Below are 56,226 nucleotides of genomic sequence, written 5' to 3'. Positions count from 1 at the left end.
AGGGTTAAACCCAATTTTTGCGATGGGGCCTATAGACTAAACTGTTGTAGTTCCTGGCCCCAGACAAAATCTTCAGTAGTATTGAAAAAATCCTTATCGTCTTTCGGCCGCGAACCATGGGCAAAGTAATTGGCATCGATCTTGGCACTACCAATAGCTGTGTTTCCGTCCTTGAGGGCGGTAATCCCCTTGTCATTACCAACGCAGAAGGGGCACGGACTACGCCAAGTATTGTCGGTTTTGGCAAAAGCGATATTCGTCTCGTGGGTCAATTGGCAAAACGCCAGAGCGTAACCAATGCCGAAAACACAGTCTATAGTATTAAGCGGTTCATTGGCCGTCGCTGGGATGATACGGAACAAGAACGCCGTCGGGTTCCTTACAAATGTGTTAAAGGAAAGGACGATACCGTTGATGTCGCGGTGCGGAAACAGGTTTTTACGCCCCAAGAAATTTCAGCCATGGTGCTCCAAAAGCTCAAGGCCGATGCAGAGGCATTTTTAGGGGAGGAAGTTTTTCAAGCTGTCATCACCGTGCCAGCCTATTTTACCGATGCCCAACGTCAAGCCACCAAAGATGCCGGAACGATCGCCGGTCTTGAAGTGCTGCGAATTATCAATGAACCGACCGCTGCAGCCCTTGCCTATGGCCTAGACAAACAAGACCAAGAACAATTTATCCTCGTATTTGACCTTGGGGGCGGCACCTTCGATGTTTCCATCCTGCAGTTGGGAGACGGGGTGTTTGAGGTCAAGGCGACCTCTGGAAACAATCAACTGGGTGGTGATGATTTCGACAACGCCATTGTGGAATGGATGGTTGAACGGTTTCAGCAACTCGAAGGCATTGATCTAAGTAGCGATAAGATGGCCCTCCAACGGCTCCGGGAAGCGGCAGAAAAGGCCAAGATTGAGTTGTCTAGTACCATTACGACATCCATTAATTTGCCGTTTATCACGGCTGATGACACTGGCCCTAAGCATTTTGAAATTGATTTGAGTCGCTCGAAGTTTGAGGAATTAGCCAAAGATTACATTGAGGCGACCCTCCGCCCCGTAGAACAAGCCCTAAAAGATGCAGAATTAACGGTCGATAATATTGATCGGATTATTTTGGTGGGGGGCTCCACGCGCATCCCCGCAGTCCAGCAGGCGATTCAAGGTTTTTTCCATGGCAAACAAATTGATCGTTCTGTAAATCCTGACGAGGCGATCGCCATTGGGGCCGCGATCCAAGCTGGGGTCCTAAACGGTGAAGTGAAAGACGTTCTCCTCCTTGATGTCACCCCCATTTCCCTCGGCATCGAAACCCTCGGCGAAGTCTTTACCAAAATCATTGACCGCAACACCACCCTGCCAACCAACAATTCCCAAGTTTTTTCCACCGCCACCGACGGCCAAACCTCTGTAGAAATCCATGTTCTGCAAGGTGAGCGCGCCCTCGCAAAAGACAATAAAAGTCTAGGAAAATTTCTGCTCACAGGGATTCCCCCTGCTCCCCGGGGCTTGCCTCAAATTGAAGTTAGTTTCGAAATCGATGTCAACGGTATTTTGCAGGTGTCCGCCCAGGATCGCGGTACCGGCAAAGAACAGGGCATTAAAATCACCAATACCGGTGGCCTTGACCCCGCTGAAATCGAAGCAATGCGCGCCGAAGCCGCAAAATACGCCGAACAAGACCGCCAACGTCTCCAAGTAGTTGACCTCCAAAACCAAGCCGATAGCCTCTTCTACAGCCTTGATGCCACCCTGCGAGAAAATAGCGAATTGTTAACCAATGAAGTTAAAACCCAACTAATCCAAAAACGCGCTGTTTTAGAACAATCCTTTACCGACCGTTCCTTCTCGACCGCAGAAATTCGCCGTCTACTCGAAGACTTTAAGACAGCACTCCTGGCCATTGGCTCAAAACTCTATGACCGCGAAGGCGATACACCGATCTATCGCCCTATCTCAGTGACCCCTGTGCCAACCACTGCCGACGATGATTTAATTGAATTTCCCACCGAAGCTGGTGTTGTCATTGAAAATGGCGAAGGCAATATTACTGGGGATTATGAAACCATTGATTGATTGGGTTATGGCTAAACCTTGACCCAGATAACACATCTATTCCCCATAACACTTTTCAGGTTTTCCCAGTTCAAGTTAAGATTGGTAAAGGCTAGATTGTGCTCGTTATTAGAAAAGGTTTATGGCAGGCGACTTTTACGAAATTCTTGGTGTCTCCCGTGATTGTGGGAAAGATGAACTCAAGCGGGCTTATCGTCGTCTAGCTCGTCAATATCACCCAGATGTGAATAAAGACCCTGGGGCCGAAGAAAAATTTAAAGAAATTAATCGCGCCTACGAAGTCCTCTCGGAACCAGAAACCCGAGCCCGTTATGATCGCTTTGGTGAAGCTGGTGTCTCTGGGGCAGGTGCTGCTGGGGCTGACTATGGCGACATGGGCGGCTTTGCTGATATTTTTGAGACTATTTTCAGTGGGTTTGGTGGTATGGGCACTGGTGCCACCGGGGGCGGCCGCCGACGCAGTGGGCCGATGCGGGGCGATGATCTCCGCCTAGACCTAAAGCTCGACTTTAAAGAAGCGATTTTTGGGGGCGAAAAGGAAATCCGTATTCCCCACCTAGAGACCTGTAAAACGTGCAGTGGCTCTGGAGCAAAGGCTGGTACTTCGGCAAATACCTGCAGCACTTGTAATGGCACTGGCCAAGTTCGGCGGGCGACCCGCACTCCCTTTGGTAGTTTTGCCCAGGTTTCCGTCTGTCCGACCTGTAATGGGGAAGGGCAAGTGATCGCCGAGAAGTGTGAATCCTGTGGTGGTGCTGGTCGCAAACAAGAAACGAAAAAGCTCAAAATCACGATTCCTGCCGGGGTTGATAGTGGCACACGGCTGCGGGTATCACGGGAAGGCGATGCTGGCGTTAAAGGTGGCCCCCCTGGGGATCTTTACGTTTACTTAGCCGTCAATGCGGATAAAGAGTTTCGTCGCGACGGTACTAATATCCTCTCGGAAATTGAAATTAGCTATCTCCAGGCAATTCTTGGGGATACGGTAAAGGTTAAAACCGTTGATGGTACAGAAGATTTGACGATTCCCGCTGGTTTACAGCCCAATAAAGTGCTTACGTTGGAAGGAAAAGGGGTGCCTAAACTGGGTAATCCAGTGAGCCGTGGTGATCATCTAATCACGGTAAAAGTCGTGATTCCGACGAAAGTAAGTCGAGAGGAAAAAGAACTGTTGCACCAACTGGCGAAATTAAAGGGAACCGAACACAGCAAAGGTGGTTTTGAAGGGTTATTGGGGAACCTATTCCATAACAAATGAGCAATCCGCAAACATTAGAGGCAGACGCACGGTTAGATTTGCGGGGGACTCCCTGCCCGATTAATTTTGTGCGCACAAAGTTACAACTCAAGAAAATGGCCGCCAATGCCCTGCTCGAAGTGTGGCTCGATGCGGGGGAACCCATGGAGCAAGTGCCTGATAGTTTGACGATGGAAGGGTATTTGGTAGAAAAGGCGATCGCCCAACCGGAGGGCCACTACGTATTATGGGTACGTTGTCCGGCGACATGAGTGGTGGCTTAGTCCCAGAGAACTGCCAGGGAACCGTAACGGCGGTTCAGGCAAACTTTTACCATGTGCAACTCCAAGCTGGGGCAGGACATTTGCTCTGTACAAGGCGAGCCCGCTTAAAAAAAATTGGTCAACGGGTCATGGTGGGAGACCAGGTCATCGTTGAAGAAGTTGATTTTCAAGATAGACGGGGGGCGATCGCCCAGGTTTTATCTCGCCGCACCGTTTTAGATCGACCCCCTGTGGCTAATGCTGACCAACTCTTGTTGGTGTTTGCCCTAGCGGAACCATCCCTTGATCCCTGGCAACTGAGTCGCTTCTTAATCAAAGCAGAATCAACGGGGTTGCCGTTATTATTGGGTCTTAATAAACAAGATTTACTCTCTAAAAAAGAACAACAGACCTGGGCTGAACGCCTCCAACAATGGGGCTATCGGGCTGTCTTTTTTAGTGTGCTCCAGGATGCTGGCATTGCCGCCCTAGAAGCCAGTCTTAAGGATAAAATCACCGTGGTGGCTGGGCCTTCGGGGGTGGGAAAATCAAGTCTGATCAACCGCTTAATTCCCCAGGTGGAGCTACGGGTGGGCGAAGTTTCAGGCAAATTGCAGCGGGGACGACACACAACCCGCCATGTGGAACTATTTCCGCTGCCCCAGGGGGGACTTTTGGCTGATAGTCCTGGGTTTAATCAGCCGGATTGGTCGGTGCTGCCCCAGGATTTGGGGGGATATTTCCCAGAAATTCGTGCCCAACTCAAGCAAGAAAATTGCCAGTTCAAGGATTGCCTACACCTGCAGGAACCCAACTGTGCGGTGGGACGGGATTGGGAACGCTATGAGATCTATGAAAAATTTCTCGAAGAGGCGATCGCCTACCGTGAGATCCAGCAGCAGCAACGGGATGAAGAAGATCACCTCAAAGTCAAAATTACAGCGGCGGGCAAACAAATCCATGAGCCGAAACTAGCAACTAAAAAATATCGACGGACTTCCCGGCGGGAACGGCACCAAAATTTAAAAGATCTGTACGAAAAGCAATCCCTCGATGAGTTGTATGGGAACGACGACGGCTAAATCTCTTTTACAATGAACAGTTACACAATACTGAGGTTGATGGTTCATGGCGGCAGTGTGGCAGCAGATTCTCTTTTTGCGCTTTCCCTTTGAGCCTTGGTTACGGGCCAGTGTCAGTTACCGGGTGTTTGGACTTTTGCAGGGCTGGCGGGGCGGCAGTTGGCTATTGCAATGGGCAGAACCCCTGGGGGCAATGATTCTCTGTGTATTGTTGGTGGCAGCGCCCTTTGTCTCGACAACCTTAATCGGATTTTTGCTGTTGGCCTGTGCGGGCTATTGGATTTTGCTAAGTCTGTCTGATCTGCCCCTGGGACAAGTGACAGGAATTCATCTTTTGGTTGCACTATATGGGGGCATCGCGGCGATCGCCACGGTCTTGTCGCCAGTTAAGGGGGCCGCCCTGTCTGGGTTGGTGCAGTTGTTGCTATATCTGATTTTCTTTGCGTTTTGTGCGCGGGTCTTGCGATCGCCCAAAATTCTCGCGGCGGTCATTTGGGTGTATTTAATGGTGTCCCTGGTGGTGAGCGGCTATGGTATTCGTCAGGAATTTTTTGGGGTAGAACAGTTGGCCACCTGGAATGATCCCTTGTCGGAGTTTGCCAACGATACTAGGGTTTACAGTTACCTAGGCAACCCGAATCTTTTGGCGGGTTATCTCCTGGGGGCGATCGCCTTTAGTGGCGTAGCGATGCTGATTTGGCGCACCAAGATCCAGAAAACTTTAGCAGCGGTCATGTTTGTAACCAATGCGGCTTGCCTATTTTTTACCGATAGTCGGGGGGGCTGGCTGGCGATGGTGGGAGCGGCCGTTGTGGGGGGATTATTACTCTACAGTTGGTATGGCAATCGCCTCAGTCCTTTTTGGCGTAAATGGTTGCTGCCCCTTTGTTTCGGCTTTGGGGCGGGGTTACTACTCATTGCGGTATTGGGCGTTGATGCCATTCGCCTACGGTTGCTGAGTATTTTTTCCTGGCGGGGCGATAGTAGTAATAATTTCCGGATTAATGTGTGGTTGGCGGTGCTGCGGATGATTGGCGATCGCCCCCTGCTGGGGATTGGGCCAGGCCATGATGCCTTTAATGCGGTGTACCCCCAGTATATGGAAAGTCGTTTTTCGGCCCTGAGTGCCTATTCAATTTTTCTGGAGACCGCCGTGGAAACTGGTTTACTGGGCTTGACCACATTTGTGTGGCTGCTGATCAATATCTTTAGCCAAGCTTTACAAAGCCTTAAAGACTTTCAGTCCCAGCATAAAATAGAAGGACTATGGTTAGTTGGGGCGATCGCCGCGATGACAGGACTGTTGATCCAGGGCCTCTTTGATACCGTTTGGTATCGTCCCCAGGTCAATACCCTCTGGTGGTTGATGGTGGGCATTATTGCCGCCCAGATCCCCCCGTGCCAATCCACTGGAAGAGACAACCCCAGCCCTTAATCTCGATTATTTTTTCTGGCTGAGCTACCGGGGAACTTTTTGTCCCGTGGTTTCAGTGTGCGGCCTGAAATTTTGATCTGCATCTGCTCTTTGGAGAGGAGCGGTCTGATTTTTCTTCCCATTATCTCCTGCCCTGAGGTTTGCAATTTTGTCATGATTTTAGTCGGTGAGCACCAAGCCCATTTCCTTGAATTTTTCCTGGAGACCCTCCGGGGTATTGCCGCAGTGCAGGTTGCCCCCAGCGCCGCCCATCTGTCGGCTTTGGCGATCGCCAATCATCCAGAACTGATCATTGTGAACCTCGATTTTGTGTCCCGTCCGGAGCGCAAACTGTTTGCCCAGCTCAAAAGTGATCTGCACAGCCGCGATATCCCCCTGATTATTACCACCACGGATATCCATGCCCAAACCCGGGCCGAGGCTTTCTCGTTTGGGGCCGATGATGTGTTGCTATTGCCCTGCACCAGCACCGAATTACAAAAACGTGTCCAACAACAACTTAACCACAAACATCTCCAAGCCCTGTGGTCAAACCAAACCGAGCAACTGCAACGGACAATCACCCGCCAAAGAATTCTCCGGGTCGTGATCAATCGGATTCGTCGTACCCTCAACCTCAACGAAATTTTTCAGAGCACGACTAAAGAAATCCATGATGCCCTGCACTGTGACCGGGTGGTGATCTACAAGTTTAACCCCGACTGGAGTGGTCACTTTGTGGCTGAGGCCATGTCTCCCCAATGGCGATCGCTGATGAATGACGCCAGTGCGCGACAGCGTGAACTCCTAAAATATTCCGCAGTGCGTGATGACCGTTGTATTGTCAAAGTTTTTGAAAGTGAGCTACCGGGCTGGGTAGAAGATACCTATCTCCAGGAAACCCAGGGGGGGATTTATCGTCAAGGCAATACCTACCGGGCAGTCCATGATATTTACAAAGCTGGGTTTCCTCCCTGTTACATCGAGCTTCTCGAAAACTTCCAAGCCAAAGCCTATATCACCCTACCGATTTTCCTAGGCGATCGCCTTTGGGGACTCCTCGGCATCTACCAAAACAACGCCCCCCGCACCTGGCTTACCGAGGAAATCGAAATGCTGCGGCAGATCGCTACCCAACTGGGTGTGGCCCTCCAACAGGCCAAACTCCTAGAAACCCTACAGGCAGCCAAGGAAGAAGCAGAAAAGGCAAACCAAGCAAAAAGTCAATTTTTGGCCAATATGAGCCATGAACTCCGCACACCCCTCAGCGCCATTTTGGGGTTTACGGAGCTACTCACGGGGGATACTAACCTCACTGCCGATCAACTCGAATCCCTCGACATCATTACCCAGAGTGCCCAGCACCTGCTGAACCTGATCAACGATATTCTCTCCCTCTCAAAAATTGAGGCCGGGGAGACCAGCGTCCTTCGAGAAGCCTTTAATCTCGTTGAAGCTCTCAATGTTATCTACGATTTTGTTGTCCTTGCGGCGAAACAAAAGCAACTAGAACTGATCTTTGAGCGTGATGCCAATGTACCGGAGGTGATTTACCTCGATGAAAAAAAGCTCAAGCAAGTCTTAATCAATCTCTTGAGTAATGCCATTAAATTTACTGAGGTGGGTCGCGTTACCCTCAAAATTACCTATGATGCCCACCAACAGAACTTACACTTTGCCGTAATTGATACGGGGCCTGGCATCCCAGAACATGAGCAGAACAAATTATTTCAGGTTTTTCAGCAAACCAGCACAGGAATCCGTGCACGCCAAGGCACAGGCCTGGGTCTCGCCATCAGTCAGCAGTTGGTACAGCTCATGGGGGGAGAGATCCGGGTAACAACGGCAGAAAATCAGGGTAGTTGCTTTTGGTTTGAGCTGTCCCTCGCTTCGCCAGAAAAAGATCAAGCAGACATTTCAATTCAGGCTTTTGTAGAACACACGGGGCGATCGCCCAAAATTTTGCTCCTCAAGGATCAAGTCGAGCAGCGGGAACTACTCTGTCAGCGACTGGCCAGGGCTGGTATCGAAACCCAGGCGATCGCCATGGAAGCAATCTCTAATCACCCATGGCAACAATGGACACCAGACCTAATTTTGGTTGACCTGAAACTGGCCTCCGTCGATGGTGCGGAGATCTTGAGCAATATCCAACAACAGCTCCAAACAGTCCCCCTAACCGAAGACCCAAAACTCATCGTGATTACCGCCGATATCTTTCAAAATCAGCAAGATGAGCATTCGCGGTTAGCTTGTGATGACATTATTTATCACCCGGTCTCTTTGGAGGAACTTCTAGGTAAGGTTGCCCATCATTTAGAGCAACATAGGGGAATCTTGAATCCCGTTGATGCCCACCCAAAATCACAAACCTCCCCGTCCTAAATCCAGTTCGTTATGCTGAAGTTACCAGCGATTACCTTGTTTTAATCCCCTTGGCCTAAAGGCTACTAATCTTTAAATTTTGTCACCGCCGATGGCTTCTACTTCCCCGAAAAAACAACCGCCTCGCCTGATCACCTTTAAACAACTCATTAAAACCCACCATGGTCGCGCTTATTTCCTGGGTGGTAGTTGCTTGGCGATGTTAACCCTCACAAGTGTGGGCTTTGCAACCCTGGTCAATCCTCGGGTGCCGATTCCGGTGGTGGATAGTCTTTTGGGACAATTGCCAGCCCAGACAGCGGCGCGGGTTTTGGAGGAAACGGAATCCCCATCATCCCAAACGGTCAGTGGTGCGGACGCCCCTCCGGCAACAAAAACACCGCCACCCGCCGAGACTAATGCTCAGACGAATTCCCCTGGGGGAGAACCGTCCGTGTTACCCCTCTGGATTTATGGAGTCATTGTGCTTTGTGCTCTGGTGGGGCCTTCTCTATTTACCTATGCCCTTTACCGACTCTATCAACAGTCCCGACGACGGCCTCAAATACAGAGACAAGCCTCTCCGGAAGTTGGGCGATCGCCGCTGCCGATGTCCCCTCCCCAAGACGGTTAAGGGCGAATTTATCGGGGGACGGCTGCCACCTCCCCTATAATGTGGAGGGTTAAAAAAACTTTTAGTGTATTTCCACAAACATATGGCTCTGTTGGATTCAAAAGGGCGTCTTTTCGGCAAAGTGAGCATCCTCGATCTGGGGGCACTTCTGATCATTCTCGGCGTAATTTTTGGTATTTTTTTCCTCCCCGGTCGTTCGGGTTCCGTGGCCCAAATTGGGTCAGCCATGGAAGCGATCGAGGTGGAAGTCCTGGTGCGGGGCCTGAGTGTGAAGTCCCCAGATGCCTTTGTGGCAGAATTTCAAGGGTCTGAAACGACCTCCATCGTGATCCGCAATCAACCCTTTGCCAATGTCGGCATTAAGTCCATTGAGCTTTTACCCCGGACAACCCCTGTGCCCCAGCCGGACGGCTCTGTTTTACCGTTAAATGATCCCCGTCCTGAGGTGCAGAATATTGGGGATTTTCGGATTGTGTTAACTAGCGAAGCCCAGAAAACAGATAATGGCTATGTTTTTGGCAACAACAAGGTCAAAATTGGTCATACCCTGCGCCTTGAGGGGTTTAATTACGATTTCAATGGCAGCGTGATTGATATCCGGGCAGTGGAGAAATAGGCTCGACTCCATGGGCAAGTATTGGCGCATTTTAGGACTGTTTTGGAGTACGGCGATCGCCGCCGAATTGGAGTATCGTTTAAATTTTTTCATCGCGGCCCTCAGTAGTGTGGGAAATTTAGCGGGCAGCCTGTTCAGCCTCTTTTTGTTTTACCGCACGGGATATCAATTTTCCGGTTGGACTTGGCAAGAGGCGATGTTGGTGGTGGGAATGTTTACCCTCTTGCAGGGGGTGGCCAATACTTTTTTTTCGCCGAATCTCAACCGGATCGTCCAACAGGTACAGGAAGGCACCCTCGATTTTGTGCTACTCAAGCCCATCAGTAGTCAATTTTGGCTCTCGGCGCGGATGATTTCCCCCTGGGGCTTGCCTGACTTGGTTTTAGGACTGGGAATTTTGATCTACATCGGGCTGCAGTTGGGTCTGTCACCGCTCAATTATGTGTTGAGCCTGATTCCCATCGGGTTTGGGATGTTGATCCTCTACAGCCTCTGGTTTATGTTGGGGGCAACGAGTATCTGGTTTGTGAAAATTTATAATGTCACCGAGGTGCTGCGGGGCTTCCTTGAGGCCGGACGTTACCCGATTGTGGCCTATCCGGGGGTCTTTCGTTTTTCTTTACTTTCATTGTCCCCATTGTTTTTTTTACGACCATTCCTGCGGAAACCATGTTGGGGCGATCGCCTCTGGGGTGGATTGCTGGTGCCGGTTGTTTGGGCCTGCTGCTGCTGTTATTGTCTAATGTGGTGTGGCGGTTTGCCCTACGGTTTTATACCAGTGCTTCTAGCTGAAGCCTTAGCAAGAATTTAAACTTTGTCTCCTAGACTGCCGTTGTATGAAAAGAAAACCCATCCTATCGACCATTGGTTGGCGAGAATGTGTGGCGCTCCCGGATTTTCAGATCCCCGTGATTCGCGCCAAAATTGACACCGGTGCTGGCTCCTCCTCGATCCATGCCACCCGCATTCACTATTTTCACCAAGGCGATCGCGAGATGGTTCGTTTCCAAATTCACCCCCACCAGCACAATATCCATGACACCGTTACCATAGAAGCCCCTTTGGTCGAACACCGCAGCATCAAAAGTTCCAATGGCCAAAAGCAACTGCGGCCCGTCATCGAAACCCATGTTCAACTAGGCGAACACCGTTGGCTCATTGAACTCAATCTCACCAATCGCTCCTTAATGGGTTATCGGATGCTCCTTGGACGCCAGGCCCTGCGCAAACGATTCCTCGTTGATGTGAGCAAATCTTTTCTCCAAAGCCAACCGGATCATCCCCACCAACCATGAAAATTGCCATTCTCTCCCAAGATCCAAAACTCTATTCCACCCGTCGTCTCCGGGAAGCCGCCGAAAATCGTCACCACGACGTCCAGGTGATTAATTTCATGCGCTGCTACATGAATATCACATCCCATCAACCCTTTGTCATTTACCAGGGGCAGCGGTTAGAAAATTTTGACGCGATTATTCCTCGCATTGGAGCATCGGCCACTTTTTACGGTACGGCGGTGGTGCGTCAGTTTGAGGTGATGGGAGGGTTTAGTGCCAATACATCCCAGGCGATTTCTCGGTCCCGCGATAAACTGCGATCGCTGCAAATTTTAGCCCGCAAAGGCATTGGACTCCCGGTGACAGGTTTTGCCCACGCGACCCAGGACATTGATGGCCTCATCGAAACCGTGGGTGGTGCCCCCGTGGTCATTAAACTTTTAGAAGGCACCCAGGGTATTGGTGTGGTGCTCGCGGAAACCCACCAGGCCGCCAAATCCGTGATCGAAGCCTTTCGGGGGTTGGATGCCAACATTTTGGTGCAAGAATACATCGCCGAAGCCAAGGGCACGGATATCCGCTGTTTCGTGGTGGGCGAGAAAGTCGTGGCGGCAATGAAGCGTCAGGGTGCAGAGGGAGAATTTCGGTCTAATTTGCACCGGGGCGGCAAAGCAGACAAAGTTCGACTCACCCCCGAAGAGCGCAGTACCGCTGTCCGGGCCGCTAAAGCGATGGGATTGCGGGTCGCTGGGGTAGATTTGTTGCGTTCAAACCACGGGCCTCTGGTGATGGAAATTAACTCTTCACCGGGATTAGAAGGCATCGAAAAAACCACCGGGGTTGATGTGGCCGGAAAAATTATTGAATATCTCGAAAAGAATGCCGCTCCTGGGAAAACCACCGATCGCATCCAGTATTAGAGGTCAGATTTTTGCCCACGGGCTAGAAGAAAAGCTGCAAAATTGTCTCAAGGCGATCGCCCCAGGTAAGTTCATCGTGGCGACCAAGGGGATCTTCAAGGGTAAAAAGATTCACATTTTCTTGGTATTGGAACTCTCTGATTAAAAGCGATCGCATTTCTTGGCCCCGTAATCTCGCCCGTGCCTCCTGGTGCTGGGCATCAGCCATTAAACCCCAGTCTAGGTAAATTTTGGGGCGCAGTTCGGGGTTGCTCAAAACGGGAGTCGCGGCAAAAACCAACGCCGAATTTTCAAGGGATATTTTAAAAGCCCCATCCAAACCATTTATGGACATTGGGTTTGCCTCCAGTCCCAGCCAAAAAGAGGGGGATAAAGCGGCCACTTGGGGAAACTGGCGGGGGTGCTGGGTAGCCGTGTAAAAAGCAGCCAACCCGCCTTGGGCAGCACCGACGATGAGCGTTTGATCGGTTTGGGTGCGGTATTGCTCATCGATAAAGGGTTTCAGTCCTTTGGCAAGATAACGACTGTAATCCCCTAGGCCACCACCTTGATCCGGGATATGGGAATATTCGTAGGCATGATCATTGGGGCAAATGGCTACGACAATCAGTTTTTGCAATTGCTCCCGTAGATACAGCCGACTCAAGCGCTCTGCCACCTGCCAACATTGACCAAAATCCCCATCGGGGAAAAAAATATGGTCGCCATCGTTGCAGTACAGTACGGGCAGGCGATCGCCAGTTACTTCATAATCTCGTGGTAAAAAGACATGGATTTTGCGGGGTTGATCAAAATGCGCCCCAAAACCCTTGAGTTGCAACTGATCATAGGTATGGAAAAAACCGCCCCAATGGCCCTGATCATGGAACCAAGCCCGTTGTCCACCTTTGTAAAATTCTTCTGCCATAGATGTTCTTTAACCTGCTGGGTTCAACCCATCCCCTAACCCAAAAATTCCAAAAACAACGGATGCTCACCTTCTACTAAGCCTAGGTTTTGCAGTGGAAAAAAGGGGATTTTCTCGCATTCTAGTGGCTTTTGCCAGAAACTTTTGCCCCTAGGGCTATTCCCACCAAAACAGTCCCTAAAGGATGATAAATTTGCCTGTCTGCTTCCCTTACAAATAGAAAATAACTGTTACAGTTCTTGACACTTGATCTATGGCGTAGGGGTCTGGTGATAGCATTTGCGAAACACCCTTTATTTAATAAAGATTTTTGAGCATGTCTAACGAGCTTACTGGAAAAACACCGAAATTCGGTGGCAGCACGGGTGGTCTACTCGCCGCTGCTGAACGGGAGGAAAAATACGCCATCACCTGGTCTAGCGCAAAAGAGCAGGTTTTTGAACTGCCCACCGGTGGTGCAGCGGTCATGAACGAAGGCGATAACCTCATGTACTTTGCCCGCAAGGAACAGTGCCTTGCCCTCGGGACTCAGCTGAAAACACAATTTAAGCCCAAGATTACCGACTATAAGATTTACCGTGTCTTCCCCTCCGGCGAAACTCAGTTCCTCTATCCTCTCGATGGTGTACCTTCTGAGAAGGTAAACGAAGGTCGCGAATACAAAGGGAAAGTTGACCGCAATATCGGGAGCAACCCCGAACCGGCAACCCTGAAGTTTTCTGGTGTGGCCCCCTACGAAGCCTAGATTTTTACCACAACAGTTCGGGCGGAAGTTGACAGTTTTAGTTTGAGTTATGAAGGCTTTCTTGGTGGCGGCGATTAGCCCAGACCGATGAAGAAAGTCTGTTATGATGAAAAGCTGAACAAAAGGCTTCCGCTTCTTTGTGTCTAGCTCTATTTTTACTTTTATTCACTGTCCCAGCGGCCCTCCATGTGCCCCAGGCGACCGACGCATTTCCTATGATTTTTCCTGATTTCGAGCAGTTTCGGCATCTCAGTCAACAGGGTAATTTTATTCCGGTCTATCAGGAGTGGGTGGCGGATCTCGAAACGCCAGTGTCGGCTTGGTACAAGGTTTGTGCAGATCAACCCTACAATTTTCTGTTGGAGTCCGTTGAGGGGGGCGAAAATATTGGTCGCTATAGTTTCCTCGGTTGCGATCCGGTTTGGGTCTTAGAAAATAAAGGCGATCGCACCACGCAAAAATTCCGTGATGGGGCCGTCCAAGAATTTAGCGGCAATCCCTTTGATGTGTTGGCCCAATGTCTCGCCAGCATTAAGCCTGTCCAACTGCCGGAATTACCACCGGGGATTGGTGGCCTATTTGGGATGTGGGGCTATGAGTTGATGCGCTGGATCGAGCCACGGGTGCCAGTGTACGAACGCCAAGAAGAGGATCTGCCCGATGGCCTCTGGATGCAAATTGATAGCTTGATTATTTTTGACCAAGTTAAACGCAAGATTTGGGTCATCACCTATGCTGACCTGCGGGATCCGGCGGTGCCCCTAGAAGAAGCCTACCTAAATGCCTGCGATCGCGTGACGAAATTAGTCCTCAAGCTCAAGTTGCCTTTGCCTGTTGCCGCCAAACCCTTAGAATGGCTCGCCAACCCAGACGGGGAAGCCCTCAAGTACGAAAGCAACACTTCCCAAGCACAGTTTTGCCAGAACGTCGCCAAGGCAAAGGAATACATTAAGGCCGGAGATATTTTTCAGGTGGTGCTGTCCCAGCGGCTCCAGACGAGCTACGAAGGCCATCCCTTTGATCTCTACCGTTCCCTGCGCCTGATTAACCCTTCTCCCTACATGTCTTTTTACAATTTTGGGGATTGGCAACTCATCGGTTCTAGCCCAGAGATTATGGTCAAAGCCGAGCAAACGCCAGACGGAAAACTCCAGGCGATGCTCCGACCGATTGCGGGCACGCGACGCCGGGGGAAAACCCAAGCTGAGGATTTAGCGTTAGAACAAGACCTCTTGGCCGACCCTAAGGAAATCGCTGAACACGTGATGCTTGTGGATTTGGGCCGCAATGACCTCGGTCGCGTCTGCGAAAAAGGCACGGTGACGGTTGGGGATTTGATGATCATCGAACGCTATTCCCACGTGATGCACATCGTGAGTAATGTGATGGGAGATTTAGCCCCCGACCAATCGGCTTGGAATTTATTACAGGCTTGTTTCCCCGCCGGAACAGTCAGCGGTGCGCCGAAAATTCGCGCTTTAGAAATTATCAACGAACTGGAACCCGAACGGCGCGGCCCCTACTCTGGCGTCTACGGTTACTACGATTTTGAAGGCCAACTGAATACGGCGATTACGATCCGGAGCATGATTGTGCGATCGCAGGGGAATCAGCACCAGGTCTTTGTCCAGGCAGGCGCAGGCATTGTCGCAGATTCGGAACCGGAACGGGAATACCAGGAAACCCTTGATAAGGCCAGGGGAATGTTGGAAGCGATTCGCTGCCTTCAGGTTTAATAACTGTTGAGGACAGGGAGTGTTAAGAAGACATTGGATTCAGGATCACAGCATCCCCCACTGAAATCTTGCCTGAACTGGTAGGCATGAGGTTAATGCCAAAAAGAATGCCTTTGGCAGTGCGTCGAAAAGTACCCAAGGTGCGGAGGGGTTCTTGGTTTGGGTGGCGATCGCCTGTGGTTTGATTTGTTGTAATCACAATGCAACGTTCGCAGGGTTTGGCGGTGACAAAGGTCGTGCCACCAATGTCCACAGTCTGCCAATGATCTTCCGCAAAAGGTTGTGCTGTCTCAACCACTAGGTTAGGACGAAACTGATTCATCGAAACGGCTGCCCCTAATTTTTCTTCCAGCAGCTTTAAAGAAGCAGTATTAGTGAGGAGCACCGGATAACCATCGGCAAAACTGACATTTTGGGTTTCCCACAGGGCATATTTCGGATTGAGGGGCCGGGGATGATCGGGAGATTGGCGCACGAGACGGCAGGGGGTTTGTAGCACCTCCGAAAACCAAGCGGCAGCTTCGGGGCCTTGGTCAAGGGCTTGGGTCTGGTTGCGCCAGATTGTCACGGGTTTGAGGGAGCCTACAGTTTTGGGAGACAGTTTCAGGGGCGAAAAATCATCAAAAGTTAAGGTGAGATTATCCTCTGTAATATGGGGCTTAACCCTGGCCAGTTGGGGATATTGCCGTTGACTGAGAAATTTCCCGTCGGCATCAACAATCATCCATTGGCGATCGCCTTGAAAACCCTGAGTCAAAACTTCCACTGTCTCCAAAGCGATCCCGCCGCAGGACTTCACCGGATAAATCCATAAAGCCGAAACCCGTGCCACCCGCTAAACCTCTAACAAATCGTGTTGGGCCATATAGCTAAGGAGCCAACTGGCCATGGTCGCCCGCCGCGTCAGGCGCGGAATCAGTTGATCAACTGTGTAGCCCTTAAAGCCCATTTTTTCCTTGAGCAGAGCCTTATAGGGTTTGGGGATCGAGCGGGTCAGTTGCACCGTGGGGGGACGCTCCTCGATAAATTTAGGCGGTTCTGGATATTTTTCGGCCCAGGCTGGATCAACTTGGTCAAGATTCCAGCATTTTTGAGTTTCATCGTAACGGTAGCCGAGGTAATGCCAGACCAACTGATGGAGCGTTTCATCCTCAAGGCGATCGTCGATGATTAGCTGAATAGTGTCCGTTGTTAGGGGAGGCAAAGTCACGATAACAGAAAGAAAAGGTGTAGAGAAAGCTGGTTCAATTTTAGGCGATCGCCTCCACAAAATATGTGGCCGTTGCGCCGGATTCCCAAACCGTCTGGGTCACTCTCCAGGAAGGTAATGCCCTCGATGCGAGCAATAGAGATGGGACAATTAATCTGGTGATCTATCCAAATTTGTTCAAAATCCGTAGCTGTGGCCCTGGAGTGGCACAAACCGCACAGCGATCGCCTTTTCCATTTCCAGGTCAGTGCTAGTTTTATGGAGGACTTCGAGACGTTGGCCGATGGTGCCCACAGGAATCACGAGGTGGCCGCCCACCGCCAATTGTTGCAGCAGCGGTTGGGGACGATGGTCTGGGGCCGCCGTAACAAGGATCGCGTCGTAGGGAGCAAACTCTGACCAGCCCTGGTAACCGTCACCAATCTTGTAGTGGATATTTTTGTAACCTAATTGTTCTAGGCGATCGCGGGCTTGCCGGGCTAATTCGGGCACAACTTCAACGGTAAAAACTTCCTGGGCAATTTCGGCGAGGATCGCCGCTTGATAACCGCACCCCGTACCAATTTCTAAAACTTTGCTGCTGGGCGTCAGGTGGGCCGCCTCGGTCATGTAGGCGACGATATAGGGCTGGGAAATAGTTTGGCCATAGCCGATGGTAAGGGGTTGATCGGCGTAGGCGAGATTTTGGAGAGAATCAGGCACAAAGCGATGCCGGGGCACTTGCTGGAGCGCGGCTAAGACGGCTGGATCGTTCACGCCCCTGGCGATAATTTGCTGCTTAACCATCCGCTGACGTAAAGCAACGGTGGGATCGGCACAGAAATCATTGGTGGGTGGAAGATCCATGGTCGCTGGCGAGGATCATTTCAGTATGAATCCTTCGACTTCCTCCTACCTCCATTGTACTCCTGGAATCTAGAGAAAGTCGGGCCGCTGTCGTTGGGTCGCTGTGAGGAATTGGGCGATTGCCTCCCAGTTTTCTGTTTCAAGATCTGCAATGACTTGATCTAACTGCTGCCGATAATGGGTGAGGGATTTTAACAGCGCCTGTCGATTCCCCTGGGCCATCATCAACCCCAATTCTGGATTGCCACCGCCGACACGACTGGTATCCCGAAAGCCAGAACTTGCCAGAGCTTGGGCCATTTGTAGCACTTCTGAATTAATTTCCGATCCACAGGCCGCGATCAGACTCGCACTAACATAAACGGGTAAATGGGAAATCCAGGCCACCGCTTGATCGTGAATCTCCGGGGCGCAGCAGTAAAAACGACTCTGGAGCAGCGTGATTAAGTCCTTGAGGATTTTCACCGCATCAGGGGAAGTTTCATCGGTCGGCGTTAAAACGTAGGGTGCGTTGATAAACAATCCGGGGAGCGCGGCGTCAATACCCTGTTCGGCTGTGCCCGCCATGGGATGTCCCCCGACAAAGTTGGGCCACAGCGGGGCGATCGCCTGGACAATTCCCCCCTTCACCGAGGCCACATCGGTCAAAATCGCCGTGGATTTGAGGTGGGGAATAAGAGTTTGGGCCGTGGGCAAAATCGCTTTGATCGGCGTGCAGAGAAACACCACATCCGCATCCTTGAGAAGAGAAAAATCTGTGCTGGCTTGGTCGACAATTCCCTTACTCAAGGCCGTTTCGCAGGTTGTATTTTTCCGGGAAACACCCAATACTTCTAAGCCTTTTTCCCGGAAGGCGATCGCCAAAGATCCACCGATTAAACCCAGCCCGACAATGCCAATTTTCATGAATTTTTTCCCCATTAAAAATCCCCCGCACCGCAAGTGTCATCGGGGGAGCCGAACACTGTCACTCGACAGCAATCACAAAAAAATTTAGAGGTCGCCGCGAATTTCTTCAACAACACCATCCCGAACCACAAGTTCAACATTCAGCTTGCGCACCAGATTATCGCCCACTTTCACTTCAAAGAAACTCTCCATCTGACCCTGGAGAAACTCTTGATCTAATTCTAAGTTTTGTACCTGTTGGAGCTGCTGGAGCACTTGGTTTTTCTTCTCAAGGAGTTCCCGCTTTTTTTGGTTAACCTGGAGTTGAATATTTTCCATTTGTTGAGCGACCTGGGGGGTATTGCCCTGTTGTTGAAGTTCACTAATGGTGCGATTTCCTTGGACATCCAGTTGTTGTAATTGACCATCAAAAGTCGCTATTTGTCCCTGGAGTTGCTGCTGTACTTCCTCTTTCCAGCGGGGGGTCACGATGACCTTCAGATTAATTGGGCGTTTGAGGGTAACAGTAGGCACTTGGTTTCCGTCCATGTGAATGTTTTCCTAGAGAAATGTAACTCGGTTTTGTTAAATCAGTGGGCTAAAGGGGCCCTATCTGCAAAATATTTTCAGGGTAGCATCAATACCCGAAGATTCCGCCATTCGGATCGCTTAATCTTTGTCGTAAAGGGAAGCAATTAAGGCCGCATATTTCTCTGCCACCACTGGCCGCTTTACCTTTAGCGTCTGGGTCATCAGGCCATTCTCAATGGAAAAAGGCTCCAAAATCAACGCAAAATCACTAATGCGGTCATCCACCCGATAGCCAGGTCGATTTTTAATTTCTCGATTCAGCTCCTGTTTAAATAAATTCAAGACTGGCTTACTGTACAAATCCGTTTGGGGCAGTTGTTCTGAAGGAATGTCAGGATCTGGCAATTGCAAACCAAGGCCACCCTGGGACACCCACTGACCGAGGGCTTCGAGGTTCGGCACAATTAAAGCACCAAGGGATTTTTGATCCTGGCCCACCAGCATAATTTGATCGATGTAGGGGCTGCGGGCGCAGGCATCTTCAATGGGTTGGGGTTCGATGTTTTCGCCGTTGGTGAGGACAATGGTATCTTTTGCCCGCCCAGTTAAAACGAGATCCCCCTGGGGCGTCACCCAACCGAGGTCGCCACTGTCAAACCAACCTTCGGGGTCAATGGCCTTGGCGGTGGCTTCGGGTTTGCGGTAGTAGCCCTGCATCACCTGGGGGCCACGGATTAAAACCAGTCCCTTTTGGCCTTGGGAGAGGGTTTGTCGCGTTTCGGGATCGACAATGCGAATTTCGGTGCCCTTGAGGGCGGGGCCAGCGGAGCCACGCACATTGCGTTCGGGCCGCCGGGCATTGGTCACTGGGGAGGTTTCGGTGAGGCCATAACCCACGAGGATATTGATCCCCACGATTTCAAAGAAGGTGTCGATGTGTTGGGCGAGGGAGCCGCCGCCGCTGATTACGTAGCGAATTTTGCCGCCAGTGGCCCCCCGAATTTTTTCGTAAACGAGTTTGTTGCCGAGGAGGTGAAAGGGATAAAGGGCGATCGCCTTTGCTCTAGCCATTAACCGCGTTAGGGGAGAAACATGGAAATGCTCCAGGCTGAGGTTGTTGGCGATGCGCTGGGTGAGGACATAATTTTGGGAGCAGGTGAGGAAAAAGTTCACCAGCTTTTGTTTTTTGGCGGGTTGTTCCCGGAGATTTTTCTGCACTCCTTCATAGATCGATTCCCAAATGCGTGGTACCGCAACCATGTAACCGGGCTTGTAGGTTTGTAAATCTTTTTTGATGTTGCGGATATTGGTATAGATCTGGGTGCAGCCCTGGGACAGGAGAAAATATTCAGCAGCCCGTTCGTAGGAATGCCAGGTAGGGAGAATGCTGAGGGTGACATCGCCAGGATTCGGTTGAATCACCTGGTCGAGGTTGCGCACTTGGTAGAGGACATTGCCGTGGGAAAGCATCACCCCTTTGGGTTTGCCCGTCGTCCCAGAAGTGTAGATCAAGGTCATCAAATCTTGGGGCGATCGCCCAGGCATCGTCAGGGATTCTTGGCTGCCGAGGGTCATCAGTTGGGAAAAGTTAAAAATCGGGAGTTCCGTTTCTGGCACTTCTTCGTCGGTGAGGAAAATGACGGCCCTAGGTTGGAGATTTGTAATTTCTGGATTGAGGCGTTCAAAGGTTTTGCGGTCTTCGACGATGAGAAATCGACTTTCGCTGTCAGTGTAGATGTAGAGCAGTTCTTGTTTTTCTGCCTGGGATGAGCGCACCGCATTCACGGCCCCCGCCGCAATACTACCCTGATCGGCGATGAACCAACGGGGGCTATTATCCGCAATCAGGGCGACTTTTTCCTGGGGTTGGAGGCCGAGGGCCTGGAGGCCAGCCCCAAACTGCTGAATCCCTTGCCAGAGCTGATGATAGGTCAGTTTGAATTCTGGTTTTTGGTGGGGATCATAGAGGGCAACAATGTCGGCATAACGCTCGGCGGCGATCGCCCAAATTTCTGATAAAGATTGGATCTGGTCGTAGGGAGCAGTGCTCATGGCAATTCCATTTAAAAGCGCAAAAAACAAGCCGAAATCATGGCTACAATCCTACTTTAAAACCAGATTTCACCCATCTCCCCAAAAGTAGACAGTTTTTCAAGTGTCACCCCCTTGGGATCGCCATCAACATTTCCTGACGAAGACCAGTGGCGATCGCCCTTGCAAGCTTTTGTGGAATCTGGAGGGGAGCTTATAATGATTTTTTTGCCACGGTAAGGAGCCGAAAACAGGATGAATGCACTCAAGGGTCGGGATCTTCTGAGCATTGCAGATCTCAGCAGCACAGAAATTATTACCCTGCTAAACCTGGCGGCAGATCTCAAACAGGGAAAAATCGCCCCCACCTGCCCCAAAACCCTCGGCCTGTTGTTCTACAAAGCCTCTACCCGCACCAGAGTCTCCTTCAGCGTGGCTATGTATCAACTGGGTGGCAATGTCATTGACCTGAACCCAAACCGCACCCAGGTGGGTCGCGGCGAGCCCATCGAAGACACCGCCAGGGTTTTAGACCGCTACCTCGATATTTTGGCGATTCGTACCTTTGATCAACAGGATCTCGAAACCTTCGCTGATTACTGTGAAATGCCGATTATCAACGCCCTTACAGATCTAGAGCACCCCTGTCAGATGTTGGCGGATCTGCAAACGATGCAGGAAATCTTTGGCCAACTGGAAGGCCTGACCATGACCTATGTGGGCGATGGCAATAATGTCGCCCACTCGATCCTCCTCGGTGGCGCGTTAGTCGGCATGAATATTCGCATCGCTACCCCCAAAGATTACGAGCCTAGCCCGAAAATTGTCGCCCAGGCCCAGGCCATTGCGGGCGATCGCAGTCAAATTTTAATTACCCATGATCCCAAGGAAGCCGCCGAAGGCTGTCACGCCATCTACACCGATGTGTGGGCCAGTATGGGCCAAGAAGACCTCGCCAACAGTCGCGTACCCATTTTCCAACCCTACCAAGTCAACGCCGAACTCATGGCCCTCGCCGATAAAGAGGCGATCGCCCTCCACTGTTTGCCCGCCCACCGGGGCGAAGAAATTACCGCCGATGTAATGGAAGGCCCCCAAGCCAAAATTTGGGATCAAGCCGAAAACCGGATGCACGCCCAAAAAGCGCTGATGGCCAGTCTCCTTGGCATTGTCTAACTCTAGTTACAGATCTAGCGGAGGGTGATTTGTAGCTGGAGATTACTCATGCCCCACATCGCAAAAAATTTCCGCGATAGCTCTAGGCTGGCTTCGGTCATATCACCATCGGGAGCAACCAGCCCTCCCTCTAGATAGCGACCCCCGTCTGTAACCAGATCAAGCCGTTGTTGATCGTTTTCCATCGGAGTTAAGACTAACTTCCCGCGCGCCAGAGTTTGACCGGCACGACTAATAATGGCACATCGCATCTTTTGGCGCTCTCCTTGAACTTGAATAAAAAAACCTTGTTGAGTATAGCCGAAAGCCCCGACCCCACAACATCCATTGGGGGATTTCTCACCTGTTTTCCCCTAGTCGATCTTGTTACGATACAAAGCAGTGCAACCCCACTTTTGGAGACAAAACACCACCATGACCGACAAAGTTGTCAAAACTGATGCCGAATGGCAAGCGCAACTTTCCCCAGAGGCCTACAAAGTTACCCGCAAACATGGCACCGAGCGGGCCTTTACGGGTGAATATCACGATTTTAAGGGGGAAGGCACCTACAATTGTGTGTGCTGCGGTGCACCCCTGTTTACCTCGGAGACGAAGTTTAATTCGGGTACTGGCTGGCCGAGCTATTGGCAACCGGTGAATGATCAGGCGATCGCCGAAAAAAATGACTTTAGTTTCTTTATGAAGCGGACAGAAGTGCTCTGCGCGAAATGTGATGCCCACCTAGGTCATGTATTTAACGATGGCCCCCCTCCCACGGGCTTGCGCTACTGTATCAATTCCGTGGCCCTGAAGTTTGAACCGAAGGCCGAGTAGACGCCCTCACACCCTTCACCTTTGGCACCTCCCTCTAGGGACATGCACCCTCCGCCTTTGGCACCTCCCTCTAGGGAGGATTTTTTTATTTATTGACTATTCTCCCCTATGAAAACTCGCCTCGCTTTGACTATTGGTGATCCGGCCGGGATTGGCCCAGAGGTACTTTTAAAAGCTCTGGCGGATCCAGAAATTAGAGCGCTTTGTCCGATGACGGTCATTGGCGATCGCCCCTTGCTCGAAAAAACCTATCAGCACCTCAAAACTCGGACGGAATCTGATCTCCTTGATCCCAGTGAGTTAGAGATTGTCGAACCGAGTGGCAATGAATTTCTGAGAAATTTCACCTGGGGGGAAGGTTCGGTAGAAACAGGCGATCGCGCTTTCCAGTACCTCGACACGGCGATTGAAAAAACCCTGGAGGGAGAATTTTCGGGGATTGTCACCGCCCCCATTGCTAAATCCCTCTGGAAAGCAGCGGGCCACGACTACCCCGGCCAAACGGAGGTTCTCGCCCAAAAGAGCCAAACCACCCGCTATGGCATGGCTTTTATTGGCAAATCTCCCTATACAGGCTGGACATTGCGGAGCCTGCTAGCGACGACCCACATTCCTTTAAAAGCAGTGCCGGAAACCTTGAATCCAGGGCTGATGGATTTGAAATTAGACCTTCTTTTAGAATCACTGCAACAGGATTTTGGTTTAAAAAATCCCCAGGTGGCGATCGCCGGTTTAAATCCCCACAGTGGCGAAAATGGTCAATTGGGCACCGAAGAAATGGACTGGCTTAACGGTTGGCTAGAAGATGCGCGACAAAAATATCCCAATGCAACTCTGTTAGGGCTTTATCCTCCGGATACCATGTGGGTCAATGCGGGCAAAGCTTGGTATGGCAAACCAGAATTCAAACCCGCCGCCGATGCGTATCTGGCTCTCTACCACGACCAAGGGTTAATCCCAGTGAAACTGATGGCCTTTGACTACGCGATCAATACCACCATCGGTTTACCCTTTATTCGGACTTCCCCCGACCACGGCACCGCCTTCGACATTGCGGGGCAAGGCAGCGCCAATCCCACCAGCATGAAAGAAGCGATCAAACTGGCCGTCAGCATTAGCCAAAATCGCGCCGCCACCACTGTCCCCCCACTTCTAACCCCCCCAGATCGCTCGTTGCTTGGATGAGGGGCGTTTTGTCCGGGGCGAATAGTTCAAGGGAAATTTGGCCCCGCAGGGTATCCTGACAACAAAACCGTAGGCCCGTGTGGGTCGGTGCTCGCAGGGGTTGTCCCGGTAGGTCGGTTTTCCCACTGAGGTGAACCGTAAACCCTTGGCGATCGCCTGCGGTCATTTCCCAACTTCCCCAGGGAGAAAAGTGCCAGATGAGGGTGCTTGTCCAGGGGGCAAATTCATAAAATTTTCCGTGGTGGTGAATGCCAATTAAGCCCACTTCCTCTTCCCTCGCTAAAATTTGACGAATGCCACCAGCGGCAGTGAGGGCGAGATCTTTTTCTTCTTTGAAAGCATTGCAATTGAGCCAAAACCAAGCCTTTGGAAAAGATTTGCCCCAATTTTTTTCGCTATAGGCCGGGGCATCTCTGAATTCATAGCGTTTGCCCTGCCATTCGATCCAACCCGTACTCAACCCATGGGCCAGCAACACCTGCCAACCGGGATCGTAAATGGGCAAAAAAGAATACCAATTGGCGGTGGGCTTAGCGGGCCTTCCCCAACCGTAGATCGGCTTTGTTTCATAGTGCCACTGGCAAATTTCCCCGGTGCCTGGATCGATAATACGGCCTTGGTTGAGGGTTGCCGTTGCCTGGTAGCCTTCGTGAATTTTCTCCTGGAAAACCCTGGGGGCGAGGGGTTGGGGTTTTAAATTGGGGGGGCAATGTCGCCAATGGCCCAGGGCGAGGCGTTGATGATCGGCCCAAAAATTTTTGACGTTCAGTAAGGTGCGCCAGAGATATTCATCCTGGAGGCCCAGAACTTGCACGGCACCACCACTATGGGGGCGATCGCCGAGGGGATCTTCGATGGAATACATGAAGGCAAAATTATCACCCAACTCCGGTAAGGTGACACGAAAGTACCAACCTTCAAAGAAACGGGGGGTGTGGTGATCCCAGTGGTAGCCACTGTGGGGCGGTTCACAAAAATTCATATAAAAAGGTGGTGATGGGCTTAAATCTAAAAACGATCTTAAAAAAAATTGCTTTTCAAGGTTCAGACGGGGGCGATCGCCACGGGTCTTCTTTTTTCTCGATAGGATAGGGACGATGGGGACGGCGTAGTTTTAGGGATTGATATGCAGCAGGAAGAAGATAGATATATGGCGACCGTGAATCAAGTTAAACAATATTTAGCCTACTGGTTTCAGGTGGGCAAACCGGTGATTTGTCCCAAGGGCGATCGCCAAATTTTACCGATGACCGTGCTCGAAGGAAATCAATATTCCCCAGATTTTGAGGCCTGTTGGCAAGACCTCAACGCAAACCGTGACTGTTATCTCCAGGGTACAACCCAAACCATCGCGGATCTGCTCTCAGAGCGGTGGGATATTGCCGATTGTCCCCGCTGTGCGATGCCGATGCCCTTCGATGCGGTGGGTTTGAAAAATGGCTGCCCCTGTGCGGATCTCGCAGATTGGCCGAATGTTAATATTCCCGTGCCCCACTGTCCTCACTATGCCCGCGACCAACTGTCTGCGATCCATAAACGCCTCCGGTCACGCCAGCACCATTCTGATCTGTAGATGCAATTGCGGGGAAATTTCCCGCTAGGGAGTCACGTCCACCAGCATCAAATTCCATTGCCCCCGTTCGTTGCTCTGGAAGGCGACCCGACGTCCATCGCCGCTAATGGTGGGATTTTGCACCGAACCCCGTAAATTCACCGTTAACAACTGCGATCGCCCCTGGTTGCGGTCATAGACAAATACATCCTGGCGGCCCCGTTCGGTGGAAACATAGGCGATAAAACGGCCATCTTCACTGAGATCCGGTTGGTCTTGGCTAGAGTCGCGGCGGTTGAGATTAGGCAGGTTAACTAATTGATTAGTCTGGAGATCGTAGAGAAAAATATTGCGGCGGCCATCCCGTTCTGAGGCAAAGGCGAGATAACGGCCATCACCGCTGTAGCTCGGAAATTCTTCGGCAAAATTACTATTAATTCCCCCCGTGGCAATCTGGGGCTGATAAAACAAGGCCCGACCACAGCCCCCTAAGATCAATCCCATAGTGGCGATCGCCAACGGCCAAAATTTTCCCATCAGCTTAGTGGTCATTCGCCAAGATTGTGACCTGGGCATTGGGTTGATCCATAAATTTTTTGGCCTTTTGTTCAATGCGTTGGCGTTGTTTGAGGGCCAGGGAACAGGGGCTACCATAGCGCTGTTCGACCCGCTTACTGGCCAGGGTCAGGGCCGTTTGGGAGCGATGCACAAAATCCGCCAGGGCGTAGCTTTGTCCCACCTGAAAGTAGTCATGGACGACGGTGGAGGGGGAATAAAATTGATCCTGGGAGCCGTCGGGCCAAACAATATCAAAAGTAACGGCTGGCATAGAATTTAGGAGCCTCCGGTAAAGCCAGTGAGCGGAACATGGTCGAGGTGCCAAAAATCGAGGCTAGTTTCCCCCAGTTTAAGGGTCAAGGTGTGGCCTGGGGTAATGGTGGCGATCGCCTGAGCGACTAACCCCTGATCTTTGCACAACATCTGTACTTCAGAGACCTGCTCTGGGGGCACGGTCAGCAAAAACCCGTAGCTTGGAAAACTGAGGAGCCATTGTTGCAAATCGAGCTGTGGTGGACAGGGAACTGCGCCGATATCCAAGATCGCACCGCAATTAGACGTTTCCAAAAGCATCAAAGTTGTGCCGATAATTCCCCCCATACTGACATCTTTGCCAGCGCTACATAAACCCCGTTCAGCGAAGAGGGGCAGTAAATCCCATTGGGCCTGGAGTTGCGCTGGATCGGCTTGGGTGGCGGCATCCCAACAGTAGGGGAGGTGGGGCCGGGGTTGCCCCTGGAAATTAGCGACTAACACGAGGCGATCGCCCACCTGGGCATCAAAACTGGTAATCAGTCGTTTTGCCCGACCGAGAATCGCGACCCCCAAGGCATCATATTCACTGTGGGTATTGGTATGACCCCCGACAATCGGCACCTGAAACTTTTCTGCCGCTGCCTGCATCCCGGCCCAAATCTGCCGCGCCTGCTGATCTTCACAGGCCCACAGAGCATCCACAACGGCCAGTGGTCGTCCTCCCATGGCATAAATATCACTGACATTCACGAGCACCCCACACCAGCCCGCAAACCACGGATCTTGCTGCACCAATGCGGGGCTCATGCCCTCTGCGGCGAGAAGGAGAAAACCAGCTTGGTCTGGAATGGCTGCACAATCATCCCCAAGGCGAATGGCTTGCCCCTGGGCTGTAAATTGCCGTTGAAATTGCCGGGAAGCGAGTTGAATATCTCGTTTGTGTAAAAGGCCCAGATTGTGGCGTAGGGTCTCTGCCAACTGGGGTAAAGTGATGTTCACGCCAAGTATTTCGATTATTTTTCCTTTAGGAAACGAGCCAAGTCCCCAGGTCAAGTTGGGGTCGGGGATTCACTGCCGGTGGGTAAAAGTTTAAATCTGCCTCCATGAGATGGTGGGGGCGATCGCAAATGTCCATTTCCGCCAGGGAATGCCAATGTTGCCGCTGGAAAAAACGTACATTCTGTAGCTGTGCCGTCGCCAGAAACTTAGTACAGCCCCAACCATGGGCCGTTGTGACCGCTTTGTAGATTAACCCCTTACCAATGCGTCCTACGCGCCGAAACTCTGGCTGGACTCCCAGGCGGCCACCATACCAAACCTGGGGCTCACTTTCGTAGATGCGCACAACCCCAACCACCTTACTCTGAGGGGATGAGCTCTTGTCCAAGGCAACAATCGGATAGGCAATGGGATCGAGGTCATCAAAATCATTACCGTTAAAAATCCCCTGTTCTTCACAAAAAATATCCCGTCTTAAAGCAAAATAAGCGCGGATTTCCACCGCAGACTGGGCGAGTTCAAACTGAAATCGTTGACGGCTCATTTCCCGTAACCTCCCTAATTTTCAAAGGTAGATAATGCTGAACAGGCACCACATTTCGCACAACCAGCTTTAATTGCCTGGGAAGACATTCCCGCTTCCTTGAGAATCTGACCCACCTTTTGGTAGAGAGCGAACATAAACTCTGGATCAGGGGCTGGATGGGTTGCCAGGGGCGTGCCAGAAATGGGGACAAAAGGCACCACAAAGGGATAAACGCCAAGGCTGACTAATTTCTCTACCGCCGTCACAAGCGTTGCAAAACTATCTCCTAAACCTGCTAAAAGGTAGGTGCTGACTTGGGCCCAACCGAATACTTGCACTGCTGCTTCATAGGCTTGGTAGTAGTAGGAAACGGGGACTTCCGCTTTGCCCGGCATGATTTTGGCACGGACTGCGGGATCCACGGCCTCTAGGTGCATTCCTAAACTATCTACACCGGCCGCCTTTAAGCGCTCAAACCAAACAAAATCAGCGGGGGGTTCACATTGGGCTTGGATAGGAATATCGACTTTTGCTTTGATGGCAGCGGCACATTTGGTCAGGTAAGCTGCACCGCGATCGCCTGTGTTGGGAGTCCCTGTGGTCATGATCACCTGCTCAATGCCATCGAGCCGCACCGCCGCTTCCACCACCTCTGCTAACTGTTCCGGGCGTTTGCGGGCAATGGTGCGTTCTGATTCTAGGGATTTCTCGATCGCACAAAATTGACAGGCTGTACTTTCGTCCCGGTAGCGCATACAGGTTTGTTGCACCGTTGTGGCGAGCACATTATTGCTATGGAGAAGGGCAATTTTCCAGTAGGGAATTCCCTCTGCTGTTTCTAGATCGTAAAATTTGGGACGTCCTTGCAGGGTAATGGGGGCGATGTCTTGGTGATGTTTCTGGAGCTTGGCTTCACCCTGTTGGGAATCTAGGATGGCATGGTAAGGCGATCGCCCAGCGGTATTCGTATAAATAGGAACCATCACGGTGGTCCCGCCAATGGTCACTGCCCGGTGATCCGAAGGCCCTGCCCCCCCTTGGCGTCCCGTCATCGTGGCCTCTGTGAGGCGGAGACCGTGGGACTGGAGTTCTGTAATCAGACGTTGTTTATCCATGGGCATAGTCATAGGGATGGGTGATGGCACACTAGATTAGGGACAGGAAGCGGGAATATCTGGGGCCGGGGTATTCGGCAGTGGTGGTACTTCTGAGGGAAAGGGCAAGGAACTCGTGTTGAGGGTGGCCCAAGGTGCGTCATTGAGTTGCACCTGGAACAGATCAGGACGGGAGTAATGGCCCACCGAATCCATCATCCGCTTGCGTTTGGTAATCAGGGAGAAATCTAAATCGGCGATCGCCAAACCTTCCCCTTCATAAATCGGAGCCGTTAAATGCTTACCTTCAGGACTAATGATGGCCGTATAACAACCACCACTAAGGGCTTTGTGCATCTTTTCATTGCTGGTTAATTGGGTCTTCTGTTCTGCCGAGAGCCATCCCGTTGCATTGATCACAAAACAGCCGGATTCAAGGGCATGGTGACGCATGGTCACTTCCATTTGCTCCGTAAAAATTTTCCCCACCATAGATCCCGGAAATTGACCACAGTGAATCTGCTCATGTTGGGCCATCAGACTATAGCGAGCGAGAGGATTGTAGTGTTCCCAACAAGCTAAAGCACCCACACGGCCCACCGCCGTATCGACCGTCGTTAAACCAGCCCCATCTCCCTGGCCCCAAACCATTCGCTCATGGTAGGTGGGAGTGATTTTGCGGCGCTTAAGGCGCAATGTCCCATCGTGATCAAAAATCAGTTGGGTGTTGTAAAGGGAACCCTCCTCCCGTTCATTTACCCCTAAAACCACCACCATGCCATGGGCTTGGGCAGCTTCAGCTACCGCTGTCGTTACTGGTCCAGGGATTGTGACCGCTTGTTCATACAGCTGGAGATGGCTTTTCCCCATCAGCACAGGGGGCTCGATAAAAGAAAAATAAGGATAGTAGGGGACAAAGGTTTCTGGAAAGACAATCAGCTGCACGCCCTCCTTGGCCGCCTGGGTAATTATCTCCAGCATTTTTTCCGTCGTACCTGCACAACTAAACAAAACTGGACTAATTTGTGCTGCTGCCGCCCGAATTGTTTTCGAGTAATCAAGCATAATCGCTACCGGAAAAATAACAAACTCACGGAAAACGGATTTGGTAACCGAAAATATTCCAACAAAACTTTTTTAAATACTCGGAAGTTTTTAAAGAGTGCAAAAAAATCTAAAAATTTTTCTTGTAAACTCTTCGGAAATTTTCGGAAGTAAAACCTTTGTTTTTACATCGTCCAAGTATCAAGGATAAATGCCCCTTCTTTGCGATGCATTAAAATTAAATCCATCACATCTAAGGGATTAATCGGGCGGATACCAGGAATCAAAGAAGGTTCTCCGTGTCCATAAAGAGCTTGTAGTGCAAAACGACAGGCATAGACCTTTCCGCCAGATTCCATAATCTTGACCAGGCGATCATTCATGGCTAAATGCCCCGGAAATCCTTCATCACCTAGTTTTGGAAAGCCCCGCTGAACCCCCAGAGTTACCCCAGGGCCATAAAGTAGCACAGACGTTTCAAATCCTTTTTTAATGAGGCGACTCGCTTGTAATAAATTAACTAAACCAATAGAACCTTCAAAAGCCACTGTGTGAAAGGTGATCAGTGCTTTTTCGCCGGGCTCTGCTTGGACATCAGGAAAAACCTTTTCTTCGTAATCGACGAGAAAGTCACCGGTCTGATGGGCAGGGATTATTACTTCAGGCATGGGAGATTTTCCTTTAGTTTTTAGGTTTTAATGTGTTGAGTTGTGCCTCACTTTAAGGGGAGAATTCAAGGCGACCTGTATCATTGCTGACAAAAGGAGACCTTCTGTTTAAAGGAATAGTTTTTTGATTGAAAAGCCAATTTCTGGATTGTCTTTTTGGCTAGACTCAAGCTTGTTTGATAATAGCTATCTGAATGGTTTTGTCCTGATTAGAGGATAGTGACTGTGTCCTAAAAAGAACTATTGATTTTGCTAGGTTAGGCCACCAAAATAGCAGCTACTGGGTCGTAATTCATCGATCGCCTATGGGTAATCACAAACCGCTGGGATCGGTAACAACCCTTACAAGAAAAAGAATTGAGCGGGTTTACAGTTAAAGCAAATCCACTTAAGAGCAACGGCAATGCAGACCCATTACCCGGTAATAATTGTTGGGGGTGGCCAGGCAGGACTTGCCCTCAGCTATCTCCTCAAGCAAAACAATATTGACCACCTTATTTTTGAGAAACACAAAATTGGTCATGCGTGGCGTAATGAACGCTGGAATTCCTTTTGTTTAGTGACCCCCAATTGGCAATGTCGGCTCCCCGGTTTCCCCTATGCAGGGCCTGACCCTACTGGTTTCATGGCCAAGGAAGAGATTGTTTCTTATTTAGAAGCCTATGCCCGCTCCTTTAATCCCCCAATTCGAGAGGGAGTAACCGTCTTAAAAGTAAGTTCGTCTGGAACCCAGTTTGCAGTGGCAACATCCATCGGCGATTACACAGCTGATCAAGTGGCGATCGCCACGGGGGGATACCACATTCCAAAAATTCCGCCCATCGCCGCCCAACTGCCCCGTGAGTTGCAGCAAATTCATTCTGTGCAGTACAAAAATCCCCAGGATCTTCCCGATGAAGTGTTGATTGTGGGCACTGGCCAGTCGGGTTGTCAAATTGCCGAAGATCTTCATTTAGCAGGGAAAACAGTTCACCTTGTTACCGGTAGTGCGCCCCGGGCGCCGCGCCGCTATCGGGGGAAGGATGTGGTGGAGTGGCTCGAACGCATGGGTTATTACGACCTCCCCATTGACCAGCACCCCCAAAAAGAAATGGTGCGTCATAAAACCAATCACTACGTCACAGGCCGGGATGGGGGCCGCGATATTGATCTGCGCCGCTTTGCCCAACAGGGAATGCACCTCTATGGTCGCTTGCAAAGTATTACCGGACAGACTCTCCACTTCGGGAACGATTTAAAACAAAATTTAGATCAAGCTGATGCCACCGTAGTGCGCATCCAACGGAATATTGACAAATTCATCGCCGACAACAACATCACCGCTCCCCCAGAAGCCCATTATCAACCCATTTGGGAGCCAGAATTAGAACCATCCTCCCTTAATCTCCAGGAAACTAATATTGGTGCGGTTATTTGGGCGACGGGCTTTCGCTTCAACTTTAGTTGGATTGATCTCCCCGTCTTTAATGAATTGGGAGAACCCTTACATGACCGAGGGGTAACTGCCGTAGACGGATTATATTTCCTTGGTTTACCCTGGCTCTATACCTGGGGCTCTGGTCGTTTTTCCGGTATTGCTCGCGATGCAGAATATTTGGCGACACAAATTACAGCAAGGCTTTTGGTTCCGGCTTCTGCTTAACAACCGAACGAAGGATTATTAATCCGGTTTCAGTTGAAAGACGTTCATTAGGAATTCTAAACTTCCTCAATCAAATAAAAACCGAGTTCCTGACTTAGTGGCGAGCAGTTTACTAAGTTATGATGATCATAGTTTTTCGATTTAAACATTATGGCTGCTTCTGCTTTTCCTGTGCTGCAACGTTTGTCGAATTCCATACCGCTTGATGGTGCTGTTCAGCTTGATTTGGTGGAAGGGGTTCTGATTTTTCGAGCTTCAGTACAGGTACAGGCACGGGTTGAAGTTTTGTTGGAGAAGCAGCAGTCTGAAGGATTGACCGAGGCTGAGGAGGAAGAATTGGACTGTTATGAAGAAATTGATGATTATTTGAGTTTTGTGAATCGGACAGTTCGTAATGCTGCTGGGAGCATGGTGGCATAGGAAATGGGTAGATCACCACTTCCAGAGAAAATTCAAAACAAAGTCAGAGAAAGAGCTAAGGGTCTATGTGAGTATTGTCATGGGGTGGAGTTATGGCAGTATGTTTGCTTCACGATTGATCATGTCATTCCACAGGTTCGAGGCGGTTCGGATGATGTGGAAAATTTGGCGTTGGCTTGTTTTCATTGCAATCGTAAAAAGTCAAGTTTCGTGACAGGAGTTGATCTGCTGTCAGGGGCGGAAGTTCGCTTGTTTAACCCGCGTTGTGATCGATGGGCTGATCATTTTGTTTGGGCAGAAGATGGAGTTATTTTGGTAGGCTTAACGGAAATTGGGCGGGCAACGATCGCCAGATTAGATATGAATCGGGAGCGCGTTCTGTTGATTCGGCAAGCGGATCGAGATGTTGGGCGACATCCTCCGAAATTGGATCGGCTTTTGGGGGATAGTGGAACTAGCGATCGCGTTTAAATCAGACCTTGTTTTGTGGCTTGGTAAATGGCTTGGTAGCGGTTTTTAGCTTGTAGTTTACTCAAGGTGCGGTTTAGGTGGAATTTTACGGTACTTTCACTGATGTGGAGCTGTTGGGCAATGTCGCGATCGCGCAGCCCTTGGGTGAGAAGCGCTAAAATCTGACGTTCCCGTTGGGATAGTGATTCTTTTGATTTGTAGACTTGGGTGGTCGCTCCATAGGGCAAAGTAAGGCGAATTTGGTGAACTGCTTCCTGGGCGTTGATCCCGACATCGCAGTTTCCCCCAAGGGTTTGTACGAAAAATTCAATGTCGGCAAAAGGCGATCGCCCTGTGTTTTTCGTCGGGGTAGGGGCAGCGATAATCCCTTCGAGACAAATTTCCGTATCACCGTAGATGAGTCGGCAATAGTGACAGTTGAATTGATTGAGAATTTCTACGGTTTTAATCAAGAGATAGGTCGAACTTGGTGTCAGAGGTCGTTCCGTACCAATCAAACTAAGCTGGCTGGTACTTAAAAGGCTGCCCAGGTGATCCGAGAGGGGGTGAGATTCTCTTGTCTGGCTTTTGCTGGGATCTTGGGGGCTTTTTTGGGCGGCATCTAAGGCGATCGCCCCAGCCATACACAGCACCTGCAAAACCTCTAAAAATTCTGGTAAAAAAGTTTCATGGCTAAAGGCCGCTAACACACCAATAATTCGCTGTTGACTGGCAAGGGGATAACCCGCAAAACCTTGAATTTCGTTGGCGATCGCCCAGTCACGGTCTTTTACCCAAGCTTCTTCCGCCAGTTGATTACTCAGGAATGGAATCCCATTTTTGGCAATTTTTCCGACCTTATAGGCGCCCATGGGAACCCGTGCAAAACTGCCATTAATGTTTTCAGACAGACCCGATGAAGCCACTAACCGGAGCGATCGTTGATCTGGCTCAGTTAACCAAATTCGCGCAAAGGCGCACTTAAAGTCTTTAATCAATGCTTCGGTTAAACGTTTGGCGATCAGCGTTGGTTCCAGACAACCGGAAATGCCCTGGGTAATGCGCTGAACCTTTTGCAAATCAACAATCAAGCAAGCAGAATCAAGCACGGCATCGGTAAATTAAGCACAAATTCTTTTTCTAGTTAACGCGAGCCAGCTCACCTACGTCAGTCAGTAGTGAACATTAGTACAGAAACCCGCAATTATCTGGAACTTTGGAGGGGATTAATCCAGAAAAGTTTCAGCGACTCGCTCTCCCAAAAGAGCGGCTTTCAGTAATTTGGCGTATTTGCGAATACTGGCTGTTTTTCTTTTGACACCCTATAGATGGCTGAAATTACACTATAAACGCCTTAGGAAAAACCAAAGCCAATGCTGCTGATTCTGGGTTAATTTTTCTGCCCATTGATTGAAACGATACTTTTCCCGTTGAGACCAGCCTTGGGTTAATTTCTGGCTATGCCAAACCAAAACAGCACAGGTATAGGCGACACAGATCGTCAAGGCAACGCTCGCCCAGTAATGGTAACCGAGACTCAAACGCACCACGGCCCAGGTGAGATGGTCGCGCCAGAGGGCAAATTCTTCCCGCAACGCCCAAATGCCGTAGCTCCCCAAGATCAGCCACAGCAAGGCGACCAATAGCCAACGCCAGAGGAAAGTGAACCGCACCAGCTTACGGGCCAAGGGACTGAAATGATGGTCTGTTGGTGCTTCCTGAAGTTGGCGATCGCCCATATTTTTTCACCCTAAACATCTTTACCGAGTGGGTCAGGCCAAATCCTGGGATTGCTGCCGTTACCGGGAAGTTCCCCTGCAATGGCTAGGACAATTCTGTAACATTCACCGCTTCTTTGGTGACCGTGGGGGGTTGGCCATTACGGTTACGCCACCAGGCCAAGAGGGTACTGGCGACAAAAATACTGGAGTAAGAGCCGCAAATAAACCCAATAATCAAGGCAAGGGCAAAAAACTTGAGGGTCGAACCGCCGAACAAAAAGATCGCCACCAGCGGCAATAGGGTGGTGAGGGTGGTATTGATCGAACGGCCCAGGGTTTGCTGGACGGAATGATCAACAACTTGATCGATGTTGTCTCCCTCGTCGGCCTTGAGATTCTCACGAACGCGGTCATAAATGACCACCGTATCATTCACAGAAAAACCAATAATCGTCAGTAGGGCCACGAGGAAAAGGCTATCTACTTCAACGCCCAACACCAGACCGAGTAGCGCAAAGACGCCAGCCGTGATCAGCACATCATGGAACAATGCGGCGATCGCAAACAGCGCATAATCGAACTGAAAGCGGATACTCAAGTAGACAATAATCCCGAAAAAAGAAACCAGGAGGGCGAGCATCCCTTGGACAAACAATTCCCGACCAATGGTTGGCCCCACCGAGTCAATTTGGATCGTGCCAGGATCTAGGGCGCCCACTTCGGATTCTAGGGCGTCGAGCAAACGGCTGCGTTGATCCACATCAAGCTGCGGCGTCCGCACCGAAAACGTTGTCCGCTCTTGGCCCAAAATTTGCACCGTACTACTGCCGACTCCCTGGTTATTCACCACGGTTTGAATTGTCGCTGTTTCTAAAGGATCAGTACAGTTGCCAGCCACCGTACAGTCGAGGGCCACTTGGATTTTTGTGCCCCCAACAAAGTCGAGACTGGGTCGGAGGGGCGCTTGGAGTTGGTTGAAGGAAATGCCCATAAACAACACACTCGCAAGGATGGCGATCGCCGAGATGGACCACCAAAGGAGACGCTGTTTAATGACGCTAAATTTAAAAGTCATCGGGTTAACAACAGACTAGAGGGCAAAGGAAATTAGTTGGGGGCTTTGGGCGCAAACAACTTGGGATTTTGACGCACCGCCGGTAAGCCCAATACCGTTAACAGCAGTAAAGTACGGCTGCAAGTCACTGCCGTAAACATACTTACCCCCACCCCGATCGCCAAGGTCAACGCAAAACCTTTTACCAAACCCGAACCCAAGAAAAAGAGGGCCGCACAGGCGATCAAAGTGGTGACATTGCTGTCGAGAATGCTGGAAAAAGCGTTAAAAAATCCCGATTCCACGGCTCGGTATAGGGTATTCCCCTTATAGATTTCCTCCCGGGTGCGCTCAAAGATCAGCACATTTGCATCCACGGCCATACCGATACTGAGAATAAAACCAGCAATCCCCGGTAACGTCAGCGTAACCCCCACAAGGGAATAGCAGGCCAAAGTGAGTAGGGTATAAACCACTAACGCCACATCTGCGATCAGCCCCGGCAAACGGTAATAGACTGCCACAAAGACCAACACCAGAATTAGGCCCGCAATCCCTGCATAGATACTTTGGCGAATGGAATCTTGGCCTAGGGTTGCCCCTACGGTACGGTTCTCGACCACGGCCACCGGGAAGGGTAAAGACCCACCCCGAATCTGAATGGCGAGATCACTGGCCGTATCAATATCAAAGTTGCCGGTAATGGTCACATTGCCGCCGGCGATCCCTTGGGCGGTATATTCTGGGCCAACGGTGGGGGCGCTGAGGAGGGCATCATCGAGGAAAATGCCGACACTCCGGCCTGTACCAGCTAGACCTTTTGTGATTTCTGCAAAAAGTTCGGCCCCTTCACTATTGAAATTGAGAAAAACTTGCCAACTGTTGCCCGTTTGGGTGGGGGCTGGTTGGGCATTGGTGACGTATTCGCCGACTAGACCAACGGGTTCAAACAGAGCGAGAATCTCTTGATCGAGACTGTCAATATTGGTTGCTAATTCTTCGATTTCGGCGTCGCTAGCGGCAGGGCTTTCATTACCACGGAGGCTGGTTAACTGGGCGTCGAGTTGACGACGGAGGGCGTACTTTTCTTGGAATTCGGCTTCAGTACCAGGATTTTGGGGCCGAAATTCGAGCTGGGCCGTGCCACCGAGAACCCGTTCAGCCTGCTCAGGGTCTTCTCCAGGCAATTGCACGAGGATCCGGTCGTTCCCCACGAGTTGGGTGATGGGTTCGGCCACTCCTAGACCATTGATGCGATTTTCGATGACTCGCTTCACGGCAGCTGTATCATCGGCCTCAACGACGACTCCTTCGGCATTGGGTTGTACCTGAATCGTCAATTGGGCACCACCTTTGAGATCCAGACCGAGCTGGAGGGGTAAGGTTGTCAAAATCGTGATGGCGATCGCCACCAAAAAAAGAATTGCAACTATGATTAACCGTTGTTTTTGCATGATGGATCTAGGAGGATGAACCGCAGTTGGTCGCTGGTGTTTAGACGTTCAGGGCCAACATATTTTGCACTGCTTCGACGATGTTGTCCGGTTGGACGATGGTGAGTCGCTCCAGGGTACCGTTGTAGGGGGTGGGAATATCCTGGGACGAGAGACGCATTACGGGGGCATCTAATTCGTCAAACAGTTGCTCGTTGATCAAGGACATCACTTCCGCCGCAATCCCCGCCGTTTTCATACATTCTTCGACGATGATCACCCGGTGGGTTTTCTTCACGGATTTGGCGATCGCCTCCATGTCGATGGGCTTCAGGGAGATGAGATCAATCAATTCTGGATCGATGCCTTGTTTTTCGAGGGTTTTAATCGCCTGGGTGCAATGGTGACGCATCCGCGAATAGGTCAGAATAGTCACATCTTTCCCTTCCCGTACCAATTCCGCCTTATCGAGGGGCAGCACATATTCCCCATCGGGCAAATTCTCTTTCAAGTTGTAGAGCAGCACGTGTTCAAAGAAAAGCACGGGGTTTTCGTCACGAATCGCCGCTTTTAATAAACCTTTGGCATTGTAAGGGGTGGAACAGGCGACGATCTTTAAACCAGGGACAGCTTGGAAATAGGCTTCTAGACGCTGGGAGTGTTCAGCCCCCAACTGCCGACCGACCCCCCCAGGCCCACGGATCACCATCGGAATTGTGAAATTACCGCCGGATGTGTAGCGCAACATCCCAGCGTTATTGGAAATTTGGTTAAAGGCCAACAGCAAAAAGCCCATATTCATCCCTTCGATGATCGGCCGCAGTCCAGTCATGGCAGCGCCAACAGCCATCCCGGTGAAGCTGTTTTCTGCGATGGGTGTATCCAGAACGCGCAGGTCACCATATTTTTTCGCAAGATCCTTCGTTACCTTGTAGGAACCGCCGTAATGACCCACATCTTCGCCCATAATGAAGACAGTTTCGTCACGTGCCATCTCTTCATCGATAGCTTGACGCAGCGCATTAAAAAGTAAAGTTTCCGCCATATGAAATCGTTCTAAAACCTATCGCAGCAAGTGACATCGTATCATTCCTGAGCCTTTCTTGCGCCATCAATCTAGGTGGGATTGAAGCCGACATTTTTAGGGCTCTAGGGCCGGATTGAGAAACCCCATCGGCAGGGAGGCTCTGTCCGGTGGCGATCGCCTTTTGCGGGGGGAATGGCCAACCAGCCCCAATGATGATCGAAAAACCCTTAAATTTTTCCTAAAAAAATGCAATTTGTAATCCCAAGAAAAAGTGGCAATTCTGCGGTAATTCCACCAAAAAAATACGGTTTTTGTCATCTACAAACCCCTTGAAGATAGTAGACAATAAAAATGTAGCAAGAAGTCGATTCTCTTAGGAGGTCATATATGTCTTTAGTACATTTCTCGCCGTTTTCTGAACTAGAAACAGTTCAGACCCAAATGAATCGCATTCTCGATGAACTTGCCGGCTGGCAAGGGGAAGGTCGCTCCCCCTGGCGTCCCTCTGTCGAGCTACTCAATGGGGACGCAGAATTAACCTTAAAAGCCGCCCTTCCTGGCATTGCCGCTGACGATATCGATATTCAGTTGACCCGTGAATCAGTCCGCCTCTCCGGGGAATATAAATACGAAGAAGAAAAAGAAGATGAAGGCTGCTACCATTCTGAATTCCGCTATGGAAAATTTGACCGCACCATTGCGCTTCCGGTCGCCGTCGACCACGAAAATGCCACGGCAGAATTTAAAGATGGTATTCTTACCCTGAAGCTGCCCAAAGTTGTTCCCGCAGCGAAAAAAGTTGTCAAACTACAACTGGGTAAAAGCCCCGAAACTCAAAAAGTTCTCGAAGAACCGACTGAATAGTTCACGGACTGTCATTTTCCATGACGCCGTCAAATCATAAACACTGTGCTGGCCTTCCCGAAAATTTGGGGAGGCCATTGTTTTTTGAGTAACTGACAGGGCCTGCGCCAATGTGAATTTACAATAAAGTTTGGCTATATATCTAAAGAAGCAATGAAGTATAAAGCTTTTCTTTGAATTGTCCAAGAAAGCAATGCTCAACAGACCTGGAACTTTATCATGGAGGTAGTCAAGAAAACTGGGGATTGCCGGGGGGAGAAACATCATGAAGCAACTGTTGCCACTGAAGCACCTACGGCCGATCACGTCGAAATCGGTTCGCCGCAGCCCAAAGACTGACCCATCAGGGCGAGCCAATGTATCATCGGAAGAGACAGTACTGCAATCAACAGAGATGATGCCGGACATGACTCCAGGCCGTGATTTTGAAACCTCCTTAGCTCCCGTAGAATCATCGTTACCGAAGCCAGAAATCCCCCCGGAACAGGTCGTTTTTGATTTTTTTGCCCAAACGCTACAAACCGCTTCCCTTGATGAGTTCTTGGGGTTATTTCAGGGATTTTTCGTTGGTTATGACGCGGCCCAATGTCCGGAACCCTTGCAAAAAGCAAGTTATCAGCTGATTATTGGCAATCGGCGCACGGGATTTATTGCGGTTCTTAAACGGTGCTGTTATCTATTTATCGAAACTTGCCTTAATCAAGAAAGCATCCAGCACATTACTCAACTGGCCCATTTGCTGTTGACGCCAACATCGCAGACGGGTGATGCGTCGTTGACCACAGAGCGATTTCAGGATTGGCTACGGGGATTTATTCAGAGTGAGGAATGTCGGGTCTTGCGGGTCTTGGCGCCTCCTAGTAAGACAAATCAACGGACTTGGGGCGATCGCTATGTTGGTTTTATGTTATTTGCCCAAGCGACAGATCCACAATCTTCCCCAGAACAACAACGGGCCTCTAAGCTGCTTTACCAACTATTTAATAACCGCTATCGCTACCGCTTGGTAATGTACCTGTCAACGAAGGGAAAAATGACAGCGACAGGAGAGGCCATTAAAAATCCTACCCTCATTGAAGATGTAACCCTGAATCTGATTCACCGTTTAGTGGTTAAAAAGCAGCCCAGTTACCCTGATATTGCCACGCAATTTTTAGCCCAGACAGACGAGCACACCTTTGTCACTTGGCAGCCCTATTTTGTTGACTATTTGTTCTGTGCCATGACTTCACCACGCCGTTTGAAGTGGCTGCCCGATAAGATTTTGCAACATCTGAAACAGTGTTATCCCGCAGGAGACAGTATCACCCTAGACCGGGCGCTGATTACTGATGTTTGTCGCAATTTGATCCATTACTTACTCAATCCTGAACATTTGCAAGATTTATCCCATCCTCTGCCCGTTTTAATGATTCAGCGGGAATATTTAACCCACAGTATTTTGTTGTTGAAATTGGTATTGGTCGCGCCAGAAACCTATGGTGAACTGATGCAAGCCCTCAATCTTCTGCTCGGACAATATCAAGACCAGCCCAAGGCAGAGTGCCAGTGGCTTATGGGCTTTTTTGAGACGGTTCAGGTTATTTTGGCGTTGGTGCTGACGGCTCCCCAGTATTGCCCGGTTGTGCCTGAGTAGTCGTGGTTAACTTTAGGCAGTCCCTATCCAAAAGCTCGAAAAAAAAGGACAATAGAAAGGTTATTTTGATGTAAATCTTGATTTCTATTTGTTATGAGCGACAATCGACGTAGCCGGGTAGTCACCGAAGGTCATCAGCGGAGCCCAAACCGTGCCATGCTCCGGGCTGTGGGCTTTGGGGATGATGATTTTAGTAAACCAATTGTGGGCTTGGCGAATGGGTACAGTACGATTACGCCATGCAATATGGGAATCAATGACCTCGCCCAGCGAGCGGATAAGGCAATCCGGGAAGCGGGAGCGATGCCGCAGATGTTTGGGACGATCACCATTAGTGATGGGATCTCCATGGGTACTGAAGGGATGAAGTATTCTTTGGTTTCCCGTGATGTGATCGCTGATTCTATTGAGACGGCTTGTAATGGCCAGAGCATGGATGCGGTTCTCGCCATTGGCGGTTGTGATAAGAATATGCCGGGGGCAGTGTTGGCGATCGCCCGGATGAATATCCCCGCAATTTTTGTTTATGGTGGCACGATCAAACCGGGTCATCTGGATGGGGAAGATCTCACGGTGGTCAGTGCGTTCGAGGCGGTCGGTGAATTTAGCGCCGGAAAAATCGACGAAGAAAGATTGCTGGCCGTTGAGAAAAATGCTTGTCCGGGGGCAGGTTCCTGCGGCGGCATGTACACGGCAAATACGATGTCCTCGGCGTTTGAGGCGATGGGGATTAGTTTGCCCTACTCCTCGACCATGGCTGCCGAAGACGAAGAAAAAGCTGTCAGTGCGGAAGAGTCGGCGCGCGTTTTGGTCAATGCGATCAAGAAGCAGATTTTGCCGAAGGACATCCTCACGCGCAAGGCATTTGAAAACGCGATTTCTGTGATTATGGCCGTGGGCGGCTCGACGAATTCCGTTTTACATTTGTTGGCGATCGCCAATACTATCGGTGTGGATCTGACCATCGATGACTTTGAAACCATCCGCCAGCGTGTCCCCGTCATCTGTGACCTCAAGCCCTCTGGCCGCTACGTGGCGACTGATCTCCACAAGGCGGGCGGTATTCCCCAGGTGATGAAAATGCTCTTGGATCACGGTCTTCTCCATGGCGACTGTCTAACAATTACTGGCAAAACCGTCGCTGAAACCCTCGCCGATATTCCCAGCGAACCCTCTCCCGATCAGGATGTGATTCGTCCTTGGGATAAGCCAATGTACGAAAAAGGACACCTGGCGATCCTCAAGGGCAACTTGGCCGAAGAAGGTTCCGTCGCGAAGATTAGCGGCGTGAAAAATCCCCGGATCACTGGCCCGGCGCGCGTTTTTGAGTCCGAAGAAGAATGTCTCGATGCAATCCTGGCTGGCAAAATTGTTGCGGGTGATGTGGTGATCGTCCGTTATGAAGGGCCGAAGGGTGGTCCTGGGATGCGGGAAATGCTAGCGCCCACTTCCGCGATTATTGGTGCGGGCCTTGGGGATTCTGTCGGTCTGATTACCGATGGTCGTTTCTCTGGCGGAACCTATGGTCTCGTGGTTGGTCACGTTGCCCCGGAAGCGTTTGTGGGTGGCAATATTGCCCTCGTGGAAGAAGGGGACAGCATCACCATTGATGCCCACGAAAAACTGTTGCAAATCAATGTTTCTGATGAGGAGCTGGCAAAACGTCGTGCCGCTTGGAAACCCCGTGAACCCCGTTATAAGCGTGGTGTCCTTGGGAAGTATGCCAAGATTGTTTCCACCAGTAGTAAAGGTGCAGTAACAGACATCGATCTGTTCTAAACGATTCAAAGTTAAAAGGGGCTTAATTAAATAATTAAAGCCCTTTTTTATTGAGACACTCTTCTTATTGGATAGATTCATGACAACCCCTATTCAGAAAAGCCTTGATAATTTTCTTGAAGATGACAACTTTAAAGTTATGATAGTCAAAGGCTCATGGGGTGCAGGAAAAACATTTTTCATACAGAAATATTTGCAAGAAAAAAAAATCTAACCTTAGTTTTCGAGCTTATTCCTACATATCATTATTTGGCATCAAGGATATTGATAGCCTCAGGCATCAAATTTTCATTAATTTTGAGCCTTTAAAAGAAGAAGATTTAGCTAGTAAAAGTCTAAATATAGTCAAACCTTTTTTAGACAGCTTAAAAGATATAAATGTACCACACTTTAGATCTCTTAGTCTAGTCAATAATCTTATAGAAAATAAATTTGTTGAGAATTTTTTGATTTGCTTTGACGATTTAGAACGAAAAGAAAAACATATCTCTGGCGCATCAATACTTGGTTTGATTTCGCAGTTAAAAGAAGAAAAAAAATGCAAAATCATATTAATTTATAATGACCAAGAACTGGATAGCGAAACGGAAGAGCAAATAAATGAATATCGAGAAAAAGTTGTTGATTTAGATTTGACATATCAACCTTATATTGATGAAAATTTATCTATTATTTGGCCACAGAATTGTCCTAAGCAAGCAATCAACATTTTTCAAAAATTAAATTTGAATAATATCCGTATAATGCAAAGAGTAAAATGGACTCTTGATTATTTTGGGCAGGTCATGTCTCAGTATGAATATCTCCGAAATTCTTTTGAACATAAATGTATTATATTGACGATTCTCCATCATGCATACAGTAGTAAATTAATTTCTCTTCAAGAACTTCAATCGATTAATTTCTACTCTATTCTCATGTCAGAAGAAGAAAATGAAGTAATTACTTTTTTGAAGAAAATAAACTATTTCCCGGAAGAACAAGACGAAATAATCATAAATTACTTGCTAAACGGCTATGTTAACATTGACGAATTTCAGAAACTACTGACTACCAAAAATGAACAATATAAATCTAGTGATATTCGGATAGAATATGAAAAAAACTGGGAAAAATTCAATTCAACATTCACTACATCTCAAGAAGATTTCATTAAGGCACAGGTTGACTTTTTGAAAAAACACATAGATTATCTAGGCATAATTCAGGTCGCTTCAATTATTCAAATCATTCAAGAACTTGACCCATCTATTGATTTAAATAATTTCTTAGAAAAATCCATTGATCTTTATGCTAAAAAATCAGAAGATGCTCCTGATTTTACTTCTCTAAATTTATTGGGTATCCCAGAAGAGATTTTAGTAAAAATAAAGAAAAAAATTTCAGAACGAGAATTCAATTATCCCATCAGAGATCTATTTATTTCTTTGGCTGGAAATAACAGTTGGAACCCTAGTGAAATAAAATACTTTGCGAATTTCTCTGAAGATGATCTCTACGAATGGATAACAACAGAGAGTTCTCTAGATGTCATTGGCTTGGTGCGTAAATTTCTGGAGCGTTTTACAGGAAAGAATGATGAAGAAAAAGACATCCTAAAAAAATTAAAATCTGCCTTAAACAAGATAAAGGTAAGAAGTGATATTGATAGACTAAGAATAAAATATTTGATTTTAGAGAAAAACCTAGAGTAGTTTTCAAAAAATTGAATTTCGATTTAATTTTGGTATGTAAAAGTCTACTTGAATGACAAAGCCATAAACCTTAATTGGCAACCAATCAGTCATGATTCATTTCAAAAAATAAATAATTATTTAAAGCTAAATGGCCAATATCAAACAACTCCCTAATGATGTCATCCAATTAATTGCGGCCGGTGAAGTGATTGATTCCCTGGCGGCGGTGGTGCGGGAGTTGGCGGAAAATGCCATTGATGCCGGGGCGACACGCATTAACATCGATATTCAGCCCCAACGTTGGCAAATTCGCGTTGTAGATAATGGTCAGGGAATGGATCTGGAGGATTTGCAACAGTGCGCCCTCCCCCACCGGACAAGTAAGATTGGCGATCGCCAAGATTTAGCCCACATCAAAAGCCTCGGATTCCGGGGGGAAGCCCTCCACAGTATTGCCCAGGTCGCGAAGCTGACCATTGCCAGTTGTCAAGACAGGCAACCCGGTTATCAACTCACGGTGCAGCAAAATCATTTTTCGGAACCGCTGCTCAAACCGATGGCCGTGGGAACAATGGTGACGGTGACAGATATTTTTCAGAATTTTCCGGTGCGACGCCATGCCTTACCAGCGATCGCCCAGCAATTAAAAACCGCCCAGCAAATTATTTATCATTTAGCTTTGTGTCAGCCACAAATTACTTGGCAAGTGACCCAAAATAATCAACCCTGGTTTGCCATTAGCGCTGGAAAAAATGCCCAGGATATTCTGCCGCAACTGCTGAAATCAATTAATATTCAAGACTTAATTTATCGGTGCTATCAAGCCGCAGATTTTCTAACAGAATATCAGCCTAGTTTTGTGACAAGTTATTTAGAATTAATCCTTGGTTTACCAGACCGTTGTCACCGCCACCAAGCTGACTGGTTAAAGCTCGGTATTAATGGACGAATCGTTAGATTTTCGGCCTTAGAACAGGTGATGATGAAAGCTTTTTCTCGCACACTGCCGCGCGATCGCCATCCCGTTTGTTTTGTCCATCTCCACGTACCGCCAGAACAAATTGACTGGAATCGTCACCCTGCAAAAAGTGAAATCTATCTGCAAAATCAAGCCCTCTGGCAAGAGGTTATTCCCAAGGCGATCGCCAAAAGTTTAAGTTTTAGTGAAGTGAGTTTGCCGCGTATCGAAAATCAACGGATTTTAAATCTCATTCAAGCCGCAGAAAAGTCGGAAAATTATTCACTTAAATCATTAGAAAAACAAACTGATATTTCCTCAGAAAATCCATTAAAAAAATCCTTAAAAGTGATTGGTCAAGCTCGCAATACCTATATTTTAGTGGAGCATACCGAGGGGATTTGGCTCGTGGAACAGCACATTGCCGATGAGCGGGCAATCTATGAAGATTTACACAAAAATTGGCAGTTGGTTTCTCTCTCCCAACCAATACTTTTAAACCATTTATCTCCTAAGCAAATCGAGCAATTAACAGAGAATATTGGCCTTGAACTGGAAGTTTTTGGGGAAAATATTTGGCGAGTGAATACCATTCCGAGCGCTTTACAAGATAATCCTGACTTAGAAGCAGCTTTACTAGAACTCAGCTTAGGGGGAGATCTCGATGCCGCCCAGGTGGCGATCGCCTGCCGGACTGCTGTCCGTAATGGCACACCGCTAGATTTCCCGACCATGCAAACAATTATTGATCGTTGGCAACGGTGCAAAAATCCCAGTACTTGCCCCCATGGACGACCCATTTATCTCGCCTTAGAAGAAACGTCCCTTTATCGTTTTTTCCGTCGCCATTGGGTTTTGGGCAAGAGCCACGGCATTACCGAAAAATGAGTATTTAAAAAGTTAATTGACCCTTTACCGTTATCTAGAGAAAAATGCTTGAGCTTGACCAGATTTTTGTCACTGCCTCCCAAATGCAGCACCTTGAAACAGCAATTTTTAACCAAGGAATGCCGATCCCAGCCCTTATGGAAAAGGCGGCGGGGTTAATTGCCCAATATATTCAAAATCATTATCCTTTAAAAGATTATCGAAAAATAAGCATTTTAGTAGGGCCTGGTCACAATGGCGGCGATGCCTTAGTTGTTGCGCGGGAGTTATCTTTTGCGGGTTATAAAATATGCTTATTTCGTCCCCTAGAAAAGCTAAAATCCCTGACCCAAAGCCACTGGGATTATGCACAATTTTTAGGAATTTCCCATACAAAAGACCTTGATATTTTTCTGGAAAGTCATTTAATTATCGATGGTTTATTTGGCTTTGGTTTAACGCGGCCGATTACGGGAGATTTAGGTTTATTAATCGATGAACTGAATGAATCAGGACGGCCCATTGTCAGTATTGATTTGCCTTCGGGGCTCCATACCGATACCGGGGCAGTGTTGAGTACAGCGATTCAAGCAACGGAAAGTCTTTGTTTAGGGCTTTGGAAACGGGCCTACGGCCAGGATGCCGCCACGCCTTATCTAGGTAAAGTTAACCGCCTTGATTTTGGTATTCCCTCCCATTTAATTGCAGAAACTTTATCCGCCAAAAATACGATTCAAGGCATTCCCCAAAGCTTGTTACAACGTTTGTTACCCCTGAGGCGATCGCCGTTAACCCACAAATACAAACAGGGCCATTTATTGCTCATTGGTGGCTCCCAAACTTACCTAGGCAGTGTGCTGCTAGCGGCTTTGGGGGCGCGGGCGACGGGGATTGGCATGCTCACCATTGCGGTGCCAGAATCTTTGAAATTATTGGTGGTGGCCCAACTGCCGGAAGCCTTGGTGCTTGGTTGCCCAGAAGATGAAACGGGGGCGATCGCCCAACTGCCGAGCCTAGACTTTTCCCGATACCAAGCGGTGGCCTGTGGCTGTGGTCTGACCCTTGCAGGGGCGATTAATTTAATGCCTGACCTCATGCCGCGGGAAGTGCCTCTAGTGTTAGACGCCGATGCCCTCAATTGGCTGGCCGAGGAAGATCTAGAAGTGCTTCAAAACCGCCATTTCCCCACAATTTTAACGCCCCATCTCGGCGAATTTAAGCGCCTGTTTGCCGACCAAATCCCCATCACTGCCGACCGATTCCAGATGACCCAAAAGGCGGCCCAACTGACCGGGGCGATCGCCCTTTTGAAGGGGGCAAAAACTGTCATTGCCCGTCCCGATGGCGTGACCCATTGCGTTACAGAAAGTACCCCAGCTTTAGCTAGAGGCGGTAGTGGTGATGTCCTCCTTGGTTTAATCGGTGGCCTTTTGGCCCAACACCCAGACTCATCCTTAGAGGTCGCTACAGCAGCCGCTTGGTGGCACGCCCAAGCTGGAATTCGTGCCGCCCAGGCCAGAACTGTTGCGGGGGTTGATGGGGTCACTTTGGCGGAATTTTTAATTGAAGTTTTACAGCAATGGCAAGCAAAATCTGCCTGAACGTAAACCTTTGGGAACGACCTAGACAGAGGTTGACGGTTGAAAAACTTGCAGCAAAATCTTTAGGGGCGGTTTTTGCCAGTAATCAATGTGGGAGACGATTAAGTTATCAGCGTTGATTTCCAAAAGACTATGGCCAGAAATGCGTAATCGGGGTTGCCAGGGCAGAGGACAGGTCATGGATAAAGTCCACTCGCTGCGGATGATCTGTTGAGTTTGCTGGAGGTCGTGGAGTTCCAAGTGAATATCCCGAAACCAGCGCCCTAAAAAACCAATCATTTTTTGATAGCGATCGCGCCCCTGGAACCGATTGAGGGGGTCTTGGAAAAAAACATCGTCACTGTAAATGGCAAAGGTTTGATCCTGGGGGAATTTTTGGTAATCCTGGCGCAAGATATCGAGGAGATCCATCGGCAAAACCGGTAACTACTGGGTACTAATTTCAAGGCGGGCTTGGCTGCTGGTTTCCGTTGTGTCTTCTGGGGGGTCAGCGGCGGCTTGTTCACCATAGCCCACCACGAGCCAGCGATAATCACCGGGGAGAGCCTCAGCCAGGTAAGTTTGGACGGCCTGGGCCTGTTGTTGGGCGAGGCTTGTCGCTTTGGTGGCATCGTCCCCAACTTGATAACTGCGAATGGTGATCGTTTGGCGCTCCTGCTGCTGGAGATCGATGGCGATCGCCCCTAGAATTTCCGCAGCATCGGCGGCGAGTTGCCCATCGGCGCTAAATAGGGCATTGTTGGGCAGGGTAATTTTTAACGGTTCCGGAGTTTGCGAAGTCACTGCGGGGGTCGCCTGGGAGTCAAAGGTGCTGGGATCAGCGGCGAGGAGTTCGGTCAAATTGTCGAGGCGATCGCCGAGATCCACCTGTTGTTGACCCAAATCGAGTTCTGCCTCTAGTTGTTGAGTGCGTGCTTCGAGGACATCCAGTTGGGCCTGAATACCGGCAATTTCTTGTTCGATGGCGGCCCGGTCTTCCGCCGATAATTCAGCAATGGTTTCGTTGAGGGTCGGCTTGGCGATTCCAGCAGAATTTGTCGCCCATAACCGTAAAAATAATGGCGGTTTTGGCGCGGCCCGTGGCATAAAATGACCCACCAGGATCCCCAAGGCGATCGCCCCGAAACCAGAACCCAGCAAAAGTGCTGTGCGGCCCAAGGTTGCGATGATCCATTTTGTTACAGAAAAGCGGGATTTCGTTGACGGTATTGGGGGGTGGGGTGAAGATGAACTCACAGTTGTCGTCGCCATCGGCACAATAATTTATCGCTATTCTAATGCCCTAGAGACCCTACCGCTCAGGTTTATGTAAACCATTTCCTGGCCGTTCTGTCCTTTTTTTGCCGCTCTTTCCCCCCTGAGATCATGTCCATCTCCACCGCCGACCCCCAGCTCATTACGGATCCACTCCACAGCCCTTTCCCTATCCCTTGGCAGTGGATTTTAGAGACCCAAGCCACGGTGGCCGCCGGGAACCAGAGTAGTGCCGATGTGTGTCGCAGTCCTGCCTTAAATAATGGTCGCCATCAGTACGCCGCCTACAGTCGTATCCAGTTAGCACTGCGCCCGCAACTCCAGGAAAGTCAGGTCACCAGTGTTTTATTTGTGGAAAATTTGCAAACAGGCATTTTAAGCACGGTAATGGCGCGATCACCCCTCGCCCCCCAAGCATTTCAAGAAGTCGAAGGAAATGATGCTGCAGGTTTAATTTCGCTATTGATTCCCGTATCTTGGTCTGCCGATGGCCAAAGGCTCCTGGCGCGGCAGTTTGAAGGCTTTTTTAACAGTGGCGTGATGTCAGATTTTGCGGTGGTCTGGGACGCCAAAACCCAACGGAGTATCACCCTCCAACCCAATATCGAAGCCGAATATAGCCATGCCATTTTGTTGGGCTGGAGCGAACAATATGCTGAGGATGTCCTATTCCAAACCGGGGTGATGGGGGAGGAAACCTGGCCCATTTGGCGGGTGAGTCCCAGTGGGGATACAAACCTTGCCAGGGAAAATCACGGTGTGGTCTACGGTGATCTCCTTTCTCCAGCTTGGTTTGGCAGTGACGGAGAATCTAACATTTAATGTCAACTTCGGAAAAAACTGCGGCGATCGCCCCCAGCCCCTTTTACACTGACTAAAAACGATATAAAGATTTTTATCGAAACTTGCTATGACACAGTTTTGGTCAGAGATTGCTCCCCAGGCCTATTTTTGGTTCAAGGCTTTCCATATTATCGGTGTGGTGGTTTGGTTTGCGGGGTTGTTTTACCTCGTGCGCCTTTTTGTCTACCATGCCGAAGCCGAAAAGGAACCCGAACCCGCCCGGAGCATCCTCAAAAAACAATATGAGTTGATGGAAAAGCGCCTCTACAACATCATTACCCAACCGGGAATGTTTGTGACTGTGGCCATGGCGATCGCCGTGATCAGTACCGAACCGGGGGTTCTAAAAGCCTGGTGGCTCCATGCGAAATTGGCCTTGGTTGTCCTGTTATTGGTCTACCATTTCTTCTGCGGGCGGATTATGCGCAAGCTGGCAGAAGGCACCTGCACCTGGACAGGTCAACAGTTCCGCGCCCTCAACGAAGCGCCGACCCTCCTGTTGGTAACCATTGTGATGTTGGCCGTGTTTAAAAATAGTTTGCCCCTCAATTGGACAGGAGGTTTAATTCTGGCGTTGATTGTTTTTATGGCCGCCGCAATCCAACTCTATGCGAAAAAACGTCGTAAGGATCAAGAAAAACTCCGGGAAGCCCAGAGCCAAGTGGCCACCTCTAATCCTTAAAATCAGCCCTTGATTTTGTGCGTTTAAACCAAGTAAAAGTCCCTGGATTCTGTCAAAAATCTAGGGACTTTGCTATGTACATCAAGCTTGAAATTTAAAAAGAAAAACCTAGTGATTTTTAAATGGCTTACCATTTTTTGTAGGGTAAAAATTTGCCGCACATGGTTACTTGCACGCGATCACCTTTGGGGTCTTCGACCTTATCCACTTCAATGGAAAAATCAATGGCACTCATGATCCCATCGCCAAATTTTTCGTGGACGACTGCTTTGACGGGCATCCCATACACTTGCATGATTTCGTAGAAGCGATAGATCAACGGATCGGTGGGAATGACGGGCTCTAGGGAGCCTTTGAGGGGCGGTTCGGTAAGTGCTGCGGCGAAATCTTCCGGTAAACCGACGGCGGTGACGAGGGTTTTTGCTTCCGTCTCATCGGCACTGGCTTGACGGTAGAATACAGCAGCGACCCAAGTTTCATCGCGGCCAACTTTTTCGCCGAGGGTCGCAAAACTAAGACCTGTTGCTTTTTTGGCAGCAAGTAACTTTTCGGTAATTACGGCGATCGCCATAGAAATGTTTCTCCGTTATCAAATAAATTCAACTGCACAGAATTTGCGGACAATTTGAGTAATTAACTCAGAGCAAATTTGTCCGGGCCATATCACGAAATATCAGCCTCTAACTTGATTTACTGAAATAATTTTTGTGAGGAAAATGTTCCAGTAAGTGTTAGGAGGAAGACTTTTGGTGGAGTGGTTGCTTGCTATTAAACGGTTTAAAAAATCAACGCAATGTAATTAAAGATACGCTTTTAAATGGCAACAATTGTATGTTGAACCTGGGAAACTATCACAAAAATCAATGCTTCACGACAAAAGCACATCGAATCAATCCTAAAAATACATGATGCAAATTGTCGCTCCGGCCGATGTAACTAAAGCTGGGCGATCGCCTCTCCCTCGGCTGACCCCGATTTGACAATGTGTTTTTAAAACACCACAATAGGGGTGTGGCGAAAATATCTGTTGCCAATTGAGGTATCGATGATGGCGAATCAACTACCCATTCCTGCTTTTTTTAATCCCCAGACCGTTGGTGAGATCTGGCGTGTCCCCTATCTAGACCGGGCTGCCGCTGCTGAAACCTGGGCCAAGGAACACCAGATTAAGCCAGCCACCACTGACCGCTGTCGCGTTTGTCTTCTGGTGGTCGATGTGCAAAATACCTTTTGTATCCCGGAGTTCGAGCTGTTTGTCGGCGGCCAATCAGGGCTGGGGGCCGTGGAAGATAACCGACGTTTGTGTGAATTTATCTACCGAAATCTCGGAACAATTACCACCATTACCCCCACCATGGACACCCACAAGGCGGTGCAAATTTTTCACCCGGTCTTTTGGGTCAATGGAGCAGGCGAACATCCCCAACCCGCGAGCAATATCAGCTTTGCGGAGGTTGCACAGGGTCTTTGGCGCGTCAATCCGGCGATCGCCTTTAGTACGAAGCGCGACTACGAAGACTTACAACAATATGCCCGCCACTACACCGCTCAACTCAGCCAAGCAGGGAAATATCCCCTGACGATTTGGCCCTACCACGCCATGCTCGGAGGAATTGGCCATGCCCTTGTGCCAGCGGTGGAAGAGGCTCTGTTTTTCCATAATTTAGTGCGCCATAGCCAAACCCATTTTGAAATTAAAGGAGATAATCCCCTCACGGAAAATTATTCTGCGTTGCGGCCAGAGGTCTTAGACGATGCCCATGGACAACCCATTGCTCAGGAAAATACCCGTTTCCTGCAAAAATTGTTGGCCTTTGATGCGCTGATTATTGCGGGGCAGGCGAAAAGTCACTGTCTAGCCTGGACGGTGGACGATTTACTCTCGGAAATTTTGCGTCATGATCCAGCCTTAGCAAAGAAAGTTTATCTTTTGGAGGACTGTACTTCTCCGGTCGTGATTCCTGGGGTAGTTGATTTTACAGCCCAGGCCGATCAAGCCTTTGATCGATTTGCCGCCGCCGGGATGCAGCTTGTCAGTTCGACGATGGCGATCGCCGATTTTCCGGGGTTAAATCTTTAGTTGCCTGGGGGAGGGAATTGTGTACAATCTAGCCAACGTGAAAACCTCCCCTACAATAGGAAAATAACAATACACAGACAAAAGAAGGGTCTATGGCTACGGAAAAGACGGCAAGTGAAGCGGCTTTATCGGAACGGGAGATCGAAATTGTCGATTTGGTGGCAGCGGGTCTGACGAACCATGAGATTGCGGCGCGCCTCGACATTAGCAAGCGCACGGTGGACAACCACATTAGTAATATTTTGACAAAAACGGCGACGGATAATCGCGTTTCCCTGGTGCGCTGGGCGTTACAGTGGGGGAAAGTGTGCCTGGATAATGTGAACTGTTGTGCCCTCCCGAATCAGTCCGCTACCTCAGATTCATGAACCATGCTTGGGCGATCGCCCTTCTAGGGGTTTTGTGTATCGGCTGCCAGAGTACCAGTTTTGTGACGCCCCCAGCCGACCCCCTTGGCAATAATCTCAATAGTCTCCATAGCGAAAAAAATCCCCGCCTTTCCGATGAAGGCCGTTACCTGGTCTTTAGTAGCGATCGCCGCCAACAACGGCGTATTTTTTTGTATGATCTCGCCCAACGCAAGCTTTTGCCCCTGCCCGGTTTAAATCAACCCAATGTGTTCTACGACCAGCCAGACATTAGCCGTAATGGTCGCTTCATTGTCTACACTTCCGAGCAGGAAGGAAAAACCAATATTTATCTCTACGACCGCCAAACCTTCCAAAGCCAAAATCTGACCCGCACCTACATCGGTCAAGTGCGTAATCCTACCGTTAGCGGCGATGGTCGTTGGGTCGCCTTTGAAGGCGATCGCACGGGGCAATGGGATATTGAAGTGATTGATCGCGGTGTTCAACCGGATTTAGTTGAAGCAGAATAAACCAAACCCCAAGATCTGCTCCTGTTAGGCCTTGAGGTTGAATTTTATGTATTGTCCAAGGTATTGAAGTCTTGCCCTCAATCGAACCATAGACCTACAGCTTAATGATTTCAAAAGCGGCCAAAGCAACGGCGATCGCCCCTAAAATCAATGTCCCAGCTCCAGCAATGGTAACCGTTTTCCCGATCACGCTGACCCAGGCAGGGGCGACCCATGGCGTTTCATCCCGTTCTTGGAAATAGCCCAGATCTTCTAATTGTTGACGATAATCAGCGTCATAACGGGGCATCCGGGCAAAGGGTAAATTTCCTTCTGTGCGCTGGGGTAAGATGCGTCGCCGCTGATAAGGAACAGTATCTAAGCCAAAATTGTCGAGATATTCCTCAGAGTTTAAGAGGGCATCCACAAAGCCATTTAAACCCTGGGTCGCCAACAAAATTGACCAAGCCAGAACCTCTTTCTGACCATAAACATCCCGGCCCAGTACCCGCTGCACGCACATCCGCACAAAGCGATAGTTATTGTTCACGTCATAGTTCCGTTGCCGAAAAGACTCAGACAATAACAACGCCCGGATAAAGTCTTGAACGGTAATAAAACCGGATTTCAGCTTAGATTCTTGAACTTTTAGGCGATTTTGTTCAAGCATCTGCTGCTCATTGAAAATTTGACGATAGGCCGCCTGAATTAAGGTCTCAAAATCTGTTTTTGCAAAAGCCGATTCCACGCTAAATTGCTTGGGACTTTCTTCACTGCCGATAAAAAAATCTTGTACCCGTTGATTCTGAGAGCTTGGTTCGTAGGTCAATAGAGGTATAGTCATTTTTTTATAGTAAGTATTGACTTTAGAAAATGAAAAGAATTAAGTTTATAAAAACTATAGACTAGACCAGGCAAAGTTTCGGGAAAGTTGCTTTTTTAAAGTAAGGTTTATTTTTCTTAAGTTTTCACCACAATCCCCCCAAGGGTCTATGGACAATAGTGCATTCGCCATTTAAGACAGTAAAATTTTTCCTATTTTTAGTTGCCAATTACAATAAGACAACAAAAATCATATAACGATTCATAACTCAGACAATCTCACAAATATCATTGACAAATAAAGAAATAATTCTTGTTTGATTAGGAAAATATAAGCCTAATTTCCCGAAGTTTTATTGACTTAAATATTGGTCTCTTTGGATCTTTTGCCAGGGATGAAGCGGTAAGCATAGGCGCTATTAAGATCGTTATCGCAATGGAACCAGATTGACGCAGCAAATCTTTTGAAAATTATGCCAAGCACCTCAGCCCATCGCCTTGGTAGCCGATCTCCTGATGAATCATTGTGGCTGTATCTACCGATTGAGCATTTACCACTCCATAACTGAGTGAGGAGGGTGCTCGTGACCTGTGCGGCATTTCCACTGGTGGGGAGTTTGCTTAATGGGTTCGAGGGTCGTGTCGTCACACCATTAGCGGACGCAGGGGGAGGCGGTTTTCTATTGGGGAAAATTACGGGGCAGTAAGCGCTAGATAATACTACCCGTGAGGAGATAAAAGCGCGCATGAACAACCTGGCGCAGGTCAGTGGGACAGGAGCTTGCTAGATTGAACTGGGGAAGTAAGGGTTTGATGAGAGACCATTGGTCATTGGTGAGGTCTGTCGGATAGGATGCAGACATGATTTTTTTGTTTAGAGATTTTAGTACTTTTAAAGACTCAATCTCTTTTTTTCTGCCTGCCATATTTTTCTCAGGGATCCTCTAAAATAACAAAACTGCTCAGAATTGTGGGAAAGTCACGTTAATGATGGGATTTGTTTACGATTTTAGTCAACTGCCAAACTACCTTGAAATTCTCCGGAAAAAGTTAAGAATTGCCGTAATTCATGGGGGTGACAAAGCAGCACAGGGGGCCGTGATCTACCAAACCCACAATCCCCGCTCTACCAAAACCTACGAAGTGGTAGCCCATGACATTGCTGCGGCCCTCGAAGATTTAGAGTTTCAGCACGTGTTTGTGTTGCCCGATGATTCGACATTAGGCGATCGCCTCCGGAAACATCAGATTCATCTGGCTTGGCTCAACACTGGTGGGGTTCAGGGTTACAATCCCGTCTGCCACACCCCGGCAATTTTAGAAATGTTAGGGGTGCCCTATATTGGCCATAACCCTTTAAATAGCTCGATTTTAGATAATAAACATAGCTTTAAACGGGAACTGCAAGGACTCGGCTTTCCCACTGCACCATTCATGATTTGGCATCCGGCCCAAGGGAAATTTACTGCCAAGGACAACGCTCGTTTTCAACAAACCTTTGGTGATTACCAGGGGGCTTTTCTCGTTAAACCCGTTTCTGGTCGCGCCTCTTTGAATATTCATTTTGTGGATCAGCCCCAGGATCTCGGTGAGGCGATCGCCAACATACATCAGCAAACCCACAACACCGCGTTAATCGAACCTTTTCTGACCGGGCGGGAATTTTGTGTCTCCGTGTGTGGCTATGTGCGCCAGCGTCAAGGGCAGTTTGAAAAATTAGAATCTCCCTTTACGTTTTCGATTTTAGAGCGTCTTTTAGAAGCCGATGAAAAGATTTTTACCTCGATGGATAAAAAAGCAATTACAGGCCAAAGAATTCGTTTTCTAGATGATCGTGATCCAGCCAAAGAAAAGCTGGCAAAACTCGCCCAACAAGTCTACTGGGAATTTAGTTTAAATGCCTTAATTCGTA

Annotated in this window: 61 protein-coding genes (2 of these 61 running past the window's edge); 35 read left to right on the top strand and 26 right to left on the bottom strand. The window is 49.2% G+C overall.

The features are described from left to right. From grpE to rimK, 12 genes are all read left to right on the top strand, one after another. Position 1: a 1-nt sliver of a nucleotide exchange factor GrpE gene (gene grpE, locus AACR41_RS15940; RefSeq protein WP_012306324.1), read on the top strand. The gene continues 749 nt to the left of window position 1, outside the view; a 1-nt sliver of its 750-nt coding sequence is all that appears in the window; the start codon falls outside the window, past its left edge; its stop codon straddles the left edge of the window (only 1 of its three bases is visible, at position 1). A gap of 115 nt (positions 2–116) precedes the next feature. Next, positions 117–2,072 carry a molecular chaperone DnaK gene (dnaK, locus tag AACR41_RS15935; RefSeq protein WP_030005934.1) on the top strand — a complete coding sequence of 652 codons (1,956 nt, stop codon included), beginning with the start codon at positions 117–119 and terminating at the stop codon, positions 2,070–2,072. Positions 2,073–2,193: 121 nt separating this feature from the next. Further along, positions 2,194–3,330 (top strand): molecular chaperone DnaJ, encoded by a 1,137-nt coding sequence (gene dnaJ / locus AACR41_RS15930; protein WP_030005933.1) that lies wholly within the window; start codon positions 2,194–2,196, stop codon positions 3,328–3,330. Then, positions 3,327–3,581 carry a sulfurtransferase TusA family protein gene (locus tag AACR41_RS15925; RefSeq protein WP_030005932.1) on the top strand — a complete coding sequence of 85 codons (255 nt, stop codon included), beginning with the start codon at positions 3,327–3,329 and terminating at the stop codon, positions 3,579–3,581. Before dnaJ ends, AACR41_RS15925 begins: the two co-directional genes overlap by 4 nt. Then, on the top strand, positions 3,557–4,654 hold the full coding sequence (rsgA, locus tag AACR41_RS15920) for a small ribosomal subunit biogenesis GTPase RsgA (RefSeq protein ID WP_030005931.1): 1,098 nt from the start codon (positions 3,557–3,559) through the stop codon (positions 4,652–4,654). Before AACR41_RS15925 ends, rsgA begins: the two co-directional genes overlap by 25 nt. Before the next feature lie 46 nt (positions 4,655–4,700). Beyond that, positions 4,701–6,089 (top strand): IctB family putative bicarbonate transporter, encoded by a 1,389-nt coding sequence (locus AACR41_RS15915; RefSeq protein ID WP_030005930.1) that lies wholly within the window; start codon positions 4,701–4,703, stop codon positions 6,087–6,089. Between the two features lie 153 nt (positions 6,090–6,242). Beyond that, positions 6,243–8,453, top strand: coding sequence for an ATP-binding protein (locus tag AACR41_RS15910; RefSeq protein WP_052349570.1), 2,211 nt, complete (start codon positions 6,243–6,245; stop codon positions 8,451–8,453). Between the two features lie 91 nt (positions 8,454–8,544). After that, complete coding sequence (locus AACR41_RS15905) at positions 8,545–9,066, top strand: hypothetical protein (protein WP_030005928.1); 522 nt, start codon at positions 8,545–8,547, stop codon at positions 9,064–9,066. An 82-nt stretch (positions 9,067–9,148) separates the two neighbouring features. Continuing rightward, complete coding sequence (locus AACR41_RS15900) at positions 9,149–9,682, top strand: DUF4330 domain-containing protein (protein ID WP_030005927.1); 534 nt, start codon at positions 9,149–9,151, stop codon at positions 9,680–9,682. Between the two features lie 10 nt (positions 9,683–9,692). Then, the gene (locus AACR41_RS15895; protein ID WP_445260570.1) at positions 9,693–10,493 is read left to right on the top strand and encodes an ABC transporter permease; all 801 of its coding nucleotides are present in this window, start codon (positions 9,693–9,695) and stop codon (positions 10,491–10,493) included. Between the two features lie 25 nt (positions 10,494–10,518). Beyond that, complete coding sequence (locus AACR41_RS15890) at positions 10,519–10,977, top strand: ATP-dependent zinc protease family protein (RefSeq protein ID WP_012306314.1); 459 nt, start codon at positions 10,519–10,521, stop codon at positions 10,975–10,977. After that, a complete protein-coding gene (rimK, locus tag AACR41_RS15885) occupies positions 10,974–11,879 on the top strand; it encodes a 30S ribosomal protein S6--L-glutamate ligase (RefSeq protein WP_012306313.1) in 906 nt (301 codons plus the stop codon). The genes AACR41_RS15890 and rimK overlap by 4 nt, the downstream gene beginning before the upstream one ends. Before the next feature lie 22 nt (positions 11,880–11,901). Here the strand turns inward: rimK and AACR41_RS15880 are convergent, their stop codons facing one another. Then, positions 11,902–12,786, bottom strand: coding sequence for an alpha/beta hydrolase (locus AACR41_RS15880; RefSeq protein WP_030005926.1), 885 nt, complete (start codon positions 12,784–12,786; stop codon positions 11,902–11,904). Positions 12,787–13,102: 316 nt separating this feature from the next. Between AACR41_RS15880 and AACR41_RS15875 the strand changes: the two genes are divergently transcribed. Next, a complete protein-coding gene (locus AACR41_RS15875; RefSeq protein WP_012306311.1) occupies positions 13,103–13,531 on the top strand; it encodes a photosystem I reaction center subunit II PsaD in 429 nt (142 codons plus the stop codon). 215 nt (positions 13,532–13,746) lie between these two features. Next, positions 13,747–15,267, top strand: a complete 1,521-nt coding sequence (gene trpE, locus AACR41_RS15870) for an anthranilate synthase component I (protein WP_030005925.1) — start codon at positions 13,747–13,749, stop codon at positions 15,265–15,267. A gap of 22 nt (positions 15,268–15,289) precedes the next feature. On the opposite strand, the gene AACR41_RS15865 is transcribed toward trpE, so the two are convergent. The 6 genes from AACR41_RS15865 to AACR41_RS15840 all read right to left on the bottom strand — a co-directional run bounded on the left by AACR41_RS15865 (position 15,290) and on the right by AACR41_RS15840 (position 20,794). Continuing rightward, positions 15,290–16,099 (bottom strand): MOSC domain-containing protein, encoded by an 810-nt coding sequence (locus AACR41_RS15865; protein ID WP_030005924.1) that lies wholly within the window; start codon positions 16,097–16,099, stop codon positions 15,290–15,292. A 3-nt stretch (positions 16,100–16,102) separates the two neighbouring features. Then, on the bottom strand, positions 16,103–16,480 hold the full coding sequence (locus AACR41_RS15860; protein ID WP_030005923.1) for a DUF1823 family protein: 378 nt from the start codon (positions 16,478–16,480) through the stop codon (positions 16,103–16,105). 174 nt (positions 16,481–16,654) lie between these two features. Continuing rightward, a complete protein-coding gene (locus AACR41_RS15855; RefSeq protein ID WP_030005922.1) occupies positions 16,655–17,323 on the bottom strand; it encodes a protein-L-isoaspartate(D-aspartate) O-methyltransferase in 669 nt (222 codons plus the stop codon). 69 nt (positions 17,324–17,392) lie between these two features. Beyond that, positions 17,393–18,229 carry a prephenate/arogenate dehydrogenase gene (locus AACR41_RS15850; protein ID WP_030005921.1) on the bottom strand — a complete coding sequence of 279 codons (837 nt, stop codon included), beginning with the start codon at positions 18,227–18,229 and terminating at the stop codon, positions 17,393–17,395. Between the two features lie 87 nt (positions 18,230–18,316). Continuing rightward, entirely contained in the window at positions 18,317–18,760 is a 444-nt protein-coding gene (locus AACR41_RS15845) for a YlqD family protein (protein WP_012306305.1), read from the bottom strand. A gap of 120 nt (positions 18,761–18,880) precedes the next feature. Continuing rightward, the gene (locus AACR41_RS15840; RefSeq protein WP_030005920.1) at positions 18,881–20,794 is read right to left on the bottom strand and encodes a long-chain fatty acid--CoA ligase; all 1,914 of its coding nucleotides are present in this window, start codon (positions 20,792–20,794) and stop codon (positions 18,881–18,883) included. Between the two features lie 234 nt (positions 20,795–21,028). Between AACR41_RS15840 and argF the strand changes: the two genes are divergently transcribed. Next, on the top strand, positions 21,029–21,949 hold the full coding sequence (argF, locus tag AACR41_RS15835; protein WP_030005919.1) for an ornithine carbamoyltransferase: 921 nt from the start codon (positions 21,029–21,031) through the stop codon (positions 21,947–21,949). A gap of 14 nt (positions 21,950–21,963) precedes the next feature. Here argF and AACR41_RS15830 read toward each other — a convergent pair whose 3' ends face one another. Then, positions 21,964–22,134, bottom strand: a complete 171-nt coding sequence (locus AACR41_RS15830) for a hypothetical protein (protein ID WP_223209840.1) — start codon at positions 22,132–22,134, stop codon at positions 21,964–21,966. A 229-nt stretch (positions 22,135–22,363) separates the two neighbouring features. Here AACR41_RS15830 and msrB point away from each other — a divergent pair, with 229 nt between their 5' ends. Beyond that, entirely contained in the window at positions 22,364–22,765 is a 402-nt protein-coding gene (gene msrB, locus AACR41_RS15825) for a peptide-methionine (R)-S-oxide reductase MsrB (protein ID WP_012306301.1), read from the top strand. A 108-nt stretch (positions 22,766–22,873) separates the two neighbouring features. After that, on the top strand, positions 22,874–23,950 hold the full coding sequence (pdxA, locus tag AACR41_RS15820; RefSeq protein WP_030005918.1) for a 4-hydroxythreonine-4-phosphate dehydrogenase PdxA: 1,077 nt from the start codon (positions 22,874–22,876) through the stop codon (positions 23,948–23,950). Here pdxA and AACR41_RS15815 read toward each other — a convergent pair. Then, positions 23,880–24,932, bottom strand: coding sequence for a tocopherol cyclase family protein (locus AACR41_RS15815; protein WP_030005917.1), 1,053 nt, complete (start codon positions 24,930–24,932; stop codon positions 23,880–23,882). The genes pdxA and AACR41_RS15815 overlap by 71 nt on opposite strands. Before the next feature lie 168 nt (positions 24,933–25,100). Between AACR41_RS15815 and AACR41_RS15810 the strand changes: the two genes are divergently transcribed. Beyond that, entirely contained in the window at positions 25,101–25,523 is a 423-nt protein-coding gene (locus tag AACR41_RS15810) for a hypothetical protein (RefSeq protein ID WP_012306298.1), read from the top strand. 24 nt (positions 25,524–25,547) lie between these two features. Here the strand turns inward: AACR41_RS15810 and AACR41_RS15805 are convergent, their stop codons facing one another. From AACR41_RS15805 to AACR41_RS15775, 7 genes are all read right to left on the bottom strand, one after another. Then, positions 25,548–26,039: a TolB family protein gene (locus AACR41_RS15805; protein WP_152550961.1), complete on the bottom strand. Its 492-nt coding sequence runs from the start codon at positions 26,037–26,039 to the stop codon at positions 25,548–25,550. 4 nt (positions 26,040–26,043) lie between these two features. Continuing rightward, the gene (locus AACR41_RS15800) at positions 26,044–26,331 is read right to left on the bottom strand and encodes an MSMEG_0570 family nitrogen starvation response protein (RefSeq protein WP_030005915.1); all 288 of its coding nucleotides are present in this window, start codon (positions 26,329–26,331) and stop codon (positions 26,044–26,046) included. Between the two features lie 5 nt (positions 26,332–26,336). After that, entirely contained in the window at positions 26,337–27,314 is a 978-nt protein-coding gene (locus AACR41_RS15795) for a sll0787 family AIR synthase-like protein (RefSeq protein WP_030005914.1), read from the bottom strand. A gap of 25 nt (positions 27,315–27,339) precedes the next feature. After that, the gene (locus tag AACR41_RS15790; protein ID WP_030005913.1) at positions 27,340–27,858 is read right to left on the bottom strand and encodes an MSMEG_0567/Sll0786 family nitrogen starvation N-acetyltransferase; all 519 of its coding nucleotides are present in this window, start codon (positions 27,856–27,858) and stop codon (positions 27,340–27,342) included. 14 nt (positions 27,859–27,872) lie between these two features. Continuing rightward, complete coding sequence (locus AACR41_RS15785) at positions 27,873–28,955, bottom strand: MSMEG_0568 family radical SAM protein (protein WP_030005912.1); 1,083 nt, start codon at positions 28,953–28,955, stop codon at positions 27,873–27,875. Between the two features lie 36 nt (positions 28,956–28,991). Next, positions 28,992–29,999 (bottom strand): Nit6803 family nitrilase, encoded by a 1,008-nt coding sequence (locus AACR41_RS15780; RefSeq protein WP_030005911.1) that lies wholly within the window; start codon positions 29,997–29,999, stop codon positions 28,992–28,994. Between the two features lie 164 nt (positions 30,000–30,163). After that, a complete protein-coding gene (locus AACR41_RS15775; protein WP_030005910.1) occupies positions 30,164–30,646 on the bottom strand; it encodes an MSMEG_0572/Sll0783 family nitrogen starvation response protein in 483 nt (160 codons plus the stop codon). 403 nt (positions 30,647–31,049) lie between these two features. Between AACR41_RS15775 and AACR41_RS15770 the strand changes: the two genes are divergently transcribed. From AACR41_RS15770 to AACR41_RS15760, 3 genes are all read left to right on the top strand, one after another. Then, positions 31,050–32,288 (top strand): MSMEG_0569 family flavin-dependent oxidoreductase, encoded by a 1,239-nt coding sequence (locus AACR41_RS15770; RefSeq protein WP_030005909.1) that lies wholly within the window; start codon positions 31,050–31,052, stop codon positions 32,286–32,288. Between the two features lie 150 nt (positions 32,289–32,438). Further along, a complete protein-coding gene (locus AACR41_RS15765) occupies positions 32,439–32,708 on the top strand; it encodes a hypothetical protein (protein WP_030005908.1) in 270 nt (89 codons plus the stop codon). Positions 32,709–32,711: 3 nt separating this feature from the next. Then, on the top strand, positions 32,712–33,179 hold the full coding sequence (locus AACR41_RS15760) for an HNH endonuclease (RefSeq protein ID WP_030005907.1): 468 nt from the start codon (positions 32,712–32,714) through the stop codon (positions 33,177–33,179). Here AACR41_RS15760 and AACR41_RS15755 read toward each other — a convergent pair. The 5 genes from AACR41_RS15755 to AACR41_RS15735 all read right to left on the bottom strand — a co-directional run bounded on the left by AACR41_RS15755 (position 33,176) and on the right by AACR41_RS15735 (position 38,411). Beyond that, positions 33,176–34,267 (bottom strand): LuxR C-terminal-related transcriptional regulator, encoded by a 1,092-nt coding sequence (locus AACR41_RS15755; RefSeq protein WP_030005906.1) that lies wholly within the window; start codon positions 34,265–34,267, stop codon positions 33,176–33,178. The genes AACR41_RS15760 and AACR41_RS15755 overlap by 4 nt on opposite strands. Positions 34,268–34,501: 234 nt before the next feature. Further along, positions 34,502–34,897 carry a hypothetical protein gene (locus tag AACR41_RS15750; RefSeq protein ID WP_030005905.1) on the bottom strand — a complete coding sequence of 132 codons (396 nt, stop codon included), beginning with the start codon at positions 34,895–34,897 and terminating at the stop codon, positions 34,502–34,504. 85 nt (positions 34,898–34,982) lie between these two features. After that, complete coding sequence (gene secF / locus AACR41_RS15745) at positions 34,983–35,954, bottom strand: protein translocase subunit SecF (RefSeq protein ID WP_030005904.1); 972 nt, start codon at positions 35,952–35,954, stop codon at positions 34,983–34,985. 32 nt (positions 35,955–35,986) lie between these two features. Then, entirely contained in the window at positions 35,987–37,387 is a 1,401-nt protein-coding gene (secD, locus tag AACR41_RS15740) for a protein translocase subunit SecD (protein WP_030005903.1), read from the bottom strand. A gap of 40 nt (positions 37,388–37,427) precedes the next feature. Next, complete coding sequence (locus AACR41_RS15735; protein WP_030005902.1) at positions 37,428–38,411, bottom strand: alpha-ketoacid dehydrogenase subunit beta; 984 nt, start codon at positions 38,409–38,411, stop codon at positions 37,428–37,430. 369 nt (positions 38,412–38,780) lie between these two features. Between AACR41_RS15735 and AACR41_RS15730 the strand changes: the two genes are divergently transcribed. The 7 genes from AACR41_RS15730 (at position 38,781) to AACR41_RS15705 (ending at position 47,774) form a co-directional block, all read left to right on the top strand. Next, positions 38,781–39,257 (top strand): Hsp20/alpha crystallin family protein, encoded by a 477-nt coding sequence (locus AACR41_RS15730; protein WP_030005901.1) that lies wholly within the window; start codon positions 38,781–38,783, stop codon positions 39,255–39,257. Positions 39,258–39,522: 265 nt separating this feature from the next. Beyond that, the gene (locus AACR41_RS15725; RefSeq protein WP_152550960.1) at positions 39,523–40,893 is read left to right on the top strand and encodes a hypothetical protein; all 1,371 of its coding nucleotides are present in this window, start codon (positions 39,523–39,525) and stop codon (positions 40,891–40,893) included. A gap of 93 nt (positions 40,894–40,986) precedes the next feature. Next, a complete protein-coding gene (gene ilvD, locus AACR41_RS15720; RefSeq protein WP_030005899.1) occupies positions 40,987–42,672 on the top strand; it encodes a dihydroxy-acid dehydratase in 1,686 nt (561 codons plus the stop codon). Between the two features lie 79 nt (positions 42,673–42,751). Further along, positions 42,752–42,886 carry a P-loop NTPase fold protein gene (locus AACR41_RS16565; protein ID WP_152550959.1) on the top strand — a complete coding sequence of 45 codons (135 nt, stop codon included), beginning with the start codon at positions 42,752–42,754 and terminating at the stop codon, positions 42,884–42,886. After that, positions 42,834–44,366, top strand: a complete 1,533-nt coding sequence (locus tag AACR41_RS15715; protein ID WP_030005898.1) for a hypothetical protein — start codon at positions 42,834–42,836, stop codon at positions 44,364–44,366. The genes AACR41_RS16565 and AACR41_RS15715 overlap by 53 nt, the downstream gene beginning before the upstream one ends. A 130-nt stretch (positions 44,367–44,496) precedes the next feature. Next, a complete protein-coding gene (gene mutL / locus AACR41_RS15710; protein ID WP_030005897.1) occupies positions 44,497–46,194 on the top strand; it encodes a DNA mismatch repair endonuclease MutL in 1,698 nt (565 codons plus the stop codon). A 44-nt stretch (positions 46,195–46,238) separates the two neighbouring features. Further along, positions 46,239–47,774 carry a bifunctional ADP-dependent NAD(P)H-hydrate dehydratase/NAD(P)H-hydrate epimerase gene (locus AACR41_RS15705; RefSeq protein ID WP_030005896.1) on the top strand — a complete coding sequence of 512 codons (1,536 nt, stop codon included), beginning with the start codon at positions 46,239–46,241 and terminating at the stop codon, positions 47,772–47,774. A 21-nt stretch (positions 47,775–47,795) separates the two neighbouring features. On the opposite strand, the gene AACR41_RS15700 is transcribed toward AACR41_RS15705, so the two are convergent. Both AACR41_RS15700 and AACR41_RS15695 read right to left on the bottom strand, forming a co-directional pair. After that, positions 47,796–48,185 carry a DUF2358 domain-containing protein gene (locus AACR41_RS15700; protein WP_030005895.1) on the bottom strand — a complete coding sequence of 130 codons (390 nt, stop codon included), beginning with the start codon at positions 48,183–48,185 and terminating at the stop codon, positions 47,796–47,798. Between the two features lie 15 nt (positions 48,186–48,200). Further along, positions 48,201–48,932: an OmpA family protein gene (locus tag AACR41_RS15695; protein ID WP_161768726.1), complete on the bottom strand. Its 732-nt coding sequence runs from the start codon at positions 48,930–48,932 to the stop codon at positions 48,201–48,203. Positions 48,933–48,939: 7 nt separating this feature from the next. On the opposite strand from AACR41_RS15695, the gene AACR41_RS15690 reads away from it, so the two are divergent. The 3 genes from AACR41_RS15690 (at position 48,940) to hemJ (ending at position 50,553) form a co-directional block, all read left to right on the top strand. Beyond that, positions 48,940–49,086, top strand: coding sequence for a hypothetical protein (locus AACR41_RS15690; protein WP_161768725.1), 147 nt, complete (start codon positions 48,940–48,942; stop codon positions 49,084–49,086). Positions 49,087–49,139: 53 nt separating this feature from the next. After that, positions 49,140–49,850: a hypothetical protein gene (locus AACR41_RS15685; protein ID WP_030005893.1), complete on the top strand. Its 711-nt coding sequence runs from the start codon at positions 49,140–49,142 to the stop codon at positions 49,848–49,850. A gap of 88 nt (positions 49,851–49,938) precedes the next feature. Further along, entirely contained in the window at positions 49,939–50,553 is a 615-nt protein-coding gene (gene hemJ, locus AACR41_RS15680) for a protoporphyrinogen oxidase HemJ (protein ID WP_012306273.1), read from the top strand. A 127-nt stretch (positions 50,554–50,680) separates the two neighbouring features. Here the strand turns inward: hemJ and cynS are convergent, their stop codons facing one another. Further along, the gene (gene cynS, locus AACR41_RS15675; protein ID WP_030005892.1) at positions 50,681–51,124 is read right to left on the bottom strand and encodes a cyanase; all 444 of its coding nucleotides are present in this window, start codon (positions 51,122–51,124) and stop codon (positions 50,681–50,683) included. A gap of 477 nt (positions 51,125–51,601) precedes the next feature. Between cynS and AACR41_RS15670 the strand changes: the two genes are divergently transcribed. The 3 genes from AACR41_RS15670 to AACR41_RS15660 all read left to right on the top strand — a co-directional run bounded on the left by AACR41_RS15670 (position 51,602) and on the right by AACR41_RS15660 (position 53,513). After that, complete coding sequence (locus AACR41_RS15670; protein WP_030005891.1) at positions 51,602–52,633, top strand: isochorismatase; 1,032 nt, start codon at positions 51,602–51,604, stop codon at positions 52,631–52,633. 92 nt (positions 52,634–52,725) lie between these two features. After that, positions 52,726–53,001, top strand: a complete 276-nt coding sequence (locus AACR41_RS15665) for a helix-turn-helix domain-containing protein (protein ID WP_012306270.1) — start codon at positions 52,726–52,728, stop codon at positions 52,999–53,001. Next, entirely contained in the window at positions 52,998–53,513 is a 516-nt protein-coding gene (locus tag AACR41_RS15660) for a TolB family protein (RefSeq protein ID WP_030005890.1), read from the top strand. The genes AACR41_RS15665 and AACR41_RS15660 overlap by 4 nt, the downstream gene beginning before the upstream one ends. Before the next feature lie 94 nt (positions 53,514–53,607). On the opposite strand, the gene AACR41_RS15655 is transcribed toward AACR41_RS15660, so the two are convergent. Beyond that, a complete protein-coding gene (locus AACR41_RS15655; RefSeq protein WP_030005889.1) occupies positions 53,608–54,336 on the bottom strand; it encodes a phycobilisome rod-core linker polypeptide in 729 nt (242 codons plus the stop codon). A gap of 688 nt (positions 54,337–55,024) precedes the next feature. Further along, entirely contained in the window at positions 55,025–55,177 is a 153-nt protein-coding gene (locus tag AACR41_RS15650; protein ID WP_161768724.1) for a transposase, read from the bottom strand. A 124-nt stretch (positions 55,178–55,301) separates the two neighbouring features. Between AACR41_RS15650 and AACR41_RS15645 the strand changes: the two genes are divergently transcribed. Further along, a protein-coding gene (locus tag AACR41_RS15645) for a D-alanine--D-alanine ligase family protein (RefSeq protein ID WP_030005887.1) crosses the window boundary here: on the top strand, positions 55,302–56,226 show its 5' portion. Its footprint extends 230 nt past the window's final position; the window shows 925 of its 1,155 coding nt (coding positions 1–925); it begins with the start codon at positions 55,302–55,304; its stop codon lies off the right edge, out of view.

It is taken from the genome of Picosynechococcus sp. NKBG042902, assembly GCF_963864045.1.
In the GTDB taxonomy this organism is placed as follows: Bacteria; Cyanobacteriota; Cyanobacteriia; order Cyanobacteriales; family MRBY01; genus MRBY01.
This window is presented reverse-complemented; position numbering and strand designations above follow the sequence as displayed.

Coding starts and splice junctions, on each gene's coding strand:
- AACR41_RS15855 (WP_030005922.1), bottom strand. CDS start 17,323: ATGGATCTTCCACCCACCAATGATTTCTGTGCCGATCCCACCGTTGCT.
- trpE (WP_030005925.1), top strand. CDS start 13,747: ATGATTTTTCCTGATTTCGAGCAGTTTCGGCATCTCAGTCAACAGGGT.
- AACR41_RS15700 (WP_030005895.1), bottom strand. CDS start 48,185: ATGGATCTCCTCGATATCTTGCGCCAGGATTACCAAAAATTCCCCCAG.
- AACR41_RS15900 (WP_030005927.1), top strand. CDS start 9,149: ATGGCTCTGTTGGATTCAAAAGGGCGTCTTTTCGGCAAAGTGAGCATC.
- dnaJ (WP_030005933.1), top strand. CDS start 2,194: ATGGCAGGCGACTTTTACGAAATTCTTGGTGTCTCCCGTGATTGTGGG.
- AACR41_RS15725 (WP_152550960.1), top strand. CDS start 39,523: ATGAAGCAACTGTTGCCACTGAAGCACCTACGGCCGATCACGTCGAAA.
- AACR41_RS15775 (WP_030005910.1), bottom strand. CDS start 30,646: ATGCCTGAAGTAATAATCCCTGCCCATCAGACCGGTGACTTTCTCGTC.
- AACR41_RS15815 (WP_030005917.1), bottom strand. CDS start 24,932: ATGAATTTTTGTGAACCGCCCCACAGTGGCTACCACTGGGATCACCAC.
- AACR41_RS15670 (WP_030005891.1), top strand. CDS start 51,602: ATGGCGAATCAACTACCCATTCCTGCTTTTTTTAATCCCCAGACCGTT.
- AACR41_RS15800 (WP_030005915.1), bottom strand. CDS start 26,331: ATGCCAGCCGTTACTTTTGATATTGTTTGGCCCGACGGCTCCCAGGAT.
- AACR41_RS15830 (WP_223209840.1), bottom strand. CDS start 22,134: ATGGAAAACGATCAACAACGGCTTGATCTGGTTACAGACGGGGGTCGC.
- msrB (WP_012306301.1), top strand. CDS start 22,364: ATGACCGACAAAGTTGTCAAAACTGATGCCGAATGGCAAGCGCAACTT.
- AACR41_RS15780 (WP_030005911.1), bottom strand. CDS start 29,999: ATGCTTGATTACTCGAAAACAATTCGGGCGGCAGCAGCACAAATTAGT.
- AACR41_RS15760 (WP_030005907.1), top strand. CDS start 32,712: ATGGGTAGATCACCACTTCCAGAGAAAATTCAAAACAAAGTCAGAGAA.
- AACR41_RS15735 (WP_030005902.1), bottom strand. CDS start 38,411: ATGGCGGAAACTTTACTTTTTAATGCGCTGCGTCAAGCTATCGATGAA.
- AACR41_RS15880 (WP_030005926.1), bottom strand. CDS start 12,786: ATGGCAGAAGAATTTTACAAAGGTGGACAACGGGCTTGGTTCCATGAT.
- AACR41_RS15770 (WP_030005909.1), top strand. CDS start 31,050: ATGCAGACCCATTACCCGGTAATAATTGTTGGGGGTGGCCAGGCAGGA.
- AACR41_RS15650 (WP_161768724.1), bottom strand. CDS start 55,177: ATGTCTGCATCCTATCCGACAGACCTCACCAATGACCAATGGTCTCTC.
- AACR41_RS15890 (WP_012306314.1), top strand. CDS start 10,519: ATGAAAAGAAAACCCATCCTATCGACCATTGGTTGGCGAGAATGTGTG.
- AACR41_RS15750 (WP_030005905.1), bottom strand. CDS start 34,897: ATGGGCGATCGCCAACTTCAGGAAGCACCAACAGACCATCATTTCAGT.
- dnaK (WP_030005934.1), top strand. CDS start 117: ATGGGCAAAGTAATTGGCATCGATCTTGGCACTACCAATAGCTGTGTT.
- secD (WP_030005903.1), bottom strand. CDS start 37,387: ATGCAAAAACAACGGTTAATCATAGTTGCAATTCTTTTTTTGGTGGCG.
- AACR41_RS15765 (WP_030005908.1), top strand. CDS start 32,439: ATGGCTGCTTCTGCTTTTCCTGTGCTGCAACGTTTGTCGAATTCCATA.
- AACR41_RS15925 (WP_030005932.1), top strand. CDS start 3,327: ATGAGCAATCCGCAAACATTAGAGGCAGACGCACGGTTAGATTTGCGG.
- AACR41_RS16565 (WP_152550959.1), top strand. CDS start 42,752: ATGACAACCCCTATTCAGAAAAGCCTTGATAATTTTCTTGAAGATGAC.
- AACR41_RS15895 (WP_445260570.1), top strand. CDS start 9,693: ATGGGCAAGTATTGGCGCATTTTAGGACTGTTTTGGAGTACGGCGATC.
- AACR41_RS15810 (WP_012306298.1), top strand. CDS start 25,101: ATGGCGACCGTGAATCAAGTTAAACAATATTTAGCCTACTGGTTTCAG.
- AACR41_RS15915 (WP_030005930.1), top strand. CDS start 4,701: ATGGCGGCAGTGTGGCAGCAGATTCTCTTTTTGCGCTTTCCCTTTGAG.
- AACR41_RS15905 (WP_030005928.1), top strand. CDS start 8,545: ATGGCTTCTACTTCCCCGAAAAAACAACCGCCTCGCCTGATCACCTTT.
- AACR41_RS15850 (WP_030005921.1), bottom strand. CDS start 18,229: ATGAAAATTGGCATTGTCGGGCTGGGTTTAATCGGTGGATCTTTGGCG.
- AACR41_RS15840 (WP_030005920.1), bottom strand. CDS start 20,794: ATGAGCACTGCTCCCTACGACCAGATCCAATCTTTATCAGAAATTTGG.
- AACR41_RS15685 (WP_030005893.1), top strand. CDS start 49,140: ATGTCCATCTCCACCGCCGACCCCCAGCTCATTACGGATCCACTCCAC.
- AACR41_RS15790 (WP_030005913.1), bottom strand. CDS start 27,858: ATGAGCCGTCAACGATTTCAGTTTGAACTCGCCCAGTCTGCGGTGGAA.
- argF (WP_030005919.1), top strand. CDS start 21,029: ATGAATGCACTCAAGGGTCGGGATCTTCTGAGCATTGCAGATCTCAGC.
- cynS (WP_030005892.1), bottom strand. CDS start 51,124: ATGGCGATCGCCGTAATTACCGAAAAGTTACTTGCTGCCAAAAAAGCA.
- AACR41_RS15875 (WP_012306311.1), top strand. CDS start 13,103: ATGTCTAACGAGCTTACTGGAAAAACACCGAAATTCGGTGGCAGCACG.
- ilvD (WP_030005899.1), top strand. CDS start 40,987: ATGAGCGACAATCGACGTAGCCGGGTAGTCACCGAAGGTCATCAGCGG.
- mutL (WP_030005897.1), top strand. CDS start 44,497: ATGGCCAATATCAAACAACTCCCTAATGATGTCATCCAATTAATTGCG.
- AACR41_RS15655 (WP_030005889.1), bottom strand. CDS start 54,336: ATGACTATACCTCTATTGACCTACGAACCAAGCTCTCAGAATCAACGG.
- AACR41_RS15660 (WP_030005890.1), top strand. CDS start 52,998: ATGAACCATGCTTGGGCGATCGCCCTTCTAGGGGTTTTGTGTATCGGC.
- secF (WP_030005904.1), bottom strand. CDS start 35,954: ATGACTTTTAAATTTAGCGTCATTAAACAGCGTCTCCTTTGGTGGTCC.
- rimK (WP_012306313.1), top strand. CDS start 10,974: ATGAAAATTGCCATTCTCTCCCAAGATCCAAAACTCTATTCCACCCGT.
- rsgA (WP_030005931.1), top strand. CDS start 3,557: ATGGGTACGTTGTCCGGCGACATGAGTGGTGGCTTAGTCCCAGAGAAC.
- hemJ (WP_012306273.1), top strand. CDS start 49,939: ATGACACAGTTTTGGTCAGAGATTGCTCCCCAGGCCTATTTTTGGTTC.
- AACR41_RS15845 (WP_012306305.1), bottom strand. CDS start 18,760: ATGGACGGAAACCAAGTGCCTACTGTTACCCTCAAACGCCCAATTAAT.
- AACR41_RS15730 (WP_030005901.1), top strand. CDS start 38,781: ATGTCTTTAGTACATTTCTCGCCGTTTTCTGAACTAGAAACAGTTCAG.
- pdxA (WP_030005918.1), top strand. CDS start 22,874: ATGAAAACTCGCCTCGCTTTGACTATTGGTGATCCGGCCGGGATTGGC.
- AACR41_RS15785 (WP_030005912.1), bottom strand. CDS start 28,955: ATGGATAAACAACGTCTGATTACAGAACTCCAGTCCCACGGTCTCCGC.
- AACR41_RS15665 (WP_012306270.1), top strand. CDS start 52,726: ATGGCTACGGAAAAGACGGCAAGTGAAGCGGCTTTATCGGAACGGGAG.
- AACR41_RS15805 (WP_152550961.1), bottom strand. CDS start 26,039: ATGGGAAAATTTTGGCCGTTGGCGATCGCCACTATGGGATTGATCTTA.
- AACR41_RS15705 (WP_030005896.1), top strand. CDS start 46,239: ATGCTTGAGCTTGACCAGATTTTTGTCACTGCCTCCCAAATGCAGCAC.
- AACR41_RS15910 (WP_052349570.1), top strand. CDS start 6,243: ATGATTTTAGTCGGTGAGCACCAAGCCCATTTCCTTGAATTTTTCCTG.
- AACR41_RS15690 (WP_161768725.1), top strand. CDS start 48,940: ATGATCCATTTTGTTACAGAAAAGCGGGATTTCGTTGACGGTATTGGG.